The following is a 55,997-nucleotide window of genomic DNA, read 5'->3' on the forward strand; positions in this document are numbered from 1 at the left end:
TGCAAGGATTATCAAGCGGTGAAGGTGCCAGACGACGAAATCAGGGCGATCGTGGCTGAGACACTGGCTGAGCAGCACAGATTCCAGCAGGAAAGCATCGATGCGATCGTGTTGAAAGCCGTCGCGTCGGTGTTGGCTTCTTTCGGAATCGAAGATGACGACCGGAAGGAGTTGCGGGCGGATTTCCAGCACCTGCGGAGATGGCGAAAGAGTGTGGAGCAGGCGCAGAGCTACACTTTCAAGGCCGTGATTACGGTGATTGCCACCGGCCTGATGGGGGCCGTCTGGCTCGGTGTCAAGGTCGTGCTGGGCAAGTGAGCCTTCATGGCGACGGCATCACGACGCGTGCACTCACGTCGTTCTTTACCGACGGACTGCCTCATGTACAGAATTCGCATTGTCGATGCGTCTGATGACGACATCGCCGACACGTTGTCCGATCTGCATCAGCAGACGTTCTTCGACGCCGCGGTCGTGCCTCAATTCGAGTTGGGAGCGTGGTGGCTGGTCCATCATGGCGATAATGCGGTCGCATTTGCCGGAGTGCTTCCATCGACGCACGTCAGAAATGGCGGCTATTTCTCCAGAGTAGGCGTGCTGCAACGGCATTGGGGGCGTGGCCTTCAGCGCAGGTTGATGCGTGTGGTCGAGGCAAGGGGACGGCGTATCGGATGGGATAGCATCGTCTCTGATACGACGGACAATCCGGTATCTGCGAATAACTTCATCCAGGCAGGCTATCGGCTATTTGAGCCAGAAGCGCCTTGGGCCTGGGCGCACACGCTTTACTGGCGAAAATGGCTTCGTTGAGCAGGGTTTCCCGCGGTACGGAACGTACTTTCTACAACGTCAAATGGCCGTGCGAGATGTAGTGCGAGCCCGTAACCCTGAAATGTCTGAGGGCCCGGCAGCTTGACAGCTGCCGGGCCCTTTTTGCGTATTGAAGCGATGCGGCCGAGGTACTTGCGAAGTCGGCGGCGCCGGGCTTTAAGTTTGCTCCTGCGGGAAATTCGGCGACCATAAGCCGATGTAAGGGAGCGCCATCGATGCCCACCAAGCCTCAATTGCCAGAACGTTCGCCGCGGGTGACGGGAGGGCCAACAGCGCTCGATGGTCTGCTGGTCGTCGATTTTACGCGCGTGGTCGCCGGGCCGGCCTGCACGCAGACGCTCGCCGATTTCGGCGCGCACGTCATCAAGATCGAGAACCCGGACGGCGGCGACGATACGCGCGCCTATGAGCACGCCGAAATCGGCGGCGAAAGCGCCGCCTATCTCAGCCTCAACCGCAACAAGCGCGGCATCGCGCTCGACCTCGCCGTGCCCGAAGCCCGCGAGATCGCGCTGGATTTGATCCGCAAGGCGGATGTGGTCGTGGAGAATTTTTCGAGCGGGGTGATGAAGAAATTCGGCCTCGACTATGAGGTAGTTGCGCCGCTCAACCCACGGCTGGTCTATTGCTCGATCTCGGCTTACGGACGCAGCGGACCATTCGCCTCGCGTCCGGGCTTCGATCCGATCACGCAGGCGGAAAGCGGCTTCATGTCGCTCAACGGGTTTGCCGACGGCCCGGCGGTTCGTACCGGCCCGCCCATCGTGGACATGGCGACAGGGATGTCTGCCTGCAACGCCATCCTGCTCGCGCTACTGGCGCGGGATCGACTCGGCCGCGGGCAGCATGTCGAGGTCGCCCTGTTCGACATTGCCATGGGGATGACCGGCTTTTACGGCATGGCCTATCTGATCAATGGCGAGAACCCCGGCCGATTTGGCAACTCGCCGAGCGGCTCTCCGACCGTCGGCGTCTACGAGGCCTCCGATGGTCCGCTTTATATGGCCTGCGCCAACGACCGGCTCTATCGCCGGCTGGTGGTCGAGGTGCTGAAAAGGCCTGACCTGATCACCGATCCGCAGTTTGCTTCGCGCAAAGCGCGTTCCGAGAACAAGGAGCTCCTGCGGGCAGCCATCGCGGAGGTCTTTGCGAGCGATACGCTCGAGAACTGGATGGCAAAGATGAAGCTGGCCAATATTCCGGTCGGCTATCTCCGGACGGTCGAGGAGGGGTTTAATGCGCCCGAGGCCCGCGAGCGACATCGCTTGAACCGGATTCCGCATCCTACGGCGGAATGGGTGCCCAACATCGAGCCTCCGATCAGTATGAGCTTGACGGGAGCAATCGATCCCGTGGCGGCACCCTTGCTAGGTGAGCATACCAAGGACGTCCTGTGTGATACGCTTGGATACGACGAGCGCCGGATCTCGGAGTTTAGCCAAAAGGGCGCCTTTGGATCAGGCAAGCCACCAGCGTCGGTTTGAACTTAATCGGTCGATCCAAAGGACTGCGTCGCACGGCGCGCATCTGCTTGATTTGGCGAAGTTCCCGCCGCATAAATGTGTGAAAGCGAGGGACGCGAATGGCGCCTGGTCAAGAGCCGAGCATGGGCCAGCCGACGGGGCGGGAAGCCGTAGAGCGCGCCTATGCGGCAATGATCGCGAGAACCCGGGAGCTCGTACCGCAGCTGCGAGAGCGGGCGACGCGAACGGAGGAGCTGCGGCACCTTCCGTCGGAGACCGAGAGGGATCTCCATGACGCCGGTCTGTTCCGGATGCTCCAGCCGAGGCGCGTCGGCGGCGCCGAGCTTGACTATGTCGCCCTTGTCGACTGCGCTGAGCTGCTTGGCCGGGCCGACGCTTCGGTGGCGTGGAATCTCGCCAATCTGGCGAGCCATCACTGGATGCTCGGAATGTTCGAGCAGAAGGCCCAGGATCTGGTGTGGGGCCGCGATCCGGACACGCTGATTGCGTCCTCGTTCATTTTTCCTGCCGGGCGCGCCACGCGAGTCGAGGGTGGGTACCGGCTGCATGGCAGCTGGCCGTTCTCCTCCGGCGTTGCTTCCTGCGAATGGAATATGCTGGCAAGCGTCGTCTACTCCGACGACGAGGCGGACGGAATCGAATATCGAATTTTTCTGCTGCCGAAGGACGACTACAAGGTGTTGGACACCTGGAATGTCTCGGGACTACGCGGGACAGGCTCCTGTGATGTCGAGGTCAGAGATGCCTTCGTGCCCGACTACATGACGGTCGCCGTCGGCGATCTTGCCGGCGGCCCGACACCTGGGAGCAGGATCAATCCCAATCCGTTATATATGTTGCCCGTGTTTTCGCTGTTTCCCTACGTTCTGTCGGGCGTTGCGCTGGGAAATGCGCAAGCGTGCCTCGACGATTATGCCGAGGTCGCCCGTCATCGTGTTTCGACCTACAACCGGGCCAAGCTGAGCGATTTTCAGAGCACGCAGATCAAGATCGCAGAGGCTTCGGCCAAGATCGACGCTGCGCGCCTGATCATGCGTTCGGCCTGCATCGGCGCCATGGAAGATGCGCGGTGTGGCCACATTCCAAACATGGCCAGCAAGACCAGGTACCGGCGCGACGGAGCTTTCTCGGTCAATCTTTGCACGGATGCAGTCTCGCTGCTGTTTGCGGCGAGCGGGGCGCGTGGCCTGTTCACAGCGGGTGTGTTGCAGCGGCAGTTCCGCGATGCACACGCGATCAATTCCCATCTTGCATTTAACTTCGATACGGCCGGAACCAATTATGGACGCGTGGCGCTGGGCCTGCCGTCCGAGAATCTCACGCTGTGAGGCCGGCCGATGAATGATCTGCCGAAGCAGCCGGCCGTTCCCGATCCAGCCAACGAACTCGCACGCGACAGCTCGTCGATTGACCCCCGCGATTTTCGCAGCGCGCTCGGCACATATGGAACGGGCGTAACGATCATCACTGCCACGGCGGCTGACGGAAAGCCCTATGGCATCACCTGCAATTCGTTTGCGTCGGTCTCCCTGAATCCACCTCTGGTTCTCTGGAGCCTCGGAATCTATTCCTCGAGTCTGACCGTGTTTCAAAACGCCAGCCATTTCGCGGTTCATATACTCGGCACGTCACAGCAGGCGCTTGCAAACAAATTCGCGAAATCGTCCGAGGACAAGTTTGCCGGAGTCGACTGGACAGCGGGTCTCGGTAACGCTCCCGTGCTTGCCGAGAGCGTCGCCAACTTTCAATGCCGGTCTGTCAATCGCTATTATGGTGGCGACCACGTGATCTTTCTCGGCGCGGTCGAGGCCTACGCCTACAATACCAAGGAGCCGCTATTGTTTGCGCGAGGGACGTATGGCCGGTTCTTGGCCGACGACGACCGCAAGAAATAGCCGCAACGCGCTTTGGCTCGCGTTCCATAGCTCAGCGCTCTGCTGCTGAAAGCTTGTAGATCTCCAGTGCATCGGCATCCGCGCCTCGCGCAGCTTTGGCCAGCCTGAAAATCTGTGCCGCAAGCGATGCCATTGGTATCGGCGTCGATGCCGTCTGCGCGACATCGGCAACCGTATCGAGATCCTTGAGCATCGTGGCGATGTGACCGAGTGGCGGCGAGTGAATGCCTTGGACCATCCGCGGCACGAACAGCTGAAGAGGAATGGAATCCGCAAAGCCACCGGCGAGCGCTTCGGGCAACCGGTTGGCGTCGATTCCGGCGTTCACCGCAAGACGCGTCGCTTCCGCGAGGACGGCCATTGCACATCCGACGATCACCTGGTTGCAGAGTTTTGTGGTCTGGCCGGCGCCGGTAGGCCCCATGTGGGTGAACCTGCGGGCCATGGTGAGGATGTAGGGGCGGACCCTCTCGATGTCGGCAGCATCTCCGCCGGCCATGATCGCAAGCGTACCTTCCTCGGCCCCCTTGGTGCCGCCGGACACCGGGGCGTCGATCCAGCCTGCGCCGTTCGCGTCTTTCAGTCGCATTGCGAGATCGCGCGCGGCGTCAGGATGGATCGACGAGAAGTCGACGACGAGCTTGCCCGCACCGGGAGCCGACGAAAGACCTTCGGCTCCAAAGATGACCTCTTCCACGGCCGCGGCATCCGTTACGCACATGAAGACGATGTCCGAGCTCGCCAGAACCTCATGAGGAGTGGCCGCGCGCCTGGCGCCGGCTTCGACGAGTGGAGCGACCTTGCCCTCCGAGCGATTCCAGACGCCCACTTGATAGCCAGCCTTGAGCAGGCGCCGGGTCATGGGGGTCCCCATGAGCCCGAGGCCGATATAGCCGAGCCGCTCGACGCCTTGCGGGTTTGTCTTGCTCGCATCAGCCATAGGTTGCCTCCTTCTCTCGCCGCGCGACGGGCGCGACCGCGACTCACCATACATGGCGTGTCCTGCGGCGAAACCGGCCTGCCTGCATGGCTTGCTTGATTGTTTGAACCATGAAACATTTGGGCCCGTCGGGATGGGTGGCGCCGGTCGGCGCCGGAGCAACGGAGTGGGCGCGATGCGAACGGTTTCGAGGTGGATGCTGGCAACAGCGGCGGTGGCGGCCGTTAGTGTTGGCGCAAGTCCCTCACGGGCGCAGCAGACGATCCGCGTCGGTTGGACGATCCCGGCCGAGGAGTCCAAATATTGGATGATGCGCAGGCCGGCCGAATTTCCCAATATCGGCAAGGCCTATAATATCGAATGGACCCAATTTCAGGGTACAGCGCCGATGACGCAGGCATTGGCCGCAGGCGCTCTGGATTGCGCGACGCAGGCGCCGTTGTCGCTCTCCAACGGAGTGGTCGGCGGGAATCTCAAGGCCTACATCGTGGCGCAGCACGTCTTCGAGAAGCCCGGCGGTTTCTCGGTCTACTGGGCTGTCCTGGATGACTCGCCTATCAAGACAATTGCCGATCTTAAGGGCAAGACGGTCGGCATTTCCGTGATCGGCGGCGGTACGCAGGGGCCGTTCAACCTGCTCTTGAAGCAGAATGGCGTCGATCCGGCCAAGGATATCAAGTTGGTCGAGGTCGGCTTTGCTGTCTCCGAAGATGCGTTGCGCCAGGGCCGCGTCGACGCGGTCAACATGAACCAGCCGTTTGCCGCGCGCGCCGAGGCAAAGGGGGGCACCCGCAAACTGTTCTCGTTGTCCCAGGCCATGCCGAACATCGTGCACATTCTGGAAGCCTGCCGTGCCGATTTCGTCGACAAGAATCCAGATCTGGTGAAGGCCTATGTTCGCGACATCACGTCAGGTATGAAGAAAGCGCTGGCGAACCGCGAGGAGACCCTTAAGGTGGTCAATGAGGTCTTGAAAGCGCCCATTCCGGTGCTTGAGACTTACCTCCTCAAGGACAATGATTTCGGTCGCGACCCCGGCGCTGCACCGAACTTCCCCGCGATCCAGAAGATGCTGGACATCTACGCGGAGACGGGGATGTTGCCGAAACTGGACGTAGCGCAATTCAAGCATCCGACGATCGTCGCGCCGCTGGAATAAGCCACACAGCGAATGATCCGAACGATGAGATCGCAACATCCCGGAGCATCCGGGACGTTGCATGAAGAAGATGCACGTATGAAGAAATTGCGATCACGGGTCACGACAGACGGCCTCGACCGGGCCCCCCACCGCGCATTTATGCGCGCGATGGGGCTCGACGATGCGGCGATTGCCAGGCCGATGGTCGGCGTCGTCAGCATGAAGGGCGAGCAGACGCCCTGCAACATGACCCATGATTTCCAAGTGGCGGCGGCCAAGACGGGAATCGAGGAGGCCGGCGGCACGCCGCGCGAATTTTCGACCGTGTCGGTCTCCGACGGCATCAGCATGAATCACGAGGGAATGAAGTTCTCCCTGTTTTCACGCGAGCTGATCGCCGACTCGATCGAGGCCGTCGTCCATGGTCTCGCCTACGACGCGCTGATCGGGTACGGCGGCTGCGACAAGACACTTCCTGGCGTGATGATGGGCATGGTTCGTTGCAACGTGCCGTCCATTTTCATTTACGGCGGCAGCTCGCTGCCGGGGCGGATAGACGGGCGAACGCTGACGGTGCTCGATTCCTATGAGGCCGTCGGCAGCTTCATGACTGGTGAGATCGACGGCGCGACGCTGGAGCGGATTGAGCGCGCTTGCCTACCGACCATTGGCGCATGCGCCGGTCAGTTCACCGCGAACACCATGGGCATGGTGTCGGAGGCGATGGGCCTCACCATTCCCAACGTCTCGATGGTGCCCGGTGTCTATGCCGAACGCGCGCAGATATCGCGACGCGCCGGTCGAATGATCATGGAGATGCTGGAGCGCGGCGGTCCGCTGCCGCGCGACATCGTGACGCGGAAATCCCTGGAGAACGGTGCGGCGATCGTTGCGGCCACGGGCGGTTCGACCAACGCTGCGCTGCATCTGCCGGCGATTGCGAACGAGGCCGGCATAGCCTTTACGATCGATGATGTCGGTGAGGTTTTCGCCAGGACGCCTCTGATCGGAAACCTGCGGCCGGGCGGCAAATACACGGCAAAGGACGTCTACGATATTGGCGGTGCCGCTGTCGTTATCCGGGAGCTGATCCAGAGCGGCCACATCGATGGCAGCTGTATCACCATCACGGGGCGCACACTTGCTGAAGAATATGGCGCAGCCAACGCGCCCGATGGCGAGGTCGTTTACGCGTCTCGTGCGCCGATCATGCCCGATGGCGGCGTGGCGGTGCTGAAGGGCAATCTCTGTCCTGATGGCGCGGTGATCAAGGTCGCAGGCTTGAAGAGCCAGTTCTTCGAGGGTGTTGCGCGCGTCTTCGAAGACGAGGAAGCCTGTGTCAAAGCAGTTCGTGACCGCACTTACAAGGCGGGCGAGGTTCTCGTGATCCGCAACGAAGGGCCGGTCGGCGGCCCCGGCATGCGCGAGATGCTCGGCGTTACCGCATTGATCTACGGACAGGGCATGGGCGAAAAGGTCGCCCTGATCACCGATGGCCGGTTCTCCGGCGCGACCCGAGGCATGTGTATCGGCTATGTGTCTCCCGAAGCATTCGTGGGTGGTCCGCTGGCGCTCGTTCGCGACGGCGACAGGATCCGGATCGATGCCGCAAACCGGCGTATGGATATGCTGGTCGACGAACAGGACCTTGCTGCACGCCGACGCGATTGGAAGCAGCGTCCGCCGCGTCACCGCGCAGGTGCGCTCGCAAAATATGCGCGGTTGGTCGGGCAGGCGCCCGGCGGAGCCGTCACGCATCAGGGGCCTGCAGAATGGCCCTGGTTCAAATGACGCGCTGCACCCGTGCGAAAACGACCGCCTGTCTGGCAGGTTTCTTGCTAAGCTCTTGCCGCTGATGGAGGACATTCAGCAGGTTCGTTGGGAAATGTCCGCGCGCGAGTGAGACGAGAGACGTCATGAAGGTAGTGCCTTCGAGATCGAGCGAATGGGTGAGACCGGTGACGCCACAAAAACCGGCTTCTGCGATCATCGAGATCGACCGCGTCTCGCAGGTTTTTCAGACCTCGGCGCGCAAGGATCATTTGGCACTATCGGAGATCTCGCTGACGATCGAGGAGGGAGCCTTCGTCTCCATTCTTGGTCCGTCCGGTTGCGGCAAGTCAACGCTGCTTTACATCGTCGGTGGCTTCGTCAGTCCGACCAGCGGTGCGGCGAAGATCAAGGGACAGGCTATCACGGGGCCGGGTCCGGATCGCGGACCGGTGTTCCAGGAATTTGCACTGTTTCCCTGGAAGACCGTGCTGGGCAATGTGATGTACGGGCCGCGCCAGCAGGGCGTGCGGGCTGCCGAGGCTGAAGCGCAGAGCCGGGCGCTGCTCGAGATGGTCGGCCTCAAGGGCTATGAAAACTTCTATCCCAAGGAATTGTCTGGCGGCATGAAGCAACGCGTCGCGTTGGCGCGAACACTTGCCTACCATCCCGAAGTCCTGCTGATGGATGAGCCGTTCGGCGCGCTCGACGCTCACACCCGGACGCGCCTGCAGAACGATCTCTTGAACATCTGGGAGCGCGACCGGAAGACGGTGCTGTTCGTCACCCATTCGGTCGACGAAGCCGTCTTCCTGTCAGACAAGGTCGTGATGATGTCGAAGTCACCCGGTCGCATCCGGCAGGTGATCGACATCGATCTGCCGCGGCCGCGGCGCCGTAGCGAGCTGTTGCTCGACTCGCGCTATCAGAAATACGTCGTCGACATCGAGCGAATGTTCGACGAGGTCGACGAGACCGGATTCCCGTCATGACATTGCTGGCTACCTCCGCCAGACGTGCCGCCCCGGTGTTCGCTTGCATCGGACTGCTGGCGGTGTGGCAGGTCGCGTCGCTCGCGCTGAAGAACGACAGCTTTCCGACAGCGATCGAGGCGATCCGGGCGATCCCGGACATCCTTGGCGACAAGGAATCCCTGATCAACATCGTTGCCTCGCTCCGCCGCATGGCGATCGGGTTTGGCATAGCGGTGCTGGTCTCGATCCCACTCGGCCTGCTGATGGGCCGCAGCCGGGCTGTCGCGGCTTTCTTCAACCCCCTCCTGATGGTGATCTATCCAGTCCCGAAGGCAGCCTTGATGCCGATCATCATGCTGTGGCTGGGTGTCGGCGACGTCACCAAGACGCTGGTGATCTTCCTCGGCGTAAGCTTGCCCGTGATCTATCACAGCTTTGAGGGCGCCAAGGCCGTCGAAGAGAAGATGCTGTGGTCAGGTGCGGCCATAGGGCTCTCGCCCCTGCAACGTCTGGTCCGGATCGTATTGCCGGCGGCGCTGCCGGAGATCTTGACCGGGTGCCGGACCGGCCTGGTGCTGGCGCTGATCACGATGATCACCAGCGAAATGATTGCCCGCCAGTCCGGCGCCGGGAACATCCTGTTCAACGCGCTCGACATGGGGCAATACGACACCGTCTTTGCGATGATCATCATCGTGGGGGCGATGGGAATCTGCCTCGATGCGATCTTCGAGCGGGTCCGCGCAAGGCTGGTGCGCTGGTCCGAGCCTCAGTTCGACATGCCGTTGAGCTTCTCATGACATCGCGCGTTCTCCCATCAAATGTCGCTCTCGGAGTCGCGCCGATCGCGCTGGTGATCGCAGTATGGCAAGGCCTCGTGTCATTCGGCTTTGCGCCTGCGGTCTTGCTGCCGCCACCGGGATATGTTTTCGGCAGACTGCTCCGGCAGCTCGTGACGTGGACATTTCAGCAGGAGATCGCGGCGACCCTGATCCGGTTGTTTGCCGGCTTCGCGATTGCGGTCGTGCTCGGTGTCGGCATCGGCATCGCCGCTGCCGCCAGTCCCGCGATCAATGCCGTGGTTCGGCCGATCGTGCGTGTTCTGGCGCCGCTGCCGAAGGTCGCGCTCTATCCGGCGCTGCTGTTGCTGCTCGGCTTCGGCCACGGGTCGAAGATCACATTGGTGGCCGCGGATGCGCTCTTTCCCATTCTATTGTCCACCTATTACGGCGCATCGACCGTCGAGCAGAAGCTGATCTGGTCGGCCATGGCCGCGGGAACGCCGCGCTATGAAATCCTCTTCAAGGTGGTGCTGCCGGCGGCGATGCCGTCGATCCTCACCGGCTGTCGGATTGGCCTTGTCATTTCCTGCATCGTGGTGTTTCTGGCCGAGATGATCACGTCGACGGATGGACTGGGCCATGTGCTCGTCACGGCGGCCCGGACGTTCCAGGCCGTCGACATGTTCGTGCCGTTGATCACGATCTCGCTGCTGGGGTTGATCTTGAACGGTCTGTTGGGTGCCGTGCGATCCTACCTCTTACGGGGCTTTCCCGAGGCGTGATCTGACCGAATAAGAAACCAGAAGTCCGGGAGCGAACCATGCTGGCTGATCGCATCGAGGCAAAATGGATCGACGCATTTTGCGAGATCTTTGAGCGTTGCGCCGTCAAGGCCGGTGACACCGCGGCGATCCTCTCGGAAACGCAATCGCGTGCACTGAATGTGCATCTGTCGGAACTCGCGCTGCTGCGGATGGGAGCTCGACCATTTCATGTCGTGATGCCGACGCCGCGCAACCGCAACATTGTTCCGGTTCGTTCGACAGGGGCAAGCGAGGCGATCCAGCGGCTCGGGCCGGTGATCAGCGCGCTTCAACAGGCCGGCTTTGTGGTGGATTGCACCATCGAGGGCCTGATGCATGCCGTGGAGACCCCCGAGATCCTCAAGGCCGGGGCGCGTATCCTGGTGATCTCCAACGAGCATCCCGAGGCGCTGGAGCGGATGGTGCCGGATCCCGCGCTCGAGAAGCGCGTTCGTGCGGCGGCGAAGATGCTGCGCGGGACCAAGCGGATGCGCGTCACCTCAAAGGCCGGCACGGCGCTTGACGTCGATATGGTTGGCGCATCGACGGTCGGAGTATGGGGCTGGACCGACAAGCCCGGCACGCTGGCGCATTGGCCGGGCGGCATCGTCGTCAGCTTTCCCAAGAGCGGGACGATCAACGGTACGCTGGTGATGGCCCCCGGCGACATCAACTTGACCTTCAAGCGCTACCTGACCTCGCCGGTGAAGATGACCTTGAAGGACGATTATGTCGTCGAGCTGGAAGGTGAGGGCACGGACGGCGCGATGATGCGCGCCTATCTCGCCGCCTGGGGTGATCGTGAGGCCTATGCGGTCTCGCATGTCGGATTCGGCATGAACCCTGCTGCGCGCTACGAAGCGCTGTCGATGTACGACCAGCGCGATACCAACGGCACGGAGATTCGCGCCGTCTCCGGTAACTTCCTGTTCTCGACCGGCGCGAACGAATTTGCCGGTCGCTATACGGCAGGCCATTTCGATCTGCCGATGATGGGAACCACCATCGAGCTCGATGGTGTCGCGGTGGTGCGGGACGGCGTGCTCCAGGACGTCTTCGGCTAATCGCGGTCGAGCACGGGCGGGCGAGCCAGCTCGAAGTGCCGGAGCAGATCGACCATGGCTTGGAGCCGCTTCACGCGATAGGCGTCGACGTCCATGCCTGAATAATCGAGGAAGCCTGCGCCCGTTCGCAGACCGATCCGGCCTTCGTGCATGTTGCGCGAGATCACGTCTGGCGCGCGATAGCGGTCGCTACCGAGCGCGCCTTCGAGATAACGGCTCGCGTAGTAGAGAATATCGCCGCCGCCCCAGTCGATGAATTCGAGCAGCCCGAGCACCGCGTAGCGGAAGCCGAAACCGTAGCGGATCGCCTTGTCGATCTCTTCCGCACTGGCGACGCCCTCCTCGACCATGCGCGCGGCCTCGTTCATGGCGAGCGCCTGGATGCGCGGGACGATGAAGCCGGGCGTCGCTGCGCAGACCACCGGCACCTTGCCGATGCCCTCCAGCAGTGCCTTGACCTCGTCGATGATGGCTGGATCGGTGGCCTTGCCGGGCGAAACTTCGACCAGCGGGATCAGATAAGCGGGGTTGAGCCAGTGCACGTTGAGGAAGCGGCGAGGATTCACGATCGCGCCAGATAGATCGTCGACGAGAATCGTCGATGTCGTCGATGCGATGATCGTGTCGGGGCTGACCTGCTTTGAAGCCTCCCCCAATACTTCGCGCTTGAGTTCGACGACCTCCGGGACACCCTCGAAGACAATACCTGCGTTTGACAGTGCCGCGCCGCTTTGGCCGGATGGTACCACCGAGACCCGCGCGATGAGCGGGTCGACATCGGCCTCGGTCAGCAGTCCCAGCTTCGACAGGCTGGCGAATGTCTTCCTGACCTCACCGAGTGCGTCCGCCTCTAGTTTGGCGAAGTCCTCCACCGAGCGGGCTTTGATATCAATCATCGTGACCCTGTGACCCGCGTAGGCGAACGCGACGGCGATCCCGCGCCCCATGCGGCCGGCTCCGAGACAGGCGATGTTGGTGCGACCAGTCATCGGTCAAAATCCATTGCGAAGCAGCGTCTGCAATTCGGCCCGGCTGAGGTTACCAAGACCAAGCGTCTCGAGCGTTCGTCCGCCTTGCATAAAATCCTCGCCGCAGATCGCGGCGCCGATCGCCAGGAAGGCCTTGGCCAGCGGGGTGGCCACGCCCGCCAGGCCGGCGACGGACACCAGCAACGATAACCCAAGCCGCAAATCCTCACGCATGTAGCGGTGCTCGGTCAGCACGATGCGTTCACGCCAGTCGCCGGAATCCGTCAGCTGGTCATGCGACCCACGGCCATACATCCAGATTTCGCCCTCGTTCGCGTAGTGATGGGCGAGCGGGAAATGCGGTGCATTGTAACCGAGTGCCTCGCGAACGGCGATCCGCTCGGCGTCGAGCGCGTCGGTCACCCGTCGGATTGCGGCTTGCGTGCCCTCCTTGTGGATGTCCCATCGCTCGAAATGCTCGATCGGGCCGGCGTTCATCACGATGAGTGGCGGGTGAATGATGGCACCTGCATTCATCAGCGCACCGGACAGCGCGTCTCCGCACGGTTCGATTGCGTCGGGAAAAGCGCGTCCGATCACTTCGAGTGCGTGCGGCGCCCGGTCGAGCGGAAATACACCAACCGGCAGCCGTTTGGCGCGGATCGTGATCGCGACCTCGAACGGCCCGTGCTTGCGGGTCAGCCAGGGCAGCGTTCCGGTCTCGGCAAAGCTGGCCCTGGCGTGGTTGCCGGCATCTCGCGCGGCCTGGGCGAAGATCATCGAGCCGAACGTCGCGGGCGGCAGAAACACGACTTGGCCGTCCCGCAGGTGCGGCGCGAGCAAACGCGCGATATCCAACTGCGCGAAGGCTGGGGCAGGGCACAGGATCAGTTCGGCACCGCTGGCGGCTTCGGCGATGTCGGTCGTCACCAGCGCCAGCTTCACGTCGTGACGACCGTTATGATCCTTGACCAGGATGCGTGAGCCGGCAGCGCGATGTGTTGCGACCTGTTTCGCGTCGCGGCGCCAGAGCCGGACCTGATGCCCCGACAGCGCAAAATCGCCTGCGGCCGCGAAAGAGCCGTTTCCCCCACCCAGAACCGCTATCTTCAAGATGCTTCTCCTTGCGCGCGCGACTGCGCATCAAGCTGCTTCAGCAGGAAATGCTGGACCTTGCCGAGCGCCGTGCGTGGCAGATCCTGAACGAAGATGATATCGCGCGGAATCTTGTAGCGGGCGAGTTGCGCCTGAAGATGCGTTCTCAGCTCCTCCGCTTCGAGCCGGCAGCCCGCGCGCCTGATGACATAAGCGATCGGCACCTCGTCCCAGCGCGGGTCGGGCCGGCCGATCACGGCGCATTCGCTGACGTCGGGATGTTCGAGCAGGACACGCTCGACCTCGGCCGGATAGATGTTCTCCCCACCGGAAATGATCATGTTCTTCTTGCGGTCACGCACCCAGAAATAGCCGTCGGCGTCGCACATGCCGATATCACCGGTGCGGTACCAGCCGTCACGCAGTGCTTCGCGCGTGGCGCCTTCGTTCCCCCAGTATTCGAAGAACACGCTCGGGCCACGCACTGCGATCTCACCCGGCGTACCGGCCGGTACTTCAGCACCCGCTTGGTCGATCACCCTCGCTTCGCAGCAGAGGCCGGGGAGGCCAGTCGAGCCTGCGCGCGAGAGATCGCCGCCAAGCCGCGTGTAGACCGCGATGGGGCAGGTTTCCGTCGAGCCGTAGACCTGAAGCACCGGAACGCCGCGCGCGACAAAGCGGTCGATCAGATGCTGCGGCACGATGGTCGAACCGGTGGCAACGGCCTTCAGTGATGAGAGATCAGCTGTGGCCCAGGCAGGATGCTCACTAATGGCCTGAATGATTGCCGGCACCATCACGGTCAGGGTTGGCCGTTCCTGCTGGATGGCTGCAAGCGCCGTATCCGGGGTGAAACGCGCGTGAATCGTGACTGTCGCCCCAAGTTGGAGCGCTGCCGTAGTCTGGATGTTGAGGCCGCCGACATGAAAGAACGGCAGCACCGTCAGCACGTGGTCGTCGGACGTCATGTTGTGCATGTGCTGGCTCATGACGCCGTTCCAGAACAGCGCCTCTTGCCGAAGCACAGCGCCCTTCGGCCGTCCTGTCGTTCCCGAGGTGTAAACGATCAGAAGCGGGCAGGAGAGATCGGCGTGCGGGTTGCGGCTGGTGCCTTCGTTGCGGGCCAGCAGGCTTTCGAACGTGGCGCCGCGCGGTGGCGCGAAATCAAGGCCGACGACGGCAGTCCCCGACGTAAGCTCGGGAAGAACGTCTTCAAAGCCCTGTTCGAGCACCAGCACCTTGGCGCCGGCGTCGGTGAGAATGAAGAGCTGCTCGGCGACGGCCAGTCGCCAGTTGAGGGGCACCAGCATCGCGCCAAGTCGCGCGCAGGCGTAGAGCAGAACCAGATAGTCCGGCCGGTTCAGGCTGAGGATCGCGACGCGGTCGCCGCGGCCGACCCCAAGCTCCTGCTTCAAGGCCGTGGCCGTCCGCTCGATACGCGCGGCGAGCGCCGCATAGCTCAGCCGTTGCCCTTCGAAAGCAATGGCCGTCTTGTCTGGCGCGAACGCCGCGTTGCGATCGATCAGACTGCAGAGGTCCACCGTCAGTCGTCCGTTTCGCCGGCCTCGTACAGCGCCTCGCGCCCGATCCGGTCAAGGCAAAGCTCGGCTGTCCAGGGCAGCATCAGCGAGCCGCAGCGACTGTCGCGATAGATGCGCTCCAGCGGGAGCGAGCGAAGCATGGCCTGACCGCCGCAGGTGCGGATCGCGAGCGCGGCGAGCTCATTGGCCCCCTCCATCACCGTATATTGCGCGGCATAGGCGCGCAGCACCTGCTCCTTGCTCGGATTGGCGCGTGCTTCGGTGACGGCCTGAAACCAGATCGACTTGATCTGCTCGAGCTTGATCTGCATCTGCGCGACCGCGATCTGCTTGGTCGGATACATCCGTCGTTTGACCGGCGGCATGCCCGGCACCTCGCCGCGCAGGTATCGCACGGTGAAATCATAGGCCGCTTGGGCGAGGCCCATATAGGCCGGCGACAGCGTCAGGAACATGTGCGGCCAACGCATTGCGGCCTGGAAGTAGACGCCGCGCGGCATCAGCGCAGAATCCTCCGGCACGAACACGTCCTTGAACAGCAGCGTCCGCGAGACCGTTCCGCGCATGCCGAGCGGATCCCAATCGCCGACAACGGAGACGCCTTGCGACTTTGCGGGGATCGCGAGGTAGAGCGTGTTGCGGCGCGATGCCTTTTCACCCTCCGCGATCTCGGTACAGAGCACACCGTAATAGTCGGCGTGGCCGGCGAGGGATGCAAAAATCTTCTTGCCGTTGATGATCCAGCCGCCCTCGACCGGTTTCGCTTCCGTGCCGAACGCAACACCGCCCGCGGCCGCGGCTCCGCCCTCGGAGAAGGGTTGCGAGTAGATCGCGCCATCCTCGACGATGCGCTTATAGTGGACTGCTCGCCGCTGTTCGTGTTCGGTGCGGGTCTTTGCATCCATGTCGAGGTCGTCGGCGAGCGGGCCTGACCATAGGGTCGAGCAGACGTGCATGTTCCAGGTCAGCGCGGTGGCGCCGCAATAGCGGCCGATCTCGGCGGCAGCGAGCGCGTAGGTCTGGTAGTTTGCGCCGAGCCCGCCGTGTTTCTTGGGCACGGCAACGCCGAGCAGGCCGACGCGATGCAGGTCGCGATAATTCTCGGTCGGGAAGATTGCCTCACGATCGTAGGTCGCCGCGCGGCCCGCGAACACGCTCTGACCGATCTCTCTCGCGCGCGTGATGATGCCGGCCTGCTCGTCGCTGAGACGAAACGCGACCGGATCGAAGATCGGCACATCCAGCGCGACCTTGTCGCTCGCGCCAATGGTCTTGCTGACTTGCATGGTCATCGCGCAGTCATCCGTGCTTTGCGGCGACAGAGTCGACAAACCTGCCGAGAGCTTCGTCGAAGGCACCGGGCCGTTCGAGGTTCGCGAGATGGCCGACGCCGGCCAATTCGACGTACTCCGCGGAGGGGATGTAGGTCGCCGTCTTCGCCATCATGGGGGCCGGCGCGTTGTTGTCCTTGGAACCGGACAAGAGCAGCGTCGGCACGGAGATATCTTTGAGCGTGCTGCGCTGATCGAACCCGATCAGGGCCAGCATCATGGCGCGATAGCTCGCCTCCGGCACACTTGCCATACAATCGCGGGCGATCTCCATTCCGCCCGGGTCGGGACTGTCTCCGACAAGCTCCTTCACCAGCGAGGGCGCCAGAGACTTCATCGTCTCGCCGCGGTCGAGCGGTCCGAGCCGCGCGGCGATGAATGATTTCTGCCAGTCGCCATCGGCCTTGCCGAAGGCCGGACTGGTCTGCGCCAGTACGACCGCGCGCGCGAGTTTCGGCGATTGAACCAGCCATTTCTGGACGATCATGCCACCGATGGAATGTCCGACCAGAATGGGCCTTGTAGCCCCGAGTTGCTCGATGAATTGCTGGAGTGCATCGGCCAGGGCAGCGATGCTGACGCTGGCAAGCGGTGCCGATCCGCCATAGCCCGGCATGTCCCATGCGATCGCGCGGAAATGGCTGCCGAATGTGGCAAGCTGGCGCCGCCAGGCTCGCGCCGCGCCGCCAATACCGTGGAGAAAAATCAAAGGTATCGCGCCCGGATCGCCCGCGGCTTCATAGGCGAAGCGTCCGTCCTTTGTTATCATTGGCGCAGGCTGCGACACGCGACATCCTCTAGCTCGGCCCGGCGATGCTAACAGGCCTGCGGGCGATGGGAAGAGATAATTTTATACTTAAAGCAATTTTCGGGCCGCTCCTCGATACGTGCCGGCTTGCGACGTCCAGGCGGACGCTTCGTTGCAAAAGCTTGAAGTTTAAAATATATCGGAGCATGGGCCTGCAGCCATTTCAGGGAGTCAACGAATGTCCGGTTTGCCGCATTCGCCGCATGCGCTGGTGACCGGAGGCGGTCGCGGTATCGGCCGCGCGATCGCGGCGTCACTCGTAGGCGCCGGCGCAACCGTGACAGTGCTTGGTCGGAATGCTGCGACGCTCGAAGAGGCCGTCAGCTCCGGCGCTGCGCATTTTTTCGCGGTCGCCGACGTGTCAGATGAGGTTGCGCTGAAAGCCGCTGTCGCCGAGGCGAGCGCGAGACAGCCGATCGATATTCTGGTTGCGAACGCCGGCAGTGCCGAGTCCGCGCCGTTCGCGAAATCGGACAGCGCCATTTTTACACGCATGATGGACGTCAATTTCATGGGCGTCGTCCATGCCGTCCGCGCTGTGTTGCCGGGAATGAAGGATCGCCCCTATGGCCGCATCGTCGCGGTTGCATCGACGGCCGGGCTCAAGGGCTACGCGTATGTCAGTGCATATGTCGCCGCCAAGCACGCCGTAGTTGGCCTTGTGCGTTCCCTTGCTATCGAGATGGCGAGCAGCAACGTGACCGTGAATGCGGTCTGCCCTGGATTCACCGACACCGACCTGGTCGCCGGCAGCATCGAGACCATCATGAAGAAGACGGGACGAACCCGCGAGCAGGCGATTGCCGAACTGGCGAAGCACAATCCGCAGGGGCGGCTGATCTCGCCTCAGGAGGTCGCTGACGCCGTGCTGTGGCTGTGCGGCGAAGGTGCTGGCGCGATCACCGGTCAGGCGATTGCCGTCGCCGGCGGCGAAATCTAGCGGCGTGGATCAAGGAAAAGGACATCGCATGAGCAGACCTGCCAATCCCGTCACCCTGCCGCTCGCGGATTATTCGCCGCAGCACTTTCTGCTGGTCGTGGTCGACGGTGTTGCGACCGTGACGCTCAATCGCCCGGAAAGAAAAAATCCGCTGACCTTCGAGAGCTACCGCGAGCTCACCGATTTCTTCCGCGCCTGCGCGTTTGACGATGCGGTCAAGACGATCGTCGTCACCGGTGCCGGTGGCAATTTTTCATCCGGCGGCGATGTGTTCGAGATCATCGGCCCGCTCGTGAAGATGGATACAAAAGGGCTGACTGCGTTCACGCGGATGACGGGCGACCTCGTCAAGGCGATGCGGGCATGCCCGCAGCCGATCGTGGCCGCGGTCGAGGGCATCTGTGCCGGCGCCGGCGCGATCATCGCCATGGCGTCGGACATGCGCCTCGCCGCGAGCGGGAGCAAGGTTGCGTTCCTGTTCAACAAGGTCGGTCTTGCCGGCTGCGATATGGGCGCCTGCGCAATCCTGCCGCGGATCATCGGGCAGTCCCGCGCCTCCGAGTTGCTCTACACCGGCCGGTTCATGACCGCTGAGGAGGGCGAGCGGTGGGGCTTCTTCAGCCGCATCGTGACGCCGGAGCAGGTGCTGCCCCAGGCGCAGCTCCTGGCAAAACAGGTCGCAGAAGGGCCGACTTTCGCCAACACCATGACCAAGCGGATGCTGGCGATGGAATGGGCGATGTCGGTGGAGGAAGCCATCGAGGCTGAGGCCGTTGCTCAGGCCTTGTGCATGACTACGGCGGATTTCGAACGTGCCTTCGAGGCCTTCGCCAACAAGGTCAAGCCGGTCTTCAGGGGCGATTGAGCCCCGGCTTTGCCCGCAATTAAGGCTAAGCCCAAGACCCGGGCCGCGGTCGAGGTGGAGGCGACAAAGCCGCTTGCGGCAGAGCGACCGCACGTGCGACGTTAACCCCGTTGCCTGTGTATTGAGTGGAGTAAGGGCGATGAGGGCGATTATCGTCGGTGGCGGTATTGGTGGTCTCACCACGGCATTGATGCTGCGGGCTCGCGGGCTGGACTGTGAGATATTCGAGCAGGCCGACACCATTCGCGAACTCGGCGTCGGCATCAATACACTGCCGCATGCGATGCGCGAGCTCGCAGGCCTGGGCCTGCTCCAGAAGCTCGATGACGTCGCGATCCGCACCGATCAGCTCTACTACCTCAACCGCCATGGCCAGGAGGTCTGGCGCGAAGCCCGCGGCGTCGACGCCGGCCACGACGTGCCGCAGTTCTCGATCCACCGCGGCCGGCTTCAGGCCGTCATCCATCGCGCCGTCGAGGAGAGGCTGGGGGCGGATGCAATCCGCACCGGCTGCCGTCTCGGTGCCTTCACGCAGGACGAGGGTGGTGTCACCGCTTATTTCTTCGATCGTGCGGGCACACACATCCACACCGCGCGCGGCGATATCCTGATCGGCGCCGACGGCATTCATTCGCGCGTGCGCGACACGCTGTTCCCGAACGAGGGACCGCCGTGCTGGAACGGCCTGATGCTGTGGCGCGGTGCGCGGGATTGGCCGCTGTTCCTCACCGGCAAATCCATGATCGTGGCCGGCGGGCTTAACGCCAAGGTCGTGATCTATCCGATCGCGGAGGGCTCAAGCCCCGCGAGTCGTCTCACAAATTGGGCTGTGCTGGTCAAAGTGGGCGAAGGCAATGCGCCGCCGCCGCGGAAGGAAGACTGGTCGCGTCCGGGCCGGCGCGAGGAGCTGATGCCGCATGTGGCGCGCTTCTCGGTGCCGTACATCGACGTGAAGAGTCTGATCTCCGCAACGCCCGAATTCTACGAATATCCGACCTGCGACCGCGATCCTTTGCCCTATTGGTCGTCCGGGCGCGTCACGTTGCTCGGCGATGCCGCGCATCCCATGTATCCGGTGGGCTCGAACGGCGCCTCGCAGGCGATCCTCGACGCGCGCTGCCTCGCCGACGCGCTGGTGCGCGCCGAGCATCCGCGCCAGGCGCTGCTCGAATATGAGAAGAAGCGCCTGCCGATGACCGCGGACATCGTCCGCTCCAACCGCCGTGGCGGCCCTGAGGGCGTCATCGACGCCGTCGAGCAGCTCGCGCCGGATGGCTTCGACAATGTCGATAATGTCCTGAGCTATTCCCAGCGCGAGGCGATCGTGCGCGGCTACGCGACCAAGGCGGGTTTTGCCGCGGTGCCAGGACTGGCGGCGGTGCGCGCCTGACGCCAGCCGCTAGCCGGCGCCGGGAGGCGGCGGCAGGAAGTGGATGTTGAACTCGGCGGCCATCGCCACGACGTCCTCGGGTTTCTGCTCCTTCATGTTGTGAAGGCCCCAGAACAGGTCGAACAGCTTGCGGGTCGGTGAGACCCAGAACAGCACCTTGGCGGTCTGCTCCGACTTGTTGAAAATGCCGTGCGGCACGCCCATGCCGAGGCGGATCAAATCGCCCGGGGTCGCCTGCGCTTCAGAATTGCCGAGCACGAAATCGAGCTTGCCTTCCAGCATGTAGAGATACTCATCCTGGTCGGGATGAATGTGCGGTGGCACGAATGTTCCCGGCGGCAGGGTCGCGTGCCAGGAGAAGCTGTGCTCGGTATTGCTCTTTGGCACATAAGTCTGGCCGAGGATGTTCCAGGAAATGCCCTGGATACCCTCATTGGCCCGCGTGATGCCGGTGATTTCGCTCTTCATTGCAGTCCTCCCGTACGCGATGCGGCTTAATTCGCGGCCTTGCAGTCCTTGGCATAGCGGTCACCGTAATTCTCAAAGACCTTCTGGACGATCTCGGTCTGGAACTTGCCGTCCGGACGCTTGGCGACCTTGGTCAGGTAGAAGTCCTGGATCGGATAACCGTTGGTGTTGAATTTGAACGAACCGCGGAGCGAAGTGAAGTCGGCTTTCTTCAAAGCGGCCCCGACAGCATCCTTGTTCGAAAGGTCGCCCTTCACGCCCTTGATGGCACTGTCGATCAGCATCGCGGCGTCATAAGCTTGGAAGGCGTAGGTGCCGGGCACGACATTGTAGGCGGCCTCATAGGCAGCGACGAACTTCTTATTCTGGGGATTGTCGAGATTGGGTGCCCAGTTCGCACCGCCGAACATGCCGACGGCTGCGTCCTGTTGCGCCGGCAAGGTCGATTCATCCACGGTGAAAGCCGAGAGCACCGGAATGCTGTCGGCAAGTCCCGCCTGCCGGTACTGCTTGACGAGATTGACGCCCAGGCCACCCGGCATGAACGTGAACAGCGCGTCGGGCTTCTGCGAGGAAATCTTGGACAGCTCCGGCTGGAAGTCCAGCGTGTTGAGCGGCATGTAGGACTCCTCGACAATCTCGCCTTTATAGTCGAGCTTGAAGCCGGCGACCGAGTCCTTGCCGGCCTGATAGTTCGGCACCATCAGGTACATGCGTTTGTAGCCGCGATCCTGCGCCACCTTGCCGAGGATCTCGTGCACCTGATCATTTTGGTAAGACGTCACATAGAAGAACGGGTTGCAATCCTTGCCGGCAAAGGTCGATGGACCGGCATTGGGGCTGATCAGAAAGGTCTTCGATTCCGTGACGGGCCGGTGGATGGCCTGGAGGATGTTGGAGAAGATCGGTCCGACCACGAAGTCGACCTTGTCGCGTTCAAGCAGGCCCTTGACCTTGGTCACTGCCGCGTCCGGTTTGAGCTCGTCGTCGACCACGACGACCTCGACGTCGCGTCCGCCCATCTTGCCGCCGAGGTCCTTCACCCCTAGCGCAAAGCCGTCGCGAACCTGCTGGCCAAGCGCGGCGGCGGGTCCTGACAGAGTCACGATCACCCCAAGCTTGATCTTATCCTGGGCGAGGGCAGGGTTCATCGCGGTACCGAGCAGCAGGGCGGCTGCGGTCAAGGTCAATTGCAATTTCATGATCTGTCCCTCGTGACGATCGCGCCTGCGCTGCAGGCCGCGTACTCCAATCCAAGCTTATGCCGATGATGGCGTTCGCGGCAAGCAAAGCTCAAGACGTCGGCCATCCCGCGGGGCAACGCGCATGCAAGCGGCGCGCCAATTATTTGAAGCCTAAAGAAATTGGCGTGCGGTCGATTGCTGCAGCTTTGGACTTGCGGCCGCCTTCAATTTATTTGAAGCTCAAAACGTTGGGGAATCCGTGCCGGCGCCAATGCCTGCCGTCAGTGACTGCATCAGATGCTCGATTCCGAGACCAAGGCTGTCGAAACGCCGGAGGACCACGCCGAAGAGCTTCGGCTGTGGTTGAGGTTGCTCACCTGCACGACCCTGATCGAGGGCGAAGTCCGCGGTCGCCTGCGGCAGCGGTTCGACGTCACGCTGCCCCGTTTCGATCTGATGGCACAGCTCGACAAGGCGCCTGACGGCATGACGCTGTCCGACGTCTCCAAGCGTATGATGGTGTCCAACGGCAATGTCACCGGCCTCGTCGAGCGTCTGGTGGAATCCGGCCATCTCGACCGCCGTACCTCGGAGACCGACCGCCGCGTCCAGGTGATCCGCCTGACAAAGCTCGGGCGTGCCGAGTTTCGCAGGATGGCTGCGGAACACGAAACCTGGATCGCCGATCTGTTCGCCGACCTGACGCCGAAGGATGTCCGCGAGCTGATGCGGCTCCTCGCCAAGACCAAGGCGTCGGCGCAGAAGTCGGCCGCGCGCCGCCGGCCTTAAGTCCGCGGGCGGGCCATCCGCCAATCCCCCTTTGCCGCTGGAAAATGCACGGGATGCCCAAAATCCGCTATTGCGCCGAATTGTTTTAAGCCTAAAATGTTTCCCAGTTAGTGCTGCCGGGTGCTTTCCATGCGCAAAGGAGCGTGCGATGGCCAACGCCGCCAAGGTTCAAATGTCGGGTTCGTCTGACGGCAATGCTGCGACGGCCCATGTCGATACGTTCGCACGGCAACATCTGCCGCCACGCGAGCTCTGGCCCGAATTCATCTTCACGCGGCCGGAGCTGCACTACCCACCGCGATTGAACTGCGTCAGCTATTTTCTCGATCGCTGGATCGAAGAGGGCCATGGCGAGGCGCCTTGCGTCATCAATCCCGCTGTCAGCTATACCTATCGCGAGCTGCAAGCGCTCGTGAATCGCATCGCCAATGTTCTGGTCGGCAAGCTTGGTCTTGTGACCGGCGGGCGTGTGCTGCTGCGCTCGGCCAACAATCCGATGATGGTCGCGACCTATCTTGCGGTGATCAAGGCCGGGGGCATTTGCGTCGCGACGATGCCGCTGCTGCGCGCCAAGGAGCTGTCCTATCCGATCCAGAAGGCGGAGATAACGATTGCTCTCTGCGACGGAAAGCTCGCCGACGAAATGGAGAAGGCGAAAGCCGCAGCGTCCAATCTCAAGCACGTTGTCTATTGGAGCAATGGTGCGGTGGATTCGCTCGAGGCGCTGATCGCGGATGCAAGCCCGGAGTTCGAAGCTGTCGATACCGCCTCCGACGATATCTGCCTGATCGCGTTCACGTCAGGCACGACCGGCGATCCCAAGGGCACCATGCATTTCCATCGGGACATGCTGGCTGTGTGCGACGGCTACGCGCGCAACATCCTGCGTGCCGAACAAAAGGACCGTTTCGTCGGCTCCGCGCCGCTCGCCTTCACGTTCGGCTTCGGCGGCGTGCTGTTCCCGATGCATATCGGTGCCTCCTTCGTCGTGCTGGAGAAGACGACGCCGGATGACATTCTGAACGCGATCGAGCAGTACAAGACCACGGTCTGCTTCACCGCGCCGACCGCGTATCGCGCCATGATCGGCAAGCTCCCGGGCCGAGACATTTCCTCGCTTCGGAAGTGCGTCTCGGCCGGCGAGACACTCCCCAAGCCGACATTCGACGCCTGGCTCAAGGCGACAGGCATCAAGCTGATGGACGGCATCGGCGCGACCGAGATGCTGCACATCTTCATCAGCGCGACCGAGGACGAGATCCGTCCGGGTGCGACCGGCAAGCCGGTGCCGGGCTATGAGGCGAAGATCGTCGATGACGCCGGCGACGACGTGCCACCGGGCACGATGGGCCGTCTCGCCGTGCGAGGACCGACCGGGTGCCGCTATCTCGCGGACGAGCGGCAGCGCAAATACGTCCAGGACGGCTGGAACATCACCGGCGACACCTATCTGATGGATGCGGACGGCTATTTCTGGTACCAGTCGCGCTCCGACGACATGATCGTGTCGGCTGGCTACAATATCGCGGGTACGGATGTGGAGGCTGCGCTGCTCACGCATCCCTCCGTCGTCGAATGCGGCGTGGTTGGCGCACCGGACGAGGCGCGCGGAATGATCGTGAAGGCTTATATCATCGCCGCGCCCGGCGTAACGGCGGATGCTCAACTTGCTGCCGAGTTGCAGGACTATGTCAAACGCGAGATCGCGCCGTACAAATATCCGCGCGCGATCGAGTTTGTGACGCAGCTGCCGAAGACCGAGACCGGCAAGTTGAAGCGTTTTGCCCTGCGGCAACTGGCGCAGGCTGCGGCGACGTCGTCGGGCGTTGCGGCAGAATGAGGGAAGGACCGGGAATTTGTCCGTGACGACGCCGAAAGGCCCGCAGCTCGCGGTTCTGCCGACCGCCGATGAAAATGACACGCGTTCGGTGGCGCAGATCCTCCAGCCGTCCGGCTGGCCGGTGCCGAAAGGCTACGCCAACGGCATCGCGGCGGAAGGGCGGATCGTCGTTACCGGCGGTGTGATCGGCTGGGATGCCGAGGAGCGTCTCGCGGCCGGCTTTGTCGCGCAGGTCCACCAGACCCTGAGCAACATTGCCGCGATCCTGACCGAGGCCGGAGCACGCCCCGAGCACCTCGTGCGCCTGACCTGGTACGTTGTCGACATGGATGAGTACCTCGCCAACCTGAAGGAGCTGGGCAAGGCCTATCGCGCCATCTTCGGTGCGCACTATCCGGCGATGGCGCTGGTTCAGGTCGTGCGGCTCGTTGAGAAGGCGGCGCGCGTCGAGATCGAGGCCACCGCCGTCATTCCCCGCTGAGCCGCCTTTGCTGCTTCAGCTTGCCCTGGCGAGATCGTCGTCCTCCGGCGAGTTCAGATAGATACCGGACATGGTGTCAACCCAGCACAGATGGTCGTGCACCTTCTTCACGCCCTCGACGTTCTCGACCGCGACGACCGCGGCCTGCCGGGCACGTTCTTCGGTGATGACGCCGCTGAGGTGAACGATGCCGTCGCGGACGATGACATTCAGTCCGAATGGGCACCAGTCATTCTTCTCCATGGTGTCGATGATTCGGCTGCGAATGTGATCGTCATCGGCCGTCGGATCCGGCACCTCGCGGGCGAGCCCCGCCACCGCTTGCAATAAATTGGCACGGGAGACGATCCCGACGACCTTGTCGCCGCGCATCACCGGCAACCGCTTCACGTTGTTTCGTTCCATGAGATCGACGATCTCCGCAAGCGCGGTATCTTCGGTGATGGTCACTGGCGAAGCGGTCATCACCTCCGAGACCTTGCGGCCGTGCTCGTGGACGAAGTCGCTGGCCGATTTGCCCGGACCGAGGATGAACCGCAACCAGCGCCCCCGCTTGCGCCCGGTGCCGATCTCGCTGCGCCGGATAAAATCTCCTTCCGAGACGACGCCGACGAGCTTGCCGACTTCGTCGACTACGGTAAGGCCGCTGACGTGCCGCTTCAGCATGATGTTCGCCGCCTCGACGATGCTGGTGTCGGGGGTGACCGAGATGACCGACCGGGTCATGATCTGGTGGGCGCGCATGGAAGACTCCGCTAGCTTGTCAAATTTCGATGAGCAAACCTAGCGCGGCCGTCGGGGTGTGGTTTGACTCAGGTCAAGCGATCCAGGCCGTTTCTCCCTGGTTGAGGAATTGTGATCCCGCCGGGATTGATGCAGCTCAACGCATATCGAAAGCGCCGCCGTATCCTGCTGCCGACGTAAAACAGAAGCCGGCAGGAATATTCAGCCATGAGCGTCGTGAAGATATTTCCACGGGCCGAAGAGCCGCTGCAGGCTCTCTCCGTCAATCCGGTTGCGGAGGCCGCTACGACGAGCGCTGAAGAGGTTCCAGGGAATCCGGGCGCCGCGGATTCCCTGTCCGTACCAGAACCATACCCGCTTGACCGTGCCTTTCATGCGATGCTGGCGCGCTTTACCGGCGGGATTTCGCCCGTGGCCTTGTCGCTCGCCTGGCTCGACTGGAGCTCGCATCTTGCGGCAGCGCCGCAGCGCCAGATGGAGATTTCCCGCAACATTCTTCGCGATACCGCCAAGTTCCTGGAAGCTGCCGCGCACGCGACCGCGCAAAAGCCGTGGTCCGTGATCCAGCCGCAAGGACGCGATCGCCGCTTCAGGGAACCGCAATGGGAGGCCGCGCCGTTCAATCTGCTTGCGCAGGCGTTTCTGCTTACGGAGCGCTGGTGGCACGATGCCACGACCGGCGTGCGGGGCGTGTCGCATGCCAACGAAGCCGTCGTCGAGTTCTCGGTGCGCCAGATGCTCGACATGCTGGCGCCGTCGAATTTCGCGGCCACCAATCCGCAGGTTCTCGAAAAGGCGTTCAAGAGCGGCGGCGAGAACTTCGTATTTGGCTGGCAGAACTGGTGCAGCGATCTGATGCGCCTGCTCTCTATCGCGAAACCGGCGGGCGACGAGCAGTTTGTCGTCGGCAAGACGGTGGCGGCCTCGCCCGGTAAGGTCGTCTACCGCAACGAGCTGATCGAGCTGATCCAGTACCATCCGACCACCGCGCAGGTGCGGCCAGAGCCGATCCTGATCGTGCCGGCCTGGATCATGAAATACTATATCCTCGATCTGTCGCCACAGAATTCCCTGGTCAAATATCTGACCGGTCAGGGCTTCACCGTATTCGCGATCTCCTGGCGCAACCCAAATGCGGAGGATCGCGATGTTGCCTTCGACGACTATCGCAAGCTCGGCGTGATGGCCGCGCTGGACACGATCGGCCGGATCATGCCGGGTCGGAAGACCCATGCCCTCGGCTACTGTCTGGGCGGCACGTTGCTGTCGATCGCCGCTGCCGCCATGGCACACGACGGCGACAGCCGCCTCGGCACCATCACACTCCTTGCCGCCCAGACCGACTTCACCGAGGCCGGCGAGTTGACGCTCTTCGTCAACGAGAGCCAGGTTGCCTTCCTGGAAGACATGATGTGGCAGCGCGGCTATCTCGACACGGCACAGATGGCTGGCGCATTTGCGCTCCTGCGCTCCAACGATCTCGTCTGGTCGCGGTTGTCGCATGATTATCTGATGGGCGAGGGCGCGCCGCTGAACGACCTGATGGCCTGGAACGCCGACGCCACGCGGCTGCCTTATCGCATGCACTCGGAATATCTGCGCAAGCTGTTCCTCGACAACGATCTCGCCGAAGGCCGTTATCGTGTCGATGGCAGGAGCGTCTCGCTCTCCGACATTCATACGCCGATGTTCGTGGTCGGCACGCTCGCCGATCATGTCGCGCCGTGGCGGTCCGTCTACAAGATCCACTACCAGGCCGATGCTGACGTGACCTTCCTGCTGACCAGTGGCGGTCACAATGCTGGCGTGGTCGCGCCTCCGGACGAGGCCGGGCATAGCTATCAGGTCATGACCAAGGCTGCGGATGCGTCTTATGTCGGCCCGGACGAGTGGCTGAAGCTGGCGCCGCATGTTGAGGGGTCGTGGTGGCCGGAATGGGCGGCATGGCTGGCGGCTCGCTCAAGCGCGCCGTGTGATCCGCCGCCGCTCGATGTCGGAAGCGTCGACGGCCTGCCCGACGCGCCGGGAGACTACGTCCACACCTAGTCCCAGACCTAGTCCTCAGGCTCCGCATTCGGCGCAAGGTCTGACGAGCGGAACGGCTTGGCCTTGTCCAGTTTCCGGTAAGCCGCCGAGGCGGTTCGCAGCAGCTTCTTTTCCCGCTTGCGGTCGAGGAAACGAACACCTGCTTCGGGGCCGGCGCCGTTCAGCGATGCCGCCAGCGTCTGCCCTCTCGCATCGTCATTCAACTGTCCGAGCGACTTTTGTGCCTTGCGCAATTGCCTGAGAATGGATTTCTGCTTCGTCAGGGAATCGTCTGCGAACAGGTCCTCGAGCGATTCGATCGAATAGGTCATTCGCTTGTTGAGGAGCCGAAGCTTGTGTCGTTTCTCGACGTCAAGCTTGCGCAGCTTCCGGGCCTTCTTGAGCAGCGTCTCTTCCCACTCCGTCAGCCGCGCCGTCGCGTGGTCGGCGAGCGGGCAGCGGCGCAACCTGACGGCTTCCTTGCTGCGGCGGGTCGACCAGGGACCGCTCTCGATCCAGCCTGAGGTCTGTTCGACCAGGCGGCGATACCGCGCAGACTGCAACGCGCGCGTAAGCAGGCGGTGGCTCTCGGCGCGTTTCTCGTCCCAGTGCTGGAGCTCGGCAATCACGTCAAGCTCGCCGCCGCTCTCGGCGATGACCCGGTCGATCGCCACGTCGAGGTCGCGTACCATGCCGAGCTGGCTGTTCAGCCATTTCAGCTCGGTCCAGACCCCCGGCCGCAACCCGTCATCGACCATGGGCGAGAAGAAGCGGATGGCGGTGCGCAAATGTGTCAGGGCGATCCGGATCTGGTGCAGCGCCTCCGGATCGCCGCGGCATGTGCCATCGTGCTGGGTGAGGACGGCGTCGAGGTGGCGGCGGGCGATGATCCGGAACGCCGTATCGCAGGCCATGCCGGGGCTGAGGCGGCCGGGCAGGGCGTTGCGCCGCGTCGCCGGCTTGGCGCGCGCGGCTGCGGTCGAACTCGTGGTGGGTCGCGACATCCTTGCCCGCGTCAATCAGATTGCCTTGTTTGCCCTGCGATCGCGTCCCGGCAGCTCTGGAGCGTTTGCTCTTGTGTCCCGGATGCATCGATGGTCGCCCAACCGATGTGACCGATATTATAGTGCTCCTGCTGCGCAGCAACCTCTTGCGTGGCGTCGGAGGCATCGCCATGGCGGCCGCCGATACGCCCCTGACGGGTCGCGAGGTCGGCGACGAGGAATAGTCCGCTCAGCGGTACGTTGCATTCGCGGGCCAAGGCGGCCAGCTCGTCCCGTTCGGATTCGCGCGCAAAGACGGCGTCGACGATTGCGGAATGGCCTTGCGCCAGCACCTGCCGGGCGCGCTGCACCAGCATCTTATAGACGCGTGCGGTGACCTCGGGCCGGTACGTGGATGGCGGCAGCCGCTGGATGTGTTCCACCCGAAACAGCTGCTTGCGAACGACGTCGCTGCGTAGCACGACAGCTCCCGGTTGCGGCGCGACGTTAGGCGCCAGCGCGCGGGCGAGGACGGACTTGCCGGTGCCCGACAGTCCGCCAACCGCAATCAGGCGCGGAGCGGGCGGGTGGATCAGGGCTTGGGCAAGGTCGAAATAGTGGTGTGCCTCGTCGAGAATTCCGGTCCGGTCGGCCTCGGGCCGCGTCAGCCGTGCCAGCGCCACCTGGGCGCGGATCGCCGCGCGAATGGACATGAACAACGGCAGAGTGGAGAGCGCCTCGAGATTTTGGGAGGGCGTCGCGTCGAGATATCGGTTCAGGACGATATTGGCCGCGACCGGTTGGTCGTGGTGCAGCAGGTCCATCAGCGTGAAAGCGACGTCGTAGAGCACGTCGACCGTGGCCATCTGCGCATCGAATTCGATGGCGTCGAACAGGACCGGCCGGCCGTCGATCGACACGATGTTCGCAAGATGCAGGTCGCCGTGGCAGCGGCGCACGAAACCCTGACGGCCCCGCTCTTCGAGTAGCGGCCGAAGGCGCAGCAACATCGCGTGTGAGGCTTTGGCGAGCTGCTCGACCTCGCCAGCTTCGAAATGGTTGCCTTTCCGCAGGCCGCTGCTGTTTCCATCGATGAGGCCGGGGATGGAGGAGACCCATGCCGTTCCGTCGGCGCGCATCACGGCTGCATGCGAGGCCACGATGGCCTCAGCAGCAGCCGAGGCAAGGCCCGCATCCAGCGGACCGGCCTTCGCCAGATGATCCAGCGTCAGGCTTTCGTCGAAGCGCGACATGTCGACGGCATATTCGATCGGTCGGCCGCTTCCGTCGACCTTCAGCGACCCGTCCGTCTCCTCGGTGATCGCGACGACGCGGTGATAGATCTGAGGCGCCAGCGGCCGATTGACCCTGATCTCCTCCTCGCAGGCTGCCTTGCGCTTATCGAGTGTCGAATAATCGAGGAAGGGAAACCGCACGGCTCGCTTGATCTTCAGCGCGCGCGGACCGTCGAGAAAGACCGAGGCTGCGTGTGTGTCGATCCGCTTCACGTCCGGACGGCTGACGGAATCGGTGAGCGCCGCAAAGATCCTGTCCTGGGTCGCGGAATCGTCTGTCATCCCTGCTGGCACATCCAGATGCGTCGGAAGGCGGTGCGGCTGCCGAACAGGTTAACTCTTAGAATGCGATCGCCGCCAGTCTTTGACCTCGGTCAAAGCCGGTCTCCCGGCGGGCGGAGTTCGCCAGAGGCTTGACGAGGATCAAGCGCCTCGACGAAAGCCGGTCTATTCTAGCGGCCAAGGAGAATCCAGATGCCCATCAAGGATGTCTTTCTGCCGCTTGTCGGCCAGCCGCGTGGACCGGCTCTCGCTGCAATCGAGAAATGCGTGGCTGTTGCCGCCGACCTCGGAGCCAGGATCACCGCGCTTGCGCTCGAGGATGAGGTTTTCGTGCGTCCGAAGGTGGTGCTCCCGGACGATGCGGATCTCGTTGCGGCCGAGGGCGCGGTGAGCGACATGCAGCTTCTCCTGAACGCGTTCACCAGTGCCGTCTCCCGCGCCAGCATTCGCAGTCATAGCCGTTCGGCCAAAGTGCCGGAGGACCAGATCGCGTCGATCCTGGCCGAACACGCGCGTTTCAGCGATCTCGCCCTGATCCCCGTGAAGCCGCATGACAGCCGAACCGAGCACATTATCGAGACGTTCCTGTTCGAGTCCGGGCGGCCGCTGCTGCTCTGCCCGGAGCAGCATGTGGACGAGTTGCGACCGGAATTCGAGAACGTCATGATCGCCTGGGATCACTCCGCCCGTGCGGCGCGGGCGGTCGGCGACGCGATGCCGATCCTTCAGGCTGCTGCCTCGGTCCGGGTGGTCACCGTGACGGACGACATCACCGACGCAATGGCGCAATCGGGAACTGCTCTCGTCGACCATCTCAGGGAACACGGTGTCCACGCCTCGTTCGAAACCGCGAAAGGCAGCGGCAGCTCGATCGGCAAGGTGCTCGGAAGCTGGGCGAAGTCCCACGCCATCGACGCCATCGTGATGGGAGCCTATCATCATTCGCGCCTGAACGAGATCGTCTGGGGTGGTGTGACAAAGACCGTCATTGGCCAGCCACCGTGCTGGGTTATGATCTCGCACTAGGCTCGCCGCCAGCTCTCCGGCCTGATCTTTCATCCATCGGAACCGCCACCGACCGGGCGCATTTGCATTCATGTCAACCTATCGCCTGAAGAATCTGCTGTCGCCGCGTTCGGTTGCACTCGTCGGGGCGAGCGCCCGTCCGGTCTCCGTGGGGCGCGCTGTCCTGGAGAACATTCACAAGGCTGAATTCACGGGACAGTTCGGCCTCGTCAATCCGCGCCATGCCGAGATCGGCGGCGTTGCCGCGGTGAGCACCCTCGATAAACTTCCGTTCGTGCCCGAGCTCGTGGTCATCACCGCGCCGGCGCGGGAGGTTCCCGGCATCGTCTACCAGGCCGGGCGGCTCGGCTCGGCGGGCGCGCTGATCGTCTCGGCCGGGCTCGGTCATGGACCGGGATCGCTGCAAGAGGCCGCGATTGCGGCTGCCCGCAAATACGGCATGCGGCTGATCGGGCCGAACTGCCTCGGCATCATGATGCCCGGGGTGAGCCTCAATGCCAGTTTCGCCGCGCACATGCCGGCGGCGGGAAATCTCGCGCTGATTTCGCAATCCGGCGCGATCGCCGCCGGCATGGTGGACTGGGCCGCGCAGCGCGGCGTCGGTTTCTCCGGCATCGTCTCGATCGGTGATCAGATCGACGTCGATATTGCCGACCTGCTCGATTATTTCGCAATGGATCACAAGACCCGCGCGATCCTGCTCTATATCGAGGCCATCAAGGACGCTCGCAAGTTCATGTCGGCGGCGCGCGCCGCGGCGCGCGTGAAGCCGGTCGTCGTGGTGAAGTCCGGCCGCATGGCACAGGGCGCCAAGGCGGCCGCGACCCATACGGGCGCGCTCGCGGGCGCCGATGCCGTCTACGACGCAGCGTTTCGCCGTGCGGGCGTCCTGCGGGTTTCCGATCTGCGCGAGCTGTTCGACTGCGCCGAGACGCTCGGCCGCGTCGAATCGCCGACCGGAAAGCGCCTCGCCATTCTGACCAATGGCGGAGGCATCGGCGTCCTCGCCGTCGATCGATTGGTCGAGCTTGGCGGAATTCCCGCGTCCATCTCGGCGGACGCCCGCAAGAAGCTCGATGCCGCGCTGCCGCCGACCTGGTCCGGCGCCAATCCCGTCGATATCGTGGGCGATGCCGATGCACCGCGCTACGCGGCGGCGCTTGAGGCGCTGCTCGCCGACCCCGACAATGACGCGGTTCTCGTCCTCAATGTCCAGACTGCGATCGCCTCGGCTTCCGACATCGCGACGACCGTGACGGAGCTCGTCGGCAAATATCGCGAGCAGCACCGCAGTTGGGCAAAGCCGGTGCTCGCTGCCTGGATCGGGGCCACTCAGCCGATCATTCAGACGCTCTCCGGCGCGGGCATTCCGAACTACCCGACCGAGGACGATGCGGTGCGCGGCTTCATGCATCTGGTCCGGCACCGCGAAGTGGTCGAGGAACTGAGCCAGGCTCCTCCCGCGATGCCCGACACGTTCGTGCCTGACGCCCGGGCTGCCAAGCAGATCGTCGCTGCGGCGATCGCCGATGGCCGCCAATGGCTCGAGCCTGTCGAGATCAAGCACCTGCTCGAAGCCTATGACATCGCGATGGTGCCGACCCATGCCGCTCATGATGTCGAGCAGGCCGTGGCCTACGCGGAAGAGATATTTGCGCAAGGCGGGACCGTGGTGCTGAAGATCATGTCGCGCGACATCGTGCACAAATCCGATGTCGGCGGCGTCGTGCTCAACCTGACGACGCCGGAGGCGGTGCGTACGGCGGCCTCCGACATTCTCGCCCGGGCCAGGAAGCTGCGGCCCGAGGCCCGTATCGGCGGCGTCATCGTGCAGGCGATGGTCGTCAAGGCAAAGGCGCGCGAACTGATCCTCGGTCTTGCCGACGACCCCACCTTCGGCACTGTCGTCGTTTTTGGCCGGGGCGGAACGGCGGTGGAAATCATCAATGATAGGGCGCTGGCGCTGCCGCCGCTCGATCTGCAACTCGCCCGCGACCTGATCGAGCGCACGCGGGTCTCCCGGCTGCTGCGCGCCTACCGCGACGTGCCGGCCGTCAAGCAGGACGCCGTCGCCATGGTGCTGGTCAAGCTCGCCCAGATGGCAGCCGATATCCCCGAGATTCGCGAGTTCGACATCAACCCGCTGCTCGCGGATGAGACCGGTGTGACGGCAGTCGATGCCCGCGTCGCGGTAGGGCCGTCGCAGCGGAAGTTTGCCGGCTCGGGCCCCGCCAATTTCGCTGTTCGCGCCTATCCGTCGCAGTGGGAGCGCCGCCTCAAGCTCAAGGACGATTGGCGGATCTTCGCGCGCCCGTTGCGCCCCGACGACGAGCCGACCATCCACGCGTTTCTGCGTCATGTGACGCCTCACGACCTTCGCCTGCGCTTCTTTGCGCCGATGAAGGAGTTCACCCACGAGTTCATCGCGCGCCTGACCCAGCTCGACTACGCGCGCGCGATGGCCTTTATCGCATTCGACGAGGCGACCGGTGAGATGGTTGGCGTGGTCCGCCTCCATTCGGATTCGATCTACGAGAGCGGCGAATACGCGATCCTGCTGCGGTCCGATCTCAAGGGCAGGGGGCTGGGATGGGCCCTGATGCAGCTGATCATCGACTATGCAAGGTCGGAGGGGCTGAAGGTCATTTCGGGCGACGTGCTCAAGGAGAACACTGTCATGCTCGAGATGTGCCGACAGCTCGGCTTTGAGGTCAAGCCGGACCCGACCGAACATGACATCTGCGACGTCCGGCTGAAGCTTTGAGCCGCCGGCTAGGAGCGCGCGTCAGCCGACGTCGCCGCGGCGCTTTCCTTGGCCGATTTCCGCAAGCTCTTGACGATGATCGCGATCAGCGGCACCAGCACTGGGACAATCGTGCTGAGCGGATGATGCACCGCGCCGGACACCTGGGCCTGGAGCGCGCGCGCTTCAAGCTGCAGGGCCTCGATGGATGCGCCGTGAATTTCGTTGGCGAGCTCGATATCGCGGCCGGACGGAGCACGGCCGGCGATGACGAAGAGAACCGCCGCGATGGCAAAATTGACCGCGCCGAGAATGGCCGCCGCCGCGATGGCGCTCCATATCTGGACCAGCGCGAAATAGGCCGACAGCTCCAGCATCAGAAGCCCGAACGCCGCGATCAAGGCCGCAAAGGCGCGCAGGCCGAGACCCACCAGCAGATGGCGCAGCCTGATGTCCGCGATGATCCTGTCAGTGCGCCACAGCACGCGCAGATGTTTGACGACATTCTCGGTATTCACCTAGTGTCTCCTCAGCATGAATCCGACCACGACGCCGAGCGCGAAAGCGGAGGCTAGCGATGTCATCGGACGCTCCGCAATGAGGCCCTGAAGCTGCTCCTGCTCGTCGCCGACGGTTTCGCCGAGTTCGGCAAGCGCGGCCTTGATCTGGTCGGCCAGAGCCTCGGCACGGTCCTTCGAACTCTCGAACATCTCCTCGCCGGCCGTGCTCAGCAGGCGCGTGACGTCCACCTTCAGGGTCCGCAGTTCTTCGCTCATCCTGTCGCTGTCGAACATGGATTTGATCTCTCCATTGAATGGAGCGAACCTAGGGCCCGCTGGCGCGATCGCGCTTGACTTGCGTCAAGCGGCAGGCGCGGTCATGCACTTGAGACAGGTCAAACCCGTCGCCACATGCTGGCCTAGAACTGGCGGCTGAATGGGGACCAATTGTCCCGATGAGGTGGAAGCGTGAACTCCGAACCGCTGTTGCTGACAACGCCATCCGGCGATGTGCTGAAATTGCGCCCGGAAGGGCCGTGGACTGCGGCGAATGTGACGACGCTCGAAATGCTGTCCCGCTCTGTCGGGGTGGATGTCGATCGATCCAGGGCCGTGACGCTGGACATGTCGGGCGTCAGCGCGCTCGACACGCTCGGCGCCTGGGTCCTGGAGAAGCTGTCGCGCAGGGCCGCATCGTCAGGCAGATCGGCCGAATTTGTCGGTGTGGCCGACCATTTCAGCGGTCTGATGGACGAGGTGCGCCAGGTCAACCGTCATACGCCGGCGCCGGCAGCTGCGCCAAATCCGGTTCTGCTCAGGCTCGGCGATCTCGGCAAGTCCACGGTCGGCGCGCGCGAAGACGTTACGGTCTTTCTGCAAATGCTCGGCGCGTTGTTCATGGCCGTGATCGGCGTGCTGCGCCGGCCGCGATCGCTGCGACTGACGTCGCTGGTCTATCAGCTCTACCGCATCGGGTGGCAGGCGATTCCCATCGTTGCGCTGATTACCTTCCTGATCGGCGCCATCATCGCCCAGCAAGGGTTCTTCCATTTTCGCAGGTTCGGTGCGGAGTCCTACACCGTCGACATGGTCGGCATCCTTGTGCTGCGTGAGCTTGGCGTGCTGATCGTCGCCATCATGGTCGCGGGACGTTCGGGAAGCGCCTACACGGCCGAGCTCGGCTCGATGAAGATGCGCGAGGAGATCGATGCGCTGTCGACTATGGGGCTCGATCCCATCGACGTGCTTATTCTGCCCCGCGTTGCCGCTCTGGTCATCGCGCTGCCGATCCTCGCCTTTATCGGATCGATTGCCGCGCTCTATGGCGGCGGCCTGGTCGCGCAGTTCTATGGCGACATGGGGCCGGCGATCTACATCGCTCGGCTGCATGAGGCGATCTCCGTCACCCATTTCGAGGTCGGCATCCTGAAGGCGCCGTTCATGGCGCTGGTGATCGGGATCGTCGCCTGTAGCGAGGGATTGCGTGTCAAGGGCAGCGCCGAGTCCCTGGGGCGGCAGACCACGACGTCGGTGGTGAAGTCGATCTTCCTGGTGATCGTGCTCGACGGCCTGTTCGCGATCTTCTTCGCTTCGATCGGAATGTGACGATGGAGCAATCGCAAGAGGAGTTCGCGATCCGTGCCCGCGACCTCGTGGTCGGCTTCGGCCGGCAGACTGTGCTCGACCATCTGTCGCTCGATGTCCGCCGTGGCGAAATCCTCGGGCTGGTCGGTGCCTCCGGTGGCGGCAAGTCAGTGCTGATGCGCACCATCATCGGCCTCATCCCGCGCCAAGGGGGGGCCATTGATGTTATGGGACAGCCTATCAGCGGCCGCACGCAAGGCGCGGCCACGACATGGGGCATCCTGTTCCAGCAGGGCGCGCTGTTCTCCTCGCTGACGGTCCGCCAGAACGTCCAGTTTCCGCTGCGCGAAAATCTGGTGCTGTCGCAGGAGCTGATGGACGAGATCGCGATCGCCAAGCTCGAGATGGTCGGGCTGCGGGCGCAGGATGCCGACAAATATCCGGCCGAGCTGTCCGGCGGCATGACCAAGCGCGTGGCGCTGGCGCGCGCGCTCGCGCTCGATCCGCCGATCCTGTTCCTGGACGAGCCGACCTCCGGCCTCGATCCGATCGCCGCCGGCGATTTCGATGCGCTGATCGGGACTCTGCAAAAGACCCTGGGGCTGACCGTGTTCATGGTCACGCATGACCTTGCGAGCCTGACCACGGTCTGCGACCGCGTCGCCGCGCTCGCCGACGGCAAGATCGTCGCGATTGGCCCGATGCGCGACCTGCTGCAATCCGAGCATCCCTGGGTGCGCGCCTATTTCCACGGCAAGCGCTCGCAGATGCTGCAACACGAGATGAGATAAGACATGGAAACCCGCGCTCCCTACGTGCTGATCGGCAGTTTCGTGCTGGCCGCGATCGTCGCGGTATTCGGCTTCGTCTATTGGCTGAACAACACCGGCGGCATCGGGCCGCGCACGAACTATCATGTGCAATTCCAGGGCCCGGTGCCGGGGCTCTTGGTGGGTGCCGGCGTGCTGTTCAACGGCATCCGCGTCGGTGAGGTCACGCAGCTTGGCCTTGCGCCGGACAACCCACGCTTCGTCAACGCGACGATCTCGGTGGCCGCGACGACGCCGGTGCGCACCGACACCAAGGTCGGGCTCGATTTCCAGGGGCTGACCGGCGTTCCCGTGGTGACGCTGGAGGGCGGCATGATCGTCGCCAAATCCGGCGAGCCACTGACCTTGATCGCCGAGGCCGGTGCGGGCCAGAGCATGACGCAGGCCGCACGCGACGCGCTGCGGCGGGTCGACACCGTGCTGGAGGACAATTCCGGCCCGCTGAAGGACACCATCGCCAATTTGAAAACGTTCTCCGATGGTCTGGCGCGCAACACCGGCAAGATCGACGGTATTCTGGCGGGCCTCGAGAAGATGACCGGCGGCGGGACGCCGGCGCAGAAGATCACCTATGACCTGCGCACGCCGCAAAATCTTGGGCCTGCCGGCAAGACGCTCTCGGCGTCACTGGCCATTCCCGAGCCGACCGCGGTTGCGATGCTGCAGACCCAGCGCATGCTGTTCGCGCCTAACGGGGACAATCCAGGCTTTGCCGATTTCCTCTGGGCCGACAGCATTCCAAAACTGGTCCAGGCGCGGCTGATCGACAGCTTTGAGAACTATGACATCACCCATGCCCCGCTGCGCACGAGCGATCTCGGGCAGGCGGACTACCAGCTCCTGATCGACATCAGGCGCTTCCGCATTGCCACGGAGGGTGAGACAAGGGTCGAGATCGGACTGTCGGCACGGATCGTCGACAAGAACGGCAAGGTGGTCGCATCGCGCATCATTGAGGCCAGCGAGAAGCTCGACAAGGTCGAGCCGGCTGCTGCCGTCGCAGCGTTCGATGTGGCCTTTGCCCGCATCGCCAAGGAGCTGATCGGCTGGACTGTGCAGGCGGTGTAGCGCCAACTATTCCAGCGTCTTGAGGTAGGACAGCAGGTCGTGGATCTGGTCCGGATTGAGCTCGAAGGTCGGCATGTCGGCGTGGCCGGTCGAGATACCTTCGGCCAGCGCCTCCTCCAGGCTGTCGATCGGGTAACGGTTGTGCAGCGTGCGCAACGGTGGCGCGATGCTGAGAGGGCTCTTCGAGACCCGGTCGATCGCGTGGCAGCGCGCGCAATTGGCCCGCGCAAAGGCCTTGCCGCGTTGCTCGGCGGTCGGGCCCGCCAGTGCAGGCATGATCAGAAAGAGGCCAATCAGGCCCTGGCGGAGCGCGTGCTGAAACATGGAAGGCGGGGTCCCGTCGAACTTTCGGCGCAGAATAGGGGGGAGAGGCGCGCCAGGATTGATCTGGGTCAATTGCGTTTCTGATGGCGCGGTAAAATGCAAGCGCGCGTGGCGGACTGGCCGGGGGGCGGAGCTGGGCGGACGCTAGGAGCGGTGGATGAAGCCTTCCGTGGTCACGATTGAGCCGAACGGGCATTTCTGTAGCGAATGTGCCGTACGCGGATCGGCGGTCTGTTCGTCGCTGGATGCGGCCGAGCTCAGGGAATTCGAGCACCTCGGACGTCGTGTCCATTATTCCTCAGGCGAGACTGTGTTCTCCGAGGAAGACATCACGACCTCGTTCTACAACGTGCTCGAAGGCGTCATGCGGCTGTACAAGCTGCTGCCTGACGGCCGGCGGCAGATCGTCGGCTTTGCCTTGCCCGGTGATTTCCTGGGGATGAATTTGTCCGGCCGCCACAATTTCTCGGCCGATGCCATTGGTGCCGTGACCGTGTGCCAGTTCGCAAAAGTGCCCTTCGGCCGTTTTACCGAGGACCGCCCGTATCTGCTCAAGCGGATCAACGAGCTGGCCATTCGCGAGTTGAGCCAGGCACGCGACCACATGGTCCTGCTCGGCCGCCGCTCGGCGGACGAGAAGGTCGCAAGCTTTCTGCTCGGCTGGCGCGAGCGGCTGTTCGCGCTCAAGGGGCCGTCCGACACGGTTCCACTTCCCATGAGCCGGCAAGACATCGCCGATTATCTCGGCCTGACCATCGAAACCGTCAGTCGCACCTTCACCAAGCTTGAACGCCACGGCACGATCGAGATCATTCCCGGCGGCATCAGCCTGCTCGACCCGGCACGCGTCGAGGCCCTGGCCGCGGCCTGAGCGGTTTTCCATGCGCTCTCGGATTTTTGATCCCGATCAATGACGCCGGGCACCTGACGCAAATAATGCCCTCAAACGATCCGGGAGGAGCATGATGCCGACTGACGCATTGCTGATGACCATCGTCGTTGTCGCGATTTTTGTCACTTTCGCCGCAGCCTTGGCGTGGGCGGACCGACAGACCAGCGCAGGCCGGCTCGACCCGGATTCCAGGCGCTGACGCTCCCGATCGTAGGTCCCATTGGACGTCCCAGCCGCCGATGCCTGGTCGGCCGGGAACTGGGTGTTCGGCAGCGCCTCAGCGCAACTGTGATTTTGTGGTGTCTACAACTCTGCATCGACCCGGACGCATCGGCGCATCCTTCGGATGCCGGCTTCGCGCCCGACTGCGGCATTTTCGCCGCATTTGCCTAAAAGCACGCATGCATGCTTTCCGGTTGAAAAGCCTGCAAACACTGACTACGCAGGAACTTCAGTGCCTCGTAGTCTTAGGAGCCCAGCGGCGTGCCTCAGGACAAGACCGGCGACCCCCGACAAGCGGCGGGCAATAAATTATCGGTCCTGCGCAAGCACCCGATCTTCGCGGATCTGGAGCCGGAGGCTCTCGATCAGCTCTGCCGCTATGCCAAGCACACCACGGTGAAGCGCGGCGCGACGATCGCCGCCAAGGGCGATCCCGGCAACAATTTGTTCGCGGTCATCACGGGGACGGTGAAGATATCCTCCTCGTCGCCCGACGGACGGAATGCTATTCTCAATCTCATCGGTCCTGGGGAAATCTTTGGCGAGATCGCGGTTCTCGACGGTGCGCCGCGTTCGGCGGATGCGACCGCCAACACCAATTGCGAGCTCTACATCATCGACCGCCGCGACTTCCTGCCGTTCGTGAAGAGTCAGCCGGCGCTGGCGATGAAATTCATCGAGCTGCTCTGCGCGCGCCTGCGCTGGACCAGCCAGCAGGTCGAGCAGGTGATCCTGCAAAACCTTCCCGGCCGGCTTGCGAGCGCGTTGCTAGGTCTCACCGAAGAGCGCAAGTTCGACTCCGGCAGCGGCACGCTCGCCATCACGCAGCAGGAGATCAGCGAGATGGTGGGCATGACGCGCGAAAGCATCAACAAGCAATTGCGCGCCTGGTCCGGACGCAACTGGGTTCGTCTCGAGCATGGCGCGATCGTCGTGCTTGATACCGATGCGCTGCGCGAGCTCGCCGAGAGCGGCCTCGACGGCGAGTGACGCCTGATACCTAGTTGTCGATGATCGCGACAGCGCGGGTCCAGCCGGCGGAGGCGCGTTCGATCTTCACCGGAAAGCATGAGACCGTGAACCCGGTCGAAGGCAGCTTGTCGAGATTGTGCAGCTTCTCGAGATGGCAATAGCCGATGTGCCGACCTGCCTTGTGGCCCTCCCAGATCAGCCCGGCTTCCTTTGTCTCGGCATATTTCTTCGCGGTGTAGACGAACGGCGCGTCCCAGCTCCAGCCATCGGTGCCGGTTAGCCGCACACCGCGTTCGAGCAGGTACATGGTGGCCTCATAGCCCATGCCGCAGCCGGAATTGACGTAATCGGCCTGACCGAATTTGGCGCCGGCTCTGGTGTTGACGACGACGATCTCCAGCGGCGACAGCGTGTGCCCGATGCGCTTCAGCTCCTTCTCGACGTCGTCGGCGGTGGCAACATAACCATCCGCGAGGTGCCGGAAGTCGAGCTTCACGCCGGGTTGAAAACACCACTCGAGCGGCACCTCGTCGATTGTCCATGACCTCTCGCCGCGATTCATGGTCGGATGGAAGTGCCAGGGCGCATCGAGATGCGTGCCGTTGTGGGTCGACAGCGAGACCTGCTCGACGGCCCAGCCCTGGCCATCCGGCAAATCCTGCGCTTTGAGGCCGTCGAAAAACTGCAGCATGCGCGGCAGGCCCTGCTGGTGATCGATGTAGTGGATGGTCGGGTGATTGCCCGGTGGATCGGCCGTCACGTCGTTTCTGAGCGGCACTGAAATGTCGATCAGCTTTCGCGGCATGGGCATTCCCTCGATGTGGTTTGTTCTGTTTCGGCGCATCTTGAGGCGGCTCGACCTGCTGCGTCAAGTAACGGGCTGGTGCGGATTTATTCGGAAAAGCAAAACAGTTCGCCGGTCGCCTTCGCGGAACGACGCGTGGCCGATTGATGCAACTCCAGCATTGATCGATGCCGGATTTGGCTTGGACTCAGAATGCCGCCGGCCCTAGGGACGACATTGGCGACATCGTGCTCGTGCAGCGCGCATCGCACAGGGGTAGGGCGACCGTCTCGTCCGTACCTCAAGCCGCAACCAATAGCGGTCGAGCCCAAAACCAGAGGAACGTCCGTGGATATGACGAGCATCGTCACCTCGCATCCGGCATTGGCCGATGGCGAGGCGGGATTACAGGGAAGCCGGCGCCTGCCGCGCAAGTCCCCGCCGGAGAGGGCGCGATGAAGTTCGCACCTTCCGTCGCCGTGATCATCCACCAGTCAAATCCGCTCGACTCCGCCGCGCAATCCTACCAAGGTGGTGCGTTTGTAACGCTTGACTTTACACCTGAAGTGGAGCGACCCAAGGCGGCCCTCAGCATCTGCCCGACAACGACATAATCAACTCAGGAGGAAGCCCAGATGAAGACACTTACCGGCATCATCGCAGCCGCCGTGCTGGCGGTCTCAGCGCCGCTGGCGACCGCACGCGATTTCCGCTCCGCCGACATCCACCCCGCCGACTACCCGACCGTCGAGGCCGTCAAGTTCATGGGCAAGCAACTCGCGGCGGTGAGTGGCGGCAAGCTCGGCGTTAAGGTGTTTCCCAACGGCGCCCTGGGCTCCGAGAAGGACACCATCGAGCAGCTCAAGATCGGCGCGCTCGACATGATGCGGATCAACGCATCGCCGCTCAACAACTTCGTGCCCGAGACCATCGCGTTGTGCCTGCCCTTCGTCTTCCGCGACACGCAGCACATGCGCACGGTTCTGGACGGACCGATCGGCGATGAAATCCTGGCGTCCATGGCGCCCGCGGGCCTGATCGGCCTTGCCTATTACGACAGCGGTGCCCGGTCCATCTACACCGTCAAGGCTCCGGTCAAGTCGCTCGCTGACCTCAAGGGCCTGAAGATTCGCGTCCAGCAATCCGACCTCTGGGTCGGCATGATCCAGAGCCTCGGGGCCAACCCGACGCCGATGCCGTATGGCGAGGTCTATACCGCGCTCAAGACCGGTCTGGTGGACGCTGCCGAGAACAACTGGCCTTCCTACGAGTCCTCGCGCCACTTCGAGGCCGCCAAGTTCTACAATGTCACCGAGCACTCGCTCGCGCCCGAAGTTCTCGTGATGTCCAAGACGGTCTGGGACACGCTGAGCAAGGAGGATCAGGCGATGATCCGCAAGGCGGCCAAGGAATCGGTGCCCGTCATGCGCAAGCTCTGGGACGAGCGTGAGCAGGCCTCCCGCAAGACCGTCGAGGCGGCCGGCGTGCAGGTCGTGACCATCGCCAACAAGGCGGAGTTCGTCGACGCGATGAAGCCCGTGTACCAGAAGTTCGCCGGCGACGAGAAGCTTCAGAGCCTCGTCAAGCGTATCCAGGACACCAAGTAAAAAACAGCAGACCGGGGGCCGGCGTCGCCGCTAGGGGACGCCGGACCTTCGCGAGGGAGACGCGGGATGACGGACGCACATGTCGCAAGCCACGAGCAGGAGGCCCCGGCACGGCCCTCGACCGGCCTGCTGTCGCAGATCAATGCGCCCGTCGCGCGCGTGGGCATGTATTTGTCCGTGACCGGACTGCTCGTCATCGTCACCATCGTGTTCTACCAGGTGTTCGGACGTTACGTGCTCAATTCCAGCCCGACCTGGACGGAGAACCTGGCGCTGGTCTTGATCCTCTATGTCACGCTGATCGGCGCCGCCGTCGGCGTGCGCGATGCCGGTCATATCGGCATGGACAGTCTGCTGGTGATGCTGCCGGATCATCTGCGCGAGAAGATCGAGATCGTGATCCACGTCCTCGTGGCCGTGTTCGGCGTTGCGATGGCCTATAACGGCTGGATCCTCGGCGCATCGGTCGGCACCGTGAAGATTCCCAATCTCGGCCTGCCCGAGGTCGTCCGCTACGTGCCGCTGATCGCCTCCGGCGTCCTGATCGTCTCCTTTTCAATCGAGCACATCATTGCTCTCCTGCGCGGCGAAGAGGTCGTCCCCTCATGGAACTGATCATTCTCGGCGCCACGTTCTTCGGCTTCCTGATCCTCGGCGTCCCGGTCGCCTTCGCGATCGGCCTCTCGGCGATCTGCACCATCCTCTACGAAGGCCTGCCGGTGGCCGTCATCTTCCAGCAGATGATGTCGGGGATGAACATCTTCTCGTTCCTCGCGATTCCCTTCTTCGTCTTCAGCGGTGAGCTGATGCTGCATGGCGGCGTCGCCGACAAGATCGTGCAGCTCGCCAAGAATCTCGTCGGACACATCCGCGGCGGGCTCGGCATGTCGAACGTGGTCGCCTGCACGCTGTTCGGCGGCGTCTCCGGTTCGCCCGTGGCCGACGTCTCGGCGATGGGCGCGGTGATGATCCCGATGATGAAAAAGGAAGGGTTCGACACCGACTACGCCGTCAACGTCACCACCCATGCTTCGCTGGTCGGCGCGCTGATGCCGACCAGCCACAACATGATCATCTATGCGCTCGCCGCTGGCGGCAAGGTCTCGATTGGCGCGCTGATCGCCGCCGGCCTCCTGCCTGCGCTCGTGCTGATGGTGTGCATGCTGGTTGCAGCTTATGCCGTTGCGGTGAAGCGCGGCTATCCAGCCGGCAAGTTCCCGGGCTGGGCCGAGGTTTTCCGCTCCTTCGCGGCTGCGCTGCCCGGCCTTCTGATCGTCGGCATCATCCTGGCGGGCATCCTGTCCGGAGTCTTCACCGCAACCGAATCTGCAGCAGTCGCGGTCACCTATACGATCCTGTTGACGTTCTTCATCTATCGCACGATGACCTGGAGCAACTTCCTGCACGCCGCGGCCAAGGCAGTGAAGACGACGGGCGTTGTGCTGCTGCTGATCGGCGTCTCCACGATGTTCCAGTATCTGATGGGGCTCTACGAGGTCGCCGACTTCGCCGGCGACCTGATGAGCAAGGTCTCATCACAGCCCTGGATCATCTTCCTGCTCATCAACGTCATCCTGTTCGTGCTCGGCACGTTCATGGACATGGCGGCGACCATCCTGATCTGCACCCCTATCTTCCTGCCGATCGCGATGAAGGCCGGTATGGATCCGGTGCAGTTCGGCATGCTGATGCTGATTAACTGCGCGCTCGGACTGAACACCCCACCGGTCGGAACGACGCAGTTCGTCGGCTGCGCCATCGGCGGCATCTCGGTGGGTGCGGTGATGCGCACCATCCTGCCGTTCTATGCTGCCCTGATTGCAGCTCTGATGTTCGTGACCTACGTCCCCGCGTTCTCGCTGTGGCTGCCCCGCCTGCTGATGGGTTACAAGGGATAGCAGCAACGCAGGAGAATCCGTCCGTGACTGACTACCGCAAGCTTTTCGATCTCACCGGCAAGACGGCCGTCGTGCTTGGCGCCGCCTCGGGCATCGGCAAATCGTCAGCCGAGGCGCTGGCCGGGCTTGGCGCCCGCGTCGTCTGCGCCGATCGCGCGCTCGACGCAGCGGAAGCGACCGCCGCCGGCATTCGCGACAAGGGCGGCTGGGCCGAAGCCGCCCTATGTGACGCTGCCAGCGCCACCGACGTCAATGCGCTGGCCAAAACCGTGATGCAGAAATTCCCGCGGCTCGACATCGCCGTGACGACCCCCGGGCTCAACATCCGCAAAACCATTCTCGACTACACCGAAGAGGATCTCGACCGCGTCCTCAACCTCAACGTCAAGGGCACGGTCTGGTTCTTCCAGGCCTTTGGCCGCATCATGGTCGCCCAGACGAGCGGCAGCATCATCGCCTGCTCCTCGGTGCGCGCGGTGACGATCGAGCCGGGCCTGGGCGTCTACGGCTCGACCAAGGCGGCGATCGGCCTGCTGGTGAAGGGCTTTGCTTCCGAGGTCGGCCATGCCGGCGTGCGGGTCAATGCGATCGCGCCGAGCATCGCCGAGACCGCGCTGACTGGCCCCTTCAAGCAGCGCCCCGACATCTACAATCTCTATGCCGGCCACACCGTCTTCAATCGCTGGAGCAGCGCCGACGAGGTCGCCACCGCGGTGGCCTATCTCGCTTCGGACGCCGCGAGCTATGTCAGCGGCAGCACGCTGTTCGTCGATGGCGGCTGGACCGCGGTCGACGGGCCGCCGACCGGTCTCACCCAGCTGCACAAATAAGGCGGCCATCCGCCTCTAGCCGGCGAAGCCCACGCGCTGGCGCAGCTCCCTCCGGTCTGCGCCGGCCAGCAGCGTGACCAGCGCCGCCGCCTCCTGTGGGTACGCGGCGTGCGTCGTGACACCGGCCGTGTACATCGTCTCCAGCTCGCAACCGGGCGGCAACGATCCTGACAGCGCGATGCCGTCGGTCGCGATGATCTCGGTCGCCTGCGTGCATCCGATCGGCCTTTGCGCAGCGGAGGCCGCAAGCTCTCGCATCGCGGTCGCGCCGTTCGGGAAGATCTTCAGGCGCGATGCGACCTCATAGGCGATGCCGAGCTGGTCCAGCACTTTTGCAAAATGCTGTCCCGCCGTCGACGCCTTGGTGTCCGGAACGTAGATGGCGTCGGCGGAACGTAGCACGTCGCGCAAATCAGTTTCAGTTTTCACGGTCACTTTGTGGTCGCGGCTCCGGACCGCCAGCGCGGTCTCCACCCGGCCGATATCCGCGATCGAGGAGGGGACGACGAGCCTCTCCTCGGCGAGCTTTGCGAGCAGCGCCTGCGTCAGGATCACGAGATCGGCCGGCGTGCCGGCGCGCAGCTTGTCGGCCATCACGCCGACCGCGCCGAATTCGCCGTCGATATCGAGGCCGGTCTGCGCCTTGAAGGTCTCGCTGAGGCCGCGCACCAGGCCTTGCGCCGCGCCACCGCTCAAAATGGTCACTGTCGTCACGATGCAAGCTCCATGGCTGCGATGATCTTGTCGCGCGTGATCGGCAGGTCGCGCATGCGAACGCCGAGGCAATCGTAAACGGCATTTGCGATTGCCGCTGTCACAGGGCCGTGGGCGGCCTCGCCGGCGCCGACCGGCTCGATCTCCGGCCGCTGGATGATCTCCACATCCACTGCCGGCACCTCGCTGAAGGTCAGGATCGGATAGTCGGTCCAGGACGTCGATGTGATGCGCGTCCGGTCGAATCGGACGCGCTCCTTCAGCACCCAGCTCGTCGCCTGGATCGCGCCGCCCTCGATCTGGTTGATCACGCCGTCCGGATTGATGGCTTCGCCGACATCGACCGCAAGCGTCAGCCGCTTGACGCGGATGTCGTCGGCGCCTTCGATCTCGGCAATCGCGGCGCAATAGGCCCCTGTGTTCTTGTAGCGCGCAAAGCCGACACCATGGCCGATACCGGTTTGCTTCTGTGGCTTCCACTGCGCGCGACGCGCCGCAGCGCGGATGACATCTTTCGCCCGCTCGTCTCGCAGATGACGCAGACGGAACGCGACCGGATCTTCTCCGCGCAAGGCAGCGACCTCGTCGAGCAGAGATTCGACGGCGAATACGTTGCCTTGCGCGCCCAGGGTTCGCAGCGCCGATGTCCGCACCGGCATCGTCAGTAGCCGGTGGCTCGTGATCGTCCACGCCGGCAGGTCATAGAGCGGAACGGAGTTGCGGTCGCCACCCCCGCCATTGGCCGCCGGCGGATTCGTCGAGATCATGCGCGGGTAGGGGTTCGCAATCTCGGATGCGGCCAGCAGGGCGGGCTGTGCGGCGCGCCCCGGCCGCGCCGCGTGGCCGTTGCTCCAGATCGCATGGCGCCAGCCGATAATCTCATTGTTGGCATCGAGGTCGGCCTCGATCTCGACGGCCATGGCCGCGCCGAACGGCGCGTGGCACATCTCATCGTGGCGTGACCACTGCACCCGCACCGGACGGCCCCCGGCCGCTTTCGCCAGCAGCACGGCATCGAGCGCGACATCGTCGGCCGCATTGTGTCCGTAGCAGCCGGCCCCTTCCACGTGTTCGACGACGATGTTTTCAGCGGGCAGCTTGAGCACGATCGCAAGATCGGCGCGCAGCAAATAGACGCCTTGGCTGTGTGTCCAGACGTGCACACGATCGCCGTCCCATTGCGCCATGGCGCAGGACGGTGCGATCGAGGCATGCGCGATGTAGGGACGGGTGTATTGCCGGCGGAGCGTGCGGGCGTGTTCGCGCGTCGATGCCGCCGTTCTGGTGTCGATAACAGTCGTCTCGACCGGTTCGCTCTTAAGGAAGCCCGCCAGGTCATTTTCGTCCGGCAGCGGCTCGCCCACCGACCACGTCGCGCCCTTGCGCAGCGCTTTCAGGGCAGTCTCAGCCGAGGCTTCGCTGTCAGCGACCACGCCGGCAAATCCACCGTCACGGACGATCGCAATGAAGCCTGGAACGGCGTGTGCAGCCGTTTCATCAAGCGCGATCAATTTGCCGCCCGAGACGTCCGGCCGCAGCACGCGTCCGTGCAGCAGGCCCGGCAACGCATGGTCGTGGATGAAGCGCGGCCGCGCAAACACCTTGTCGGGAATATCGACACGCTGGACGGCGTGCCCGGCAACGGCCCGCTTGGCGATGTCCTTCGCCGTCGCGCTCGCGCTGGCGTCGTGGTCGAGCGAGACGTCACTGGCCAGCTCCCAATAGCTGGTCCTGACATTGCCAGGGCCCGAGATCACGCCGTCATCGACATCGAGCAGCGACGCATCGACCCCGAGACGTTCCGACGCTGCGGCGAGGAAGCGCTGGCGCACTTCAGCGCAAACATGCCGCAGCGCGCGGCCGGATTGCTGGATCGACAGGCTGCCGGAGGTGACGCCTTCGTTCGGGCTTGACGCCGTCGAGGCGCGGATCATCTCGACCTTGGAGATATCGACGTCGAGCTCGTCTGCGGCGATCTGGGCCAGCGCCGTGACGATGCCTTGACCGATCTCGACCTTGCCGGGCGAGATCGCCACACGTCCGTCGCCCGTGAACCGCACCCAGGACGACAGTCTTGGATTGGCCGCGAGGCTGACCGGCAGTTTCGGGGCAGGGGACGTCATGAAGTGGCCATCTCCGAGGCCGCGCGCAGGACCGCGCGGACCATGCGGTTGTGCGATCCGCAGCGACACAGATTGCGATCGAGCGCCGTTCTGACCTCAGCCTCCGTTGGTGATGGGTTGCGCTTCAGCAACGCCGCCGCGCTGATGAGAACCCCCGAGACACAATAGCCGCATTGCATCGCCTGTTCGGAGATGAAGGCGCGTTGCAGCGGATGCGGTTGCTCCGCCGTGCCGAGGCCCTCCACCGTGACGACATCCTTGTTCGCGACCGACCACATCGGCATGTCGCAGGAGGCCATCGCGCGGTCGCCGATCATGACATAACAGGCACCGCATTCGCCGGCGCCGCAGCCGAAATGCGCACCGGTGATGCCGAACCGGCCGCGCAGCAGATCGAGCAGCGTCTGGTCGGGATCGCTATCCACGGCTAGCGCTGCGCCGTTGAGCTGGAATTGAATGGTCGGCATTGTCGATCTACGGCTTCAGGATTTGTCGAACTTCTTGACGACGTCAGCCCATTTGTTGATGTCGCCGCGCAGAAACTTGTCGAATTCAGCTGGAGTCATCGACATGGGGACGGCACCCTGCTCGGTCCAGAGTTTGACGATATCCGGCCGCTTCACCATCGCGTTCACGGCGGCATTGAGCTTGTCGATGACGGGCTTTGGCGTGCCTGTCGGGGCCATCAGGCCCAGCCAGATCGTCGCCTCATAGCCGGCGACGCCAGCTTCGCCCGCGGTCGGCACGTTCGGCAGCACGGCCGAGCGCTGCTTGCCGGTGGTCGCGAGCGCGCGGACCTGGTTCTCGGCGATGTTCGGGGCCATCGCCGGCACCGCGTCGATCATCATCTGCACCTGTCCGCCGATCACGCCGCTGCGCGCCTCGCCGCTGTTGCGGTAGGGCACGTGGACGACGTTGATGCCGGCCATGGCTTTGAACAGCTCACCCGCCATGTGATAGGGCGTGCCCTGGCCGGAGGAGGCGTAGTTCAGCTTCCCCAGTTGCGATTTGGCGAGTGCGATGAACTCCTGCAGCGTCTTCGCTGCAACCTGCGGGTTCACCACGATGACGAGATCGGAGTAGTTCACCGGTGCGATCGGCGCGAGGTCGCGCATCAGTTCGTATTTGCGTTGGTCCGGCGTCAGCAGTGATTCATTCGCGGTCTGGGTGTTGGACATCATCAGCAGCGTGTAGCCGTCGGCCGGTGACTTCGCCGCCTCGACCGTGCCGATGACGCCGCCCGCGCCGGTCCGGTTCTCGATAATGAAGGGCTGGCCAAAACTCTCCTGGAGCGCGTTGCCGATCAGCCGCGCCGCGACGTCCGCCGGCCCGCCAGCGCCGAACGGCACGACGATCCGCACCGCGTGCGTGGGATAATCCTGCGCCAATGAGGGGGCTGCGGCGGCTACGCCAAGCAGGCCGGCGGCCAGCGCCAGCATAAATTTTCGGGCCGTCACGCCCACCTCCCTGATGTCGTTCTTGTTGGCCGGCACTGTAGCGGCAGGGGACGCGGGCTGTCGACGCCTCACAAAGTCGATCGTGCCGGGAATATCGGGCGGTTTTCGGTGTGACCGCGTCGCCTTTCGCGCTTGCGGCAGGAACCGGCGGCCGGTGCGGTTTGAGCAAATCGCATGGGCAATGCCGGATAAATGCGCTCGGCTGGCTGGTATTTTGGTGTTACGAACTGGGACATGAACCAGCACGCCAAGATCGAAATCCGCCATTCGACCTGTCCGCATGATTGCCCGTCGGCCTGCGCCCTCGACGTCGAGGTGCTCGAAGGCCGCAGCATCGGTCGTGTCCGCGGTTCGAAAAAGCAGACCTACACGGCCGGCGTGGTCTGCGCCAAGGTCGCCCGCTACGCCGAGCGCATCCATCATCCTGAGCGGCTGATGTATCCGATGCGCCGCACCGGGCCGAAGGGCTCGGGCCAGTTCGCGCGCATCTCCTGGGACGAGGCGTTGGACGAGATCGGACACCGCTTCAATCAGACCGAGCGCGAGTTCGGCGCGGAATCGATCTGGCCCTATTACTACGCCGGCACGATGGGGCTGGTGATGCGCGACGGCCTCAACCGTCTCACGCATGTGAAGAAATATTCGCGCTTCTATCAGACCATCTGCGCCAATGTCGGGCGCATCGGGTTTGCCATCGGCGCCGGCAAGATCGCCGGCGTCGATCCGCGCGAGATGGCGCTGTCCGATCTTGTGGTGATCTGGGGCACCAATCCCGTCAACACCCAGGTCAACGTGATGACGCACGCCGCGCGGGCGCGGAAGGAGCGCGGCGCGAAGATCGCAGCCGTCGACATCTACGACAACGAGACCATGAAGCAGGCTGACATCAAGATCATCCTGCGGCCCGGCACCGACGGCGCCTTCGCCTGCGGCGTCATGCATGTCCTGTTTCGCGACGGCTATGCCGACCGCGCCTATATGGACAAATACACTGATTGCCCTGATGAGCTCGAGGCGCATCTGCAAACCCGCACGCCGGAATGGGCTTCCGCGATCTGCGGCGTGCCGGTGGCGGAGATCGTGGCGTTTGCGAAGCTGGTCGGCGAAACCCAGCGGACCTTCTTTCGCCTCGGCTACGGCTTCACCCGCTCGCGCAACGGCGCGACGCAGATGCATGCTGCTCTGTGCATTCCCGCAGTGACCGGTGCCTGGCAGTATGAAGGCGGCGGTGCCTTCTTCAACAATTACGCGCTGTGGCACTTCGACGAATCCATCATCGAAGGCCACGACGCGATCGACCAGACCACGCGCGCGCTCGACCAGTCGCAGATCGGCCGCATCCTCACCGGCGATGCCGAGGCCCTGCTCGGCAAGGGGCCGATCAAGGCGATGCTGATCCAGAACACCAACCCGATGACGGTGGCGCCGGAGCAGGCGCTGGTGCGTCAGGGGTTTGCGCGCGAGGACCTGTTCGTCGCGGTGCACGAGCAGTTCATGACCGAGACGGCGCAGATGGCTGACATCGTGCTGCCGGCGACCATGTTCATCGAGCACGACGACCTCTATTACGGCGGTGGCCATCAGCACATCTCGGTGGGACCCAAGCTGATCGACCCGCCCGGCGAGTGCCGCTCCAACCACCAGGTCTTGCAGGCGCTGGCGCCGCGGCTTGGCGCGAAGCATCAGGGTTTCGAGATGACGCCGCGCGAATTGATCGACGCGACGCTGAAGCTCAGCGACCACGGCGACATCGCCGGCCTCGAAGCGGATATCTGGCGCGATTTGCAGCCGGACTTCCGCACCGCGCATTATCTCGACGGCTTCGCCCATGCCGACAAGAAATTCCATTTTAAAGCCGATTGGGCGCATCCGCCGTTCGGCCGGACGATGGGCGATTTCGACAAGATGCCGTCGCTGCCCGACCATTGGGCTGTCATCGAGCACACCGACCTGGCTCATCCGTTCCGCCTTGCGACCAGCCCCTCGCGCAGCTTCCTCAACACCACCTTCAACGAAACGCCGTCCTCGCAGGCGCGCGAGGGCAAGCCGAGCGTGATGATTCATCCGCTGGACGCAGCCTCCCTCGATATCGCCGATGGGGACGCCGTGACGCTCGGCAACAGTCGCGGCGAGACCACGCTGATTGCAACGCTGTTCGATGGCGTACGGCGCGGCGTGCTGATCGCCGAGTCCATTCATCCGAACAAAAGCCATATCGGCGGCCACGGCATCAACATGCTGACCGGCGCGGACACCATTGCCCCGATCGGCGGGGCCGCGTTCCACGACAACAAGGTCTGGATCAAAAAGGCGCTCGCGGTTTAAGGCACGCATTCCGTGACGCCGTAACCCGCAAACTCCTTCGCGATGTTCGGGTTCATGGACTTCGCCAGCGCGATGTCGCTCGCACCGTCACCGCCGCTTCTGCGGCTGGCGACGCCGCGGCCGAACAGCGAGGAGGAGGAGCGCGGATTGCGCTGGATTGCTTCGGTGTAGTCCTTGATCGCGTCGGTGGTCCGGCCGAGCTTGAGATTGACCAGCCCGCGGCTGTCGAACGCATCGCTCAATCCGGGATCGGCCTGAAGCGCCAGATTGCAATCGGCGAGCGCGCCTTGCAGGTCGCCCGTGGCGGCCCGCGTCCAGCAGCGATTGTTGAGCGCCTCCGCATCCCTGGGATCGTGGCGGATCACCGCGTCAAAATCCTGCATGGCCAGCGCGTAGGCGCGCTTGATCGCGTAGACCTGGCCGCGCTTGTAGCGCGACGCGATGTCGTTGGTGTTGGCCGCGATCTTGCGACTGAGATCGGCGATGACAGGGTCTTTGGCGAGGTCGTCCGCACCCGGAGCGGGCTCCGCTCGCGGCACCTCGCAGACCTGTTTCTGCGGCTCAGGGTTGGTCGGCGTCGCCGCCTTGTTGTCCGGCGGTCGCGCCACGAGACCCGCAAACGAGAACTCCGTCGTCAGCGATGACGACAGCCACGGCACCTGTTCCCGATTGGTGGCGGCGACCACGCCATTCCTGGTGTTGGTCAATGCCTGCTCGGCGCCGATGTTCGGCGCGCGCATCTCGCGCAGCAGCTCGGCGACGAACAGGCCGTGATCGGTCCTGCCGCTCGCAGCGACTGCGCCAAGCGCGGCGGAATAGAGCACCAGCGAATTGCTCGGTGCGATCACCGGCGCAAGACCCGCCGAATAGCGGCGAAAGCGTCGCTCGAACGGGTTGCGGCGGGAGCCGTCGATCAGGGCGATCTTGATCGCGGCACCGCGTGTGTTCATCTCGGCAACGATCGTGTCGAGGCTAAAGCCGTCGCGCGAGACGTCCGGCTCGGTCCAGATCTGGGCGTCGACAGGGAGCAGGTAAGTCTGCCGGTTGGACTGAATGCCGAAGCCGTCGAAGAAGATCAGTGCGACCGCGCCGCGCTCGATGCGGGCATAGAAGCGGTCGAGCGCCTGTCGCATGCCGTCGCTGGTAAGGTTGATCTGCCTGTCGACGGCGAAGCCGTCGCGCGCCAATTCTGCGGCGACGTCCTGGGCATCGTTGGCGGCGTCATTGAGCACGAATTCGTTGTCGGGATATTTCGCGTTGCCGATCACCAGCGCGATTTTCGCGGCGTCGGCGGCGCAGCCGGTCTCAATACCGCTCGCGATGATCAGGCCAGCCAGCAAAAGGGCGGCGATGGCGCGCATGAAATGGCTCATCGGTGATCAAAATCTCCAGTCAGGATAGTCTCCGCAGCCCGCAATTCAATCGACAAGCGAAGTTGCGCCCACACGCTATGGTGACACAGCGTGACAATTTGCCCTTGCACCTGCCGCCCGACCTGCCGCAAATGGCCGCAAAACGGGAGCAAGGAAGCGAGCGTGCCATGACCGACACCACAGCAATCATCACCGAAAAGCGTGGACAGGCGTACTGGATCACCATCAACCGGCCGGAGAAACGCAACGCATTGAACGGCGACGTGATCGCCGGCATCACAAAGGGCTATCGCGACGCGCATGACGACAAGGACGTCCGCGTCATCGTGCTGACGGGCGCGGGCGACAAGGCATTCTGCGCGGGCGCCGACTTGCAGAATTCCGGCGCGGCTTTCGCGATGGATCATTCCAAACCAAATGTCGACTATGCCGATCTGTTACGTTTGTCACAGAACGCCACCAAGCCGGCGATTGCGCGGGTCGGCGGCGTCTGCATGGCCGGCGGCATGGGCTTGCTCTGCATGACAGACATGGCAGTTGCGGCCGATCACGTCATCTTCGGCCTGCCGGAGGTGAAGGTCGGCGTGTTTCCGATGCAGGTCCTGAGCCTGTTGCAGAGCATCGCCCCGCCGCGCCTCGTCAATGAATGGGCGCTGACCGGCGAGCCGTTCGATGCGAAGGCGGCGCTAGGTGCGGGCCTGCTCAACTACGTCGTGCCTACGGCAGAACTCGATGCCAAGGTCGACTGGCTGATCGGCCGCATCGTCGACAAATCCCCGACCGCGATCCGCCGCGGCAAATATGCCATGCGCGCCATCGCCTCGATGTCGTTCGACGAGAGCATCGCCTACACCGAAAGCCAGATCGCGCTGCTCGCGATGACCGAGGACGCCAAGGAAGGACTGAAAGCGTTCGCCGAGAAGCGGAAGCCGGTCTGGACGGGAAGGTGAGGGGGTACGCTCCTCTCGTGTCCCGGACGCGCGCTGCAACGCGTAAGCATTGCTGCGCAGAGCCGAGACCCAGAGGGCGGCGCCGGAGAATGCGGTGAGATGGGCCCCGGCTCTGCAGCGCATCGTCGAGGGGACGCTGCGCTGCGTCCGGGACACGAGAGCGTGCCCTACCAACGCAGATTCGATTTTCATACAGCAGACGCGCCTTCGCCTCCTCGCGGCGCATTCCGCCCGAGCTTTGCACTTCTCGTCACACCCTCTCGGAAGAAAGGGCGCAGGGAAGGCCGGGTGCCGGCTGGCACCCGCAAGACTCCCGTGCAAGAATGATGCACACGCAAGGCACAGGAGCGCTACAGGGCAGCCAAAACATCCGGCCTTCCCTGCGCAGTGGTTTGACGGCTTATGCGCGCTCTCCCCGGAGACGAGTTCCTGCTTGCCTCCGTCACCCCCGCGAAATTCACGGACGCCGCCCCGGTTGAGGTGACGCCGCCTCCGCAAAAGCTTGACCGTAGCAACGACGGTCAGGACCACACGGTTTTGCCGTACGCATTCGGCGCCGTCCGTCGTGGCGGTCCGCGATGTGCTCACGAGGTTCAACTCGCCCTGCACATCACCTTCCGCATCGACACCGCTCGCGTCCACCGCAGCCCGATCCACGGTTCGTGACGACGTACGACCGCCCCTTGTCCCGGATCGGGATGGTGAGAGAATGCGATAAATCAGAAATTCTGTAAAGCCGAATATTTTGAGGCGCGGTGGTTGACCGAGGGCTGGTGTGTTTCGCCCGTCAGGTAGCGCAAAGGCTTGTGGCCCGGATGGAGCGCAGCGTAATCCGGGGTTTGCGCCAGGAGGCACGAAGGTCCCGGATTACGCTTTGCTCCATCCGGGCTACGAGACCATCAGCCTGCGTTGGGCTTCAATCCCGCGGCCTGGATACCCGCCACCGCGCAGGCCTCGTCATTGTCGGAGGTGTCGCCGGACACCCCTACTGCGCCGAGCAGTGTGGTGCCGTCCATGATCAGCACGCCGCCGGGGACCGGCACCAGCGCGCCCTTTGCAATC

54 protein-coding genes (2 of these 54 only partly in view) are annotated in these 55,997 nt (G+C 63.5%); 33 read left to right on the plus strand and 21 right to left on the minus strand.

Annotation, left to right across the window (positions count from 1 at the left end):
- The 6 genes from AC1RR3_RS09430 to AC1RR3_RS09455 form a co-directional block, all read left to right on the plus strand.
- A protein-coding gene (locus AC1RR3_RS09430) for a hypothetical protein (protein WP_492821686.1) crosses the window boundary here: on the plus strand, positions 1-22 show its 3' end. 362 nt of this gene lie to the left of the window's left edge; 22 of the gene's 384 nt are visible here — the last part of the coding sequence; its start codon lies beyond the left edge, outside the window; it ends in the stop codon at positions 20-22.
- The gene (locus AC1RR3_RS09435) at positions 19-318 is read left to right on the plus strand and encodes a hypothetical protein (protein ID WP_492821688.1); all 300 of its coding nucleotides are present in this window, start codon (positions 19-21) and stop codon (positions 316-318) included. The genes AC1RR3_RS09430 and AC1RR3_RS09435 overlap by 4 nt, the downstream gene beginning before the upstream one ends.
- A 63-nt stretch (positions 319-381) precedes the next feature.
- Complete coding sequence (locus tag AC1RR3_RS09440) at positions 382-810, plus strand: GNAT family N-acetyltransferase (RefSeq protein WP_492821690.1); 429 nt, start codon at positions 382-384, stop codon at positions 808-810.
- 236 nt (positions 811-1,046) lie between these two features.
- Complete coding sequence (locus tag AC1RR3_RS09445) at positions 1,047-2,315, plus strand: CaiB/BaiF CoA transferase family protein (RefSeq protein ID WP_492821692.1); 1,269 nt, start codon at positions 1,047-1,049, stop codon at positions 2,313-2,315.
- 98 nt (positions 2,316-2,413) lie between these two features.
- Positions 2,414-3,643 (plus strand): acyl-CoA dehydrogenase family protein, encoded by a 1,230-nt coding sequence (locus AC1RR3_RS09450; RefSeq protein WP_492821694.1) that lies wholly within the window; start codon positions 2,414-2,416, stop codon positions 3,641-3,643.
- Positions 3,644-3,652: 9 nt separating this feature from the next.
- Positions 3,653-4,210 carry a flavin reductase family protein gene (locus AC1RR3_RS09455; protein ID WP_492821696.1) on the plus strand — a complete coding sequence of 186 codons (558 nt, stop codon included), beginning with the start codon at positions 3,653-3,655 and terminating at the stop codon, positions 4,208-4,210.
- 31 nt (positions 4,211-4,241) lie between these two features.
- Here AC1RR3_RS09455 and AC1RR3_RS09460 read toward each other — a convergent pair whose 3' ends face one another.
- The gene (locus tag AC1RR3_RS09460; RefSeq protein ID WP_492821698.1) at positions 4,242-5,150 is read right to left on the minus strand and encodes an NAD(P)-dependent oxidoreductase; all 909 of its coding nucleotides are present in this window, start codon (positions 5,148-5,150) and stop codon (positions 4,242-4,244) included.
- Positions 5,151-5,325: 175 nt separating this feature from the next.
- On the opposite strand from AC1RR3_RS09460, the gene AC1RR3_RS09465 reads away from it, so the two are divergent.
- The 6 genes from AC1RR3_RS09465 to AC1RR3_RS09490 all read left to right on the plus strand — a co-directional run bounded on the left by AC1RR3_RS09465 (position 5,326) and on the right by AC1RR3_RS09490 (position 11,684).
- Positions 5,326-6,309, plus strand: a complete 984-nt coding sequence (locus AC1RR3_RS09465; RefSeq protein WP_492823129.1) for an ABC transporter substrate-binding protein — start codon at positions 5,326-5,328, stop codon at positions 6,307-6,309.
- Positions 6,310-6,387: 78 nt separating this feature from the next.
- A complete protein-coding gene (ilvD, locus tag AC1RR3_RS09470) occupies positions 6,388-8,082 on the plus strand; it encodes a dihydroxy-acid dehydratase (RefSeq protein ID WP_492821700.1) in 1,695 nt (564 codons plus the stop codon).
- Positions 8,083-8,207: 125 nt separating this feature from the next.
- A complete protein-coding gene (locus AC1RR3_RS09475; protein ID WP_492821702.1) occupies positions 8,208-9,053 on the plus strand; it encodes an ABC transporter ATP-binding protein in 846 nt (281 codons plus the stop codon).
- Positions 9,050-9,835 carry an ABC transporter permease gene (locus AC1RR3_RS09480; protein WP_492821704.1) on the plus strand — a complete coding sequence of 262 codons (786 nt, stop codon included), beginning with the start codon at positions 9,050-9,052 and terminating at the stop codon, positions 9,833-9,835. Before AC1RR3_RS09475 ends, AC1RR3_RS09480 begins: the two co-directional genes overlap by 4 nt.
- On the plus strand, positions 9,832-10,599 hold the full coding sequence (locus AC1RR3_RS09485) for an ABC transporter permease (RefSeq protein ID WP_492821706.1): 768 nt from the start codon (positions 9,832-9,834) through the stop codon (positions 10,597-10,599). The genes AC1RR3_RS09480 and AC1RR3_RS09485 overlap by 4 nt, the downstream gene beginning before the upstream one ends.
- Before the next feature lie 38 nt (positions 10,600-10,637).
- Positions 10,638-11,684 carry a 2,5-dihydroxypyridine 5,6-dioxygenase NicX family protein gene (locus AC1RR3_RS09490; RefSeq protein WP_492821708.1) on the plus strand — a complete coding sequence of 349 codons (1,047 nt, stop codon included), beginning with the start codon at positions 10,638-10,640 and terminating at the stop codon, positions 11,682-11,684.
- On the opposite strand, the gene AC1RR3_RS09495 is transcribed toward AC1RR3_RS09490, so the two are convergent.
- From AC1RR3_RS09495 to AC1RR3_RS09515, 5 genes are read right to left on the minus strand one after another with little or no spacing between them, the layout of a single operon-like run.
- A complete protein-coding gene (locus AC1RR3_RS09495) occupies positions 11,681-12,673 on the minus strand; it encodes a 3-hydroxybutyryl-CoA dehydrogenase (protein ID WP_492821710.1) in 993 nt (330 codons plus the stop codon). The genes AC1RR3_RS09490 and AC1RR3_RS09495 overlap by 4 nt on opposite strands.
- A 3-nt stretch (positions 12,674-12,676) precedes the next feature.
- The gene (locus tag AC1RR3_RS09500; protein WP_492821712.1) at positions 12,677-13,765 is read right to left on the minus strand and encodes an NAD/NADP octopine/nopaline dehydrogenase family protein; all 1,089 of its coding nucleotides are present in this window, start codon (positions 13,763-13,765) and stop codon (positions 12,677-12,679) included.
- Entirely contained in the window at positions 13,762-15,288 is a 1,527-nt protein-coding gene (locus AC1RR3_RS09505; RefSeq protein WP_492821714.1) for a class I adenylate-forming enzyme family protein, read from the minus strand. Before AC1RR3_RS09505 ends, AC1RR3_RS09500 begins: the two co-directional genes overlap by 4 nt.
- Before the next feature lie 2 nt (positions 15,289-15,290).
- Complete coding sequence (locus AC1RR3_RS09510) at positions 15,291-16,580, minus strand: acyl-CoA dehydrogenase family protein (protein ID WP_492821716.1); 1,290 nt, start codon at positions 16,578-16,580, stop codon at positions 15,291-15,293.
- Positions 16,581-16,587: 7 nt separating this feature from the next.
- Positions 16,588-17,406: an alpha/beta fold hydrolase gene (locus tag AC1RR3_RS09515; RefSeq protein WP_492821718.1), complete on the minus strand. Its 819-nt coding sequence runs from the start codon at positions 17,404-17,406 to the stop codon at positions 16,588-16,590.
- 199 nt (positions 17,407-17,605) lie between these two features.
- Here AC1RR3_RS09515 and AC1RR3_RS09520 point away from each other — a divergent pair, with 199 nt between their 5' ends.
- The 3 genes from AC1RR3_RS09520 to AC1RR3_RS09530 all read left to right on the plus strand — a co-directional run bounded on the left by AC1RR3_RS09520 (position 17,606) and on the right by AC1RR3_RS09530 (position 20,622).
- Entirely contained in the window at positions 17,606-18,367 is a 762-nt protein-coding gene (locus AC1RR3_RS09520) for an SDR family NAD(P)-dependent oxidoreductase (RefSeq protein WP_492821720.1), read from the plus strand.
- A 28-nt stretch (positions 18,368-18,395) separates the two neighbouring features.
- Positions 18,396-19,232 (plus strand): enoyl-CoA hydratase family protein, encoded by an 837-nt coding sequence (locus tag AC1RR3_RS09525; protein ID WP_492821722.1) that lies wholly within the window; start codon positions 18,396-18,398, stop codon positions 19,230-19,232.
- Positions 19,233-19,371: 139 nt separating this feature from the next.
- Positions 19,372-20,622: a flavin-dependent oxidoreductase gene (locus AC1RR3_RS09530; protein WP_492821724.1), complete on the plus strand. Its 1,251-nt coding sequence runs from the start codon at positions 19,372-19,374 to the stop codon at positions 20,620-20,622.
- Positions 20,623-20,631: 9 nt separating this feature from the next.
- On the opposite strand, the gene AC1RR3_RS09535 is transcribed toward AC1RR3_RS09530, so the two are convergent.
- Complete coding sequence (locus tag AC1RR3_RS09535; protein ID WP_492821726.1) at positions 20,632-21,090, minus strand: cupin domain-containing protein; 459 nt, start codon at positions 21,088-21,090, stop codon at positions 20,632-20,634.
- Positions 21,091-21,116: 26 nt separating this feature from the next.
- Positions 21,117-22,292: an ABC transporter substrate-binding protein gene (locus tag AC1RR3_RS09540; RefSeq protein WP_492821728.1), complete on the minus strand. Its 1,176-nt coding sequence runs from the start codon at positions 22,290-22,292 to the stop codon at positions 21,117-21,119.
- A 279-nt stretch (positions 22,293-22,571) separates the two neighbouring features.
- Between AC1RR3_RS09540 and AC1RR3_RS09545 the strand changes: the two genes are divergently transcribed.
- The 3 genes from AC1RR3_RS09545 (at position 22,572) to AC1RR3_RS09555 (ending at position 25,384) form a co-directional block, all read left to right on the plus strand.
- Positions 22,572-23,063, plus strand: a complete 492-nt coding sequence (locus tag AC1RR3_RS09545) for a MarR family winged helix-turn-helix transcriptional regulator (protein ID WP_035971233.1) — start codon at positions 22,572-22,574, stop codon at positions 23,061-23,063.
- Between the two features lie 148 nt (positions 23,064-23,211).
- Positions 23,212-24,903 carry a benzoate-CoA ligase family protein gene (locus AC1RR3_RS09550; RefSeq protein ID WP_492821730.1) on the plus strand — a complete coding sequence of 564 codons (1,692 nt, stop codon included), beginning with the start codon at positions 23,212-23,214 and terminating at the stop codon, positions 24,901-24,903.
- Between the two features lie 22 nt (positions 24,904-24,925).
- Positions 24,926-25,384, plus strand: a complete 459-nt coding sequence (locus tag AC1RR3_RS09555) for a RidA family protein (RefSeq protein WP_492821732.1) — start codon at positions 24,926-24,928, stop codon at positions 25,382-25,384.
- Positions 25,385-25,399: 15 nt separating this feature from the next.
- On the opposite strand, the gene AC1RR3_RS09560 is transcribed toward AC1RR3_RS09555, so the two are convergent.
- Positions 25,400-26,128: a CBS domain-containing protein gene (locus AC1RR3_RS09560; RefSeq protein WP_492821734.1), complete on the minus strand. Its 729-nt coding sequence runs from the start codon at positions 26,126-26,128 to the stop codon at positions 25,400-25,402.
- 207 nt (positions 26,129-26,335) lie between these two features.
- Between AC1RR3_RS09560 and AC1RR3_RS09565 the strand changes: the two genes are divergently transcribed.
- Entirely contained in the window at positions 26,336-28,174 is a 1,839-nt protein-coding gene (locus AC1RR3_RS09565) for a PHA/PHB synthase family protein (protein WP_492821736.1), read from the plus strand.
- 8 nt (positions 28,175-28,182) lie between these two features.
- Here AC1RR3_RS09565 and AC1RR3_RS09570 read toward each other — a convergent pair whose 3' ends face one another.
- Both AC1RR3_RS09570 and AC1RR3_RS09575 read right to left on the minus strand, forming a co-directional pair.
- The gene (locus AC1RR3_RS09570) at positions 28,183-29,157 is read right to left on the minus strand and encodes a CHAD domain-containing protein (RefSeq protein WP_492821738.1); all 975 of its coding nucleotides are present in this window, start codon (positions 29,155-29,157) and stop codon (positions 28,183-28,185) included.
- 11 nt (positions 29,158-29,168) lie between these two features.
- On the minus strand, positions 29,169-30,713 hold the full coding sequence (locus tag AC1RR3_RS09575; protein WP_492821740.1) for a bifunctional aminoglycoside phosphotransferase/ATP-binding protein: 1,545 nt from the start codon (positions 30,711-30,713) through the stop codon (positions 29,169-29,171).
- 192 nt (positions 30,714-30,905) lie between these two features.
- Here AC1RR3_RS09575 and AC1RR3_RS09580 point away from each other — a divergent pair, with 192 nt between their 5' ends.
- Both AC1RR3_RS09580 and AC1RR3_RS09585 read left to right on the plus strand, forming a co-directional pair.
- Positions 30,906-31,739, plus strand: a complete 834-nt coding sequence (locus AC1RR3_RS09580; RefSeq protein WP_492821742.1) for a universal stress protein — start codon at positions 30,906-30,908, stop codon at positions 31,737-31,739.
- Between the two features lie 70 nt (positions 31,740-31,809).
- Positions 31,810-34,503, plus strand: a complete 2,694-nt coding sequence (locus tag AC1RR3_RS09585; protein WP_492821744.1) for a bifunctional acetate--CoA ligase family protein/GNAT family N-acetyltransferase — start codon at positions 31,810-31,812, stop codon at positions 34,501-34,503.
- A gap of 8 nt (positions 34,504-34,511) precedes the next feature.
- Here AC1RR3_RS09585 and AC1RR3_RS09590 read toward each other — a convergent pair whose 3' ends face one another.
- Positions 34,512-35,000, minus strand: coding sequence for a phage holin family protein (locus AC1RR3_RS09590; protein ID WP_492821746.1), 489 nt, complete (start codon positions 34,998-35,000; stop codon positions 34,512-34,514).
- Positions 35,001-35,276 carry a hypothetical protein gene (locus AC1RR3_RS09595; RefSeq protein ID WP_492821748.1) on the minus strand — a complete coding sequence of 92 codons (276 nt, stop codon included), beginning with the start codon at positions 35,274-35,276 and terminating at the stop codon, positions 35,001-35,003. It lies immediately after the preceding gene.
- 174 nt (positions 35,277-35,450) lie between these two features.
- Here AC1RR3_RS09595 and AC1RR3_RS09600 point away from each other — a divergent pair, with 174 nt between their 5' ends.
- Genes AC1RR3_RS09600 through AC1RR3_RS09610 form a run of 3 tightly spaced genes read left to right on the plus strand, consistent with a single transcriptional unit; the run spans position 35,451 to position 38,464 of the window.
- Positions 35,451-36,587, plus strand: a complete 1,137-nt coding sequence (locus tag AC1RR3_RS09600) for an ABC transporter permease (RefSeq protein WP_492821750.1) — start codon at positions 35,451-35,453, stop codon at positions 36,585-36,587.
- Between the two features lie 2 nt (positions 36,588-36,589).
- Positions 36,590-37,357 carry an ABC transporter ATP-binding protein gene (locus tag AC1RR3_RS09605; RefSeq protein ID WP_492821752.1) on the plus strand — a complete coding sequence of 256 codons (768 nt, stop codon included), beginning with the start codon at positions 36,590-36,592 and terminating at the stop codon, positions 37,355-37,357.
- 3 nt (positions 37,358-37,360) lie between these two features.
- Positions 37,361-38,464: an ABC-type transport auxiliary lipoprotein family protein gene (locus AC1RR3_RS09610; RefSeq protein WP_492821754.1), complete on the plus strand. Its 1,104-nt coding sequence runs from the start codon at positions 37,361-37,363 to the stop codon at positions 38,462-38,464.
- A 6-nt stretch (positions 38,465-38,470) separates the two neighbouring features.
- Here the strand turns inward: AC1RR3_RS09610 and AC1RR3_RS09615 are convergent, their stop codons facing one another.
- Positions 38,471-38,788, minus strand: a complete 318-nt coding sequence (locus AC1RR3_RS09615) for a c-type cytochrome (RefSeq protein WP_492821756.1) — start codon at positions 38,786-38,788, stop codon at positions 38,471-38,473.
- Between the two features lie 157 nt (positions 38,789-38,945).
- On the opposite strand from AC1RR3_RS09615, the gene AC1RR3_RS09620 reads away from it, so the two are divergent.
- Entirely contained in the window at positions 38,946-39,659 is a 714-nt protein-coding gene (locus AC1RR3_RS09620) for a helix-turn-helix domain-containing protein (RefSeq protein WP_492821758.1), read from the plus strand.
- 504 nt (positions 39,660-40,163) lie between these two features.
- Positions 40,164-40,892 carry a Crp/Fnr family transcriptional regulator gene (locus tag AC1RR3_RS09625; protein ID WP_492821760.1) on the plus strand — a complete coding sequence of 243 codons (729 nt, stop codon included), beginning with the start codon at positions 40,164-40,166 and terminating at the stop codon, positions 40,890-40,892.
- 10 nt (positions 40,893-40,902) lie between these two features.
- Here AC1RR3_RS09625 and AC1RR3_RS09630 read toward each other — a convergent pair whose 3' ends face one another.
- Complete coding sequence (locus AC1RR3_RS09630) at positions 40,903-41,679, minus strand: cyclase family protein (protein ID WP_492821762.1); 777 nt, start codon at positions 41,677-41,679, stop codon at positions 40,903-40,905.
- Between the two features lie 434 nt (positions 41,680-42,113).
- Here AC1RR3_RS09630 and AC1RR3_RS09635 point away from each other — a divergent pair, with 434 nt between their 5' ends.
- From AC1RR3_RS09635 to AC1RR3_RS09655, 5 genes are all read left to right on the plus strand, one after another.
- Positions 42,114-42,272 (plus strand): hypothetical protein, encoded by a 159-nt coding sequence (locus AC1RR3_RS09635; RefSeq protein ID WP_492821764.1) that lies wholly within the window; start codon positions 42,114-42,116, stop codon positions 42,270-42,272.
- Between the two features lie 21 nt (positions 42,273-42,293).
- A complete protein-coding gene (locus AC1RR3_RS09640) occupies positions 42,294-43,265 on the plus strand; it encodes a TRAP transporter substrate-binding protein (RefSeq protein ID WP_492821766.1) in 972 nt (323 codons plus the stop codon).
- 66 nt (positions 43,266-43,331) lie between these two features.
- Complete coding sequence (locus AC1RR3_RS09645; RefSeq protein WP_492821768.1) at positions 43,332-43,880, plus strand: TRAP transporter small permease; 549 nt, start codon at positions 43,332-43,334, stop codon at positions 43,878-43,880.
- A complete protein-coding gene (locus AC1RR3_RS09650) occupies positions 43,871-45,163 on the plus strand; it encodes a TRAP transporter large permease (protein WP_492821770.1) in 1,293 nt (430 codons plus the stop codon). Before AC1RR3_RS09645 ends, AC1RR3_RS09650 begins: the two co-directional genes overlap by 10 nt.
- Positions 45,164-45,186: 23 nt before the next feature.
- Positions 45,187-45,993, plus strand: coding sequence for an SDR family NAD(P)-dependent oxidoreductase (locus AC1RR3_RS09655; RefSeq protein WP_492821772.1), 807 nt, complete (start codon positions 45,187-45,189; stop codon positions 45,991-45,993).
- A 15-nt stretch (positions 45,994-46,008) separates the two neighbouring features.
- On the opposite strand, the gene AC1RR3_RS09660 is transcribed toward AC1RR3_RS09655, so the two are convergent.
- The 4 genes from AC1RR3_RS09660 to AC1RR3_RS09675 are packed head-to-tail and all read right to left on the minus strand — an operon-like array spanning position 46,009 to position 50,269.
- Entirely contained in the window at positions 46,009-46,707 is a 699-nt protein-coding gene (locus AC1RR3_RS09660; protein WP_492821774.1) for a molybdate ABC transporter substrate-binding protein, read from the minus strand.
- Complete coding sequence (locus AC1RR3_RS09665) at positions 46,704-48,830, minus strand: xanthine dehydrogenase family protein molybdopterin-binding subunit (RefSeq protein ID WP_492821776.1); 2,127 nt, start codon at positions 48,828-48,830, stop codon at positions 46,704-46,706. The genes AC1RR3_RS09660 and AC1RR3_RS09665 overlap by 4 nt, the downstream gene beginning before the upstream one ends.
- Positions 48,827-49,297 carry a (2Fe-2S)-binding protein gene (locus tag AC1RR3_RS09670; protein WP_492821778.1) on the minus strand — a complete coding sequence of 157 codons (471 nt, stop codon included), beginning with the start codon at positions 49,295-49,297 and terminating at the stop codon, positions 48,827-48,829. Before AC1RR3_RS09670 ends, AC1RR3_RS09665 begins: the two co-directional genes overlap by 4 nt.
- Positions 49,298-49,312: 15 nt before the next feature.
- Positions 49,313-50,269, minus strand: coding sequence for a tripartite tricarboxylate transporter substrate binding protein (locus tag AC1RR3_RS09675; protein ID WP_492823131.1), 957 nt, complete (start codon positions 50,267-50,269; stop codon positions 49,313-49,315).
- Positions 50,270-50,521: 252 nt separating this feature from the next.
- Between AC1RR3_RS09675 and AC1RR3_RS09680 the strand changes: the two genes are divergently transcribed.
- Entirely contained in the window at positions 50,522-52,612 is a 2,091-nt protein-coding gene (locus AC1RR3_RS09680; protein ID WP_492821780.1) for a molybdopterin oxidoreductase family protein, read from the plus strand.
- On the opposite strand, the gene AC1RR3_RS09685 is transcribed toward AC1RR3_RS09680, so the two are convergent.
- A complete protein-coding gene (locus tag AC1RR3_RS09685) occupies positions 52,609-53,985 on the minus strand; it encodes a caspase family protein (RefSeq protein WP_492821782.1) in 1,377 nt (458 codons plus the stop codon). The two genes, AC1RR3_RS09680 and AC1RR3_RS09685, sit on opposite strands and share 4 nt — an antisense overlap.
- A 167-nt stretch (positions 53,986-54,152) precedes the next feature.
- Between AC1RR3_RS09685 and AC1RR3_RS09690 the strand changes: the two genes are divergently transcribed.
- Positions 54,153-54,935, plus strand: a complete 783-nt coding sequence (locus tag AC1RR3_RS09690) for an enoyl-CoA hydratase/isomerase family protein (protein ID WP_492821784.1) — start codon at positions 54,153-54,155, stop codon at positions 54,933-54,935.
- 899 nt (positions 54,936-55,834) lie between these two features.
- Here AC1RR3_RS09690 and AC1RR3_RS09695 read toward each other — a convergent pair.
- A protein-coding gene (locus AC1RR3_RS09695) for a GlcG/HbpS family heme-binding protein (protein ID WP_492821786.1) crosses the window boundary here: on the minus strand, positions 55,835-55,997 show its final stretch. 266 nt of this gene lie beyond the right edge of the window; only the last 163 of its 429 coding nucleotides appear in the window; the start codon falls outside the window, past its right edge — the gene reads right to left on this strand; it ends in the stop codon at positions 55,835-55,837.

The organism is Bradyrhizobium sp. GW821-FHT13H05 (assembly GCF_058804065.1).

Excerpts from the sequence above, each read along its gene's own strand:
- AC1RR3_RS09440 (WP_492821690.1), top strand. The coding sequence starts at position 382 with ATGTACAGAATTCGCATTGTCGATGCGTCTGATGACGACATCGCCGAC.
- AC1RR3_RS09445 (WP_492821692.1), top strand. The coding sequence starts at position 1,047 with ATGCCCACCAAGCCTCAATTGCCAGAACGTTCGCCGCGGGTGACGGGA.
- AC1RR3_RS09450 (WP_492821694.1), top strand. The coding sequence starts at position 2,414 with ATGGCGCCTGGTCAAGAGCCGAGCATGGGCCAGCCGACGGGGCGGGAA.
- AC1RR3_RS09455 (WP_492821696.1), top strand. The coding sequence starts at position 3,653 with ATGAATGATCTGCCGAAGCAGCCGGCCGTTCCCGATCCAGCCAACGAA.
- AC1RR3_RS09460 (WP_492821698.1), bottom strand. The coding sequence starts at position 5,150 with ATGGCTGATGCGAGCAAGACAAACCCGCAAGGCGTCGAGCGGCTCGGC.
- AC1RR3_RS09465 (WP_492823129.1), top strand. The coding sequence starts at position 5,326 with ATGCGAACGGTTTCGAGGTGGATGCTGGCAACAGCGGCGGTGGCGGCC.
- ilvD (WP_492821700.1), top strand. The coding sequence starts at position 6,388 with ATGAAGAAATTGCGATCACGGGTCACGACAGACGGCCTCGACCGGGCC.
- AC1RR3_RS09475 (WP_492821702.1), top strand. The coding sequence starts at position 8,208 with ATGAAGGTAGTGCCTTCGAGATCGAGCGAATGGGTGAGACCGGTGACG.
- AC1RR3_RS09480 (WP_492821704.1), top strand. The coding sequence starts at position 9,050 with ATGACATTGCTGGCTACCTCCGCCAGACGTGCCGCCCCGGTGTTCGCT.
- AC1RR3_RS09485 (WP_492821706.1), top strand. The coding sequence starts at position 9,832 with ATGACATCGCGCGTTCTCCCATCAAATGTCGCTCTCGGAGTCGCGCCG.
- AC1RR3_RS09490 (WP_492821708.1), top strand. The coding sequence starts at position 10,638 with ATGCTGGCTGATCGCATCGAGGCAAAATGGATCGACGCATTTTGCGAG.
- AC1RR3_RS09495 (WP_492821710.1), bottom strand. The coding sequence starts at position 12,673 with ATGACTGGTCGCACCAACATCGCCTGTCTCGGAGCCGGCCGCATGGGG.
- AC1RR3_RS09510 (WP_492821716.1), bottom strand. The coding sequence starts at position 16,580 with ATGACCATGCAAGTCAGCAAGACCATTGGCGCGAGCGACAAGGTCGCG.
- AC1RR3_RS09520 (WP_492821720.1), top strand. The coding sequence starts at position 17,606 with ATGTCCGGTTTGCCGCATTCGCCGCATGCGCTGGTGACCGGAGGCGGT.
- AC1RR3_RS09525 (WP_492821722.1), top strand. The coding sequence starts at position 18,396 with ATGAGCAGACCTGCCAATCCCGTCACCCTGCCGCTCGCGGATTATTCG.
- AC1RR3_RS09530 (WP_492821724.1), top strand. The coding sequence starts at position 19,372 with ATGAGGGCGATTATCGTCGGTGGCGGTATTGGTGGTCTCACCACGGCA.
- AC1RR3_RS09535 (WP_492821726.1), bottom strand. The coding sequence starts at position 21,090 with ATGAAGAGCGAAATCACCGGCATCACGCGGGCCAATGAGGGTATCCAG.
- AC1RR3_RS09540 (WP_492821728.1), bottom strand. The coding sequence starts at position 22,292 with ATGAAATTGCAATTGACCTTGACCGCAGCCGCCCTGCTGCTCGGTACC.
- AC1RR3_RS09545 (WP_035971233.1), top strand. The coding sequence starts at position 22,572 with ATGCTCGATTCCGAGACCAAGGCTGTCGAAACGCCGGAGGACCACGCC.
- AC1RR3_RS09550 (WP_492821730.1), top strand. The coding sequence starts at position 23,212 with ATGGCCAACGCCGCCAAGGTTCAAATGTCGGGTTCGTCTGACGGCAAT.
- AC1RR3_RS09560 (WP_492821734.1), bottom strand. The coding sequence starts at position 26,128 with ATGCGCGCCCACCAGATCATGACCCGGTCGGTCATCTCGGTCACCCCC.
- AC1RR3_RS09565 (WP_492821736.1), top strand. The coding sequence starts at position 26,336 with ATGAGCGTCGTGAAGATATTTCCACGGGCCGAAGAGCCGCTGCAGGCT.
- AC1RR3_RS09570 (WP_492821738.1), bottom strand. The coding sequence starts at position 29,157 with ATGTCGCGACCCACCACGAGTTCGACCGCAGCCGCGCGCGCCAAGCCG.
- AC1RR3_RS09575 (WP_492821740.1), bottom strand. The coding sequence starts at position 30,713 with ATGACAGACGATTCCGCGACCCAGGACAGGATCTTTGCGGCGCTCACC.
- AC1RR3_RS09580 (WP_492821742.1), top strand. The coding sequence starts at position 30,906 with ATGCCCATCAAGGATGTCTTTCTGCCGCTTGTCGGCCAGCCGCGTGGA.
- AC1RR3_RS09585 (WP_492821744.1), top strand. The coding sequence starts at position 31,810 with ATGTCAACCTATCGCCTGAAGAATCTGCTGTCGCCGCGTTCGGTTGCA.
- AC1RR3_RS09595 (WP_492821748.1), bottom strand. The coding sequence starts at position 35,276 with ATGTTCGACAGCGACAGGATGAGCGAAGAACTGCGGACCCTGAAGGTG.
- AC1RR3_RS09605 (WP_492821752.1), top strand. The coding sequence starts at position 36,590 with ATGGAGCAATCGCAAGAGGAGTTCGCGATCCGTGCCCGCGACCTCGTG.
- AC1RR3_RS09610 (WP_492821754.1), top strand. The coding sequence starts at position 37,361 with ATGGAAACCCGCGCTCCCTACGTGCTGATCGGCAGTTTCGTGCTGGCC.
- AC1RR3_RS09615 (WP_492821756.1), bottom strand. The coding sequence starts at position 38,788 with ATGTTTCAGCACGCGCTCCGCCAGGGCCTGATTGGCCTCTTTCTGATC.
- AC1RR3_RS09620 (WP_492821758.1), top strand. The coding sequence starts at position 38,946 with ATGAAGCCTTCCGTGGTCACGATTGAGCCGAACGGGCATTTCTGTAGC.
- AC1RR3_RS09630 (WP_492821762.1), bottom strand. The coding sequence starts at position 41,679 with ATGCCGCGAAAGCTGATCGACATTTCAGTGCCGCTCAGAAACGACGTG.
- AC1RR3_RS09635 (WP_492821764.1), top strand. The coding sequence starts at position 42,114 with ATGAAGTTCGCACCTTCCGTCGCCGTGATCATCCACCAGTCAAATCCG.
- AC1RR3_RS09640 (WP_492821766.1), top strand. The coding sequence starts at position 42,294 with ATGAAGACACTTACCGGCATCATCGCAGCCGCCGTGCTGGCGGTCTCA.
- AC1RR3_RS09645 (WP_492821768.1), top strand. The coding sequence starts at position 43,332 with ATGACGGACGCACATGTCGCAAGCCACGAGCAGGAGGCCCCGGCACGG.
- AC1RR3_RS09650 (WP_492821770.1), top strand. The coding sequence starts at position 43,871 with ATGGAACTGATCATTCTCGGCGCCACGTTCTTCGGCTTCCTGATCCTC.
- AC1RR3_RS09665 (WP_492821776.1), bottom strand. The coding sequence starts at position 48,830 with ATGACGTCCCCTGCCCCGAAACTGCCGGTCAGCCTCGCGGCCAATCCA.
- AC1RR3_RS09670 (WP_492821778.1), bottom strand. The coding sequence starts at position 49,297 with ATGCCGACCATTCAATTCCAGCTCAACGGCGCAGCGCTAGCCGTGGAT.
- AC1RR3_RS09675 (WP_492823131.1), bottom strand. The coding sequence starts at position 50,269 with ATGCTGGCGCTGGCCGCCGGCCTGCTTGGCGTAGCCGCCGCAGCCCCC.
- AC1RR3_RS09680 (WP_492821780.1), top strand. The coding sequence starts at position 50,522 with ATGAACCAGCACGCCAAGATCGAAATCCGCCATTCGACCTGTCCGCAT.
- AC1RR3_RS09685 (WP_492821782.1), bottom strand. The coding sequence starts at position 53,985 with ATGAGCCATTTCATGCGCGCCATCGCCGCCCTTTTGCTGGCTGGCCTG.
- AC1RR3_RS09690 (WP_492821784.1), top strand. The coding sequence starts at position 54,153 with ATGACCGACACCACAGCAATCATCACCGAAAAGCGTGGACAGGCGTAC.